The organism is Herbaspirillum chlorophenolicum (assembly GCF_001189955.1).
Taxonomy (GTDB): domain Bacteria; phylum Pseudomonadota; class Gammaproteobacteria; order Burkholderiales; family Burkholderiaceae_D; genus Herbaspirillum; species Herbaspirillum chlorophenolicum.
This window is the reverse complement of sequence record NZ_LFLT01000034.1, coordinates 1-45827: the sequence shown is the minus strand read 5'-3', so window position 1 is coordinate 45827 and position 45827 is coordinate 1. Positions and strand designations below refer to the sequence as shown.

At 61.5% G+C, this 45827-nt stretch carries 49 protein-coding genes; 25 read left to right on the top strand and 24 right to left on the bottom strand.

The window, feature by feature from the left end:
• Positions 1-149: 149 nt before the first annotated feature.
• Positions 150-860 (top strand): response regulator, encoded by a 711-nt coding sequence (locus AKL28_RS18045; protein ID WP_050469539.1) that lies wholly within the window; start codon positions 150-152, stop codon positions 858-860.
• A 7-nt stretch (positions 861-867) separates the two neighbouring features.
• Here AKL28_RS18045 and AKL28_RS18040 read toward each other — a convergent pair whose 3' ends face one another.
• From AKL28_RS18040 to AKL28_RS18020, 5 genes are all read right to left on the bottom strand, one after another.
• The gene (locus AKL28_RS18040) at positions 868-1455 is read right to left on the bottom strand and encodes a hypothetical protein (protein WP_050469538.1); all 588 of its coding nucleotides are present in this window, start codon (positions 1453-1455) and stop codon (positions 868-870) included.
• A gap of 94 nt (positions 1456-1549) precedes the next feature.
• Positions 1550-1939 carry a hypothetical protein gene (locus AKL28_RS18035; RefSeq protein WP_050469537.1) on the bottom strand — a complete coding sequence of 130 codons (390 nt, stop codon included), beginning with the start codon at positions 1937-1939 and terminating at the stop codon, positions 1550-1552.
• 81 nt (positions 1940-2020) lie between these two features.
• Positions 2021-2872, bottom strand: a complete 852-nt coding sequence (locus AKL28_RS18030) for a TorF family putative porin (RefSeq protein ID WP_050469536.1) — start codon at positions 2870-2872, stop codon at positions 2021-2023.
• A 111-nt stretch (positions 2873-2983) separates the two neighbouring features.
• The gene (locus AKL28_RS18025; protein WP_050469535.1) at positions 2984-3784 is read right to left on the bottom strand and encodes an enoyl-CoA hydratase; all 801 of its coding nucleotides are present in this window, start codon (positions 3782-3784) and stop codon (positions 2984-2986) included.
• 52 nt (positions 3785-3836) lie between these two features.
• A complete protein-coding gene (locus AKL28_RS18020) occupies positions 3837-4673 on the bottom strand; it encodes a metal-dependent hydrolase (RefSeq protein WP_050469545.1) in 837 nt (278 codons plus the stop codon).
• 87 nt (positions 4674-4760) lie between these two features.
• Between AKL28_RS18020 and AKL28_RS18015 the strand changes: the two genes are divergently transcribed.
• Positions 4761-5405: a TetR/AcrR family transcriptional regulator gene (locus AKL28_RS18015; protein ID WP_050469534.1), complete on the top strand. Its 645-nt coding sequence runs from the start codon at positions 4761-4763 to the stop codon at positions 5403-5405.
• A gap of 31 nt (positions 5406-5436) precedes the next feature.
• Here the strand turns inward: AKL28_RS18015 and AKL28_RS18010 are convergent, their stop codons facing one another.
• Positions 5437-6339, bottom strand: a complete 903-nt coding sequence (locus AKL28_RS18010) for a LysR family transcriptional regulator (protein WP_050469533.1) — start codon at positions 6337-6339, stop codon at positions 5437-5439.
• A gap of 153 nt (positions 6340-6492) precedes the next feature.
• Here AKL28_RS18010 and AKL28_RS18005 point away from each other — a divergent pair, with 153 nt between their 5' ends.
• Genes AKL28_RS18005 through AKL28_RS17990 form a run of 4 tightly spaced genes read left to right on the top strand, consistent with a single transcriptional unit; the run spans position 6493 to position 10571 of the window.
• Positions 6493-7863 (top strand): MFS transporter, encoded by a 1371-nt coding sequence (locus AKL28_RS18005; RefSeq protein WP_050469532.1) that lies wholly within the window; start codon positions 6493-6495, stop codon positions 7861-7863.
• Positions 7841-8317, top strand: a complete 477-nt coding sequence (locus tag AKL28_RS18000; RefSeq protein ID WP_050469531.1) for an ureidoglycolate lyase — start codon at positions 7841-7843, stop codon at positions 8315-8317. The genes AKL28_RS18005 and AKL28_RS18000 overlap by 23 nt, the downstream gene beginning before the upstream one ends.
• Before the next feature lie 17 nt (positions 8318-8334).
• Positions 8335-9261: an allantoinase PuuE gene (locus AKL28_RS17995; RefSeq protein WP_050469530.1), complete on the top strand. Its 927-nt coding sequence runs from the start codon at positions 8335-8337 to the stop codon at positions 9259-9261.
• On the top strand, positions 9258-10571 hold the full coding sequence (locus tag AKL28_RS17990) for an amidase (protein ID WP_050469529.1): 1314 nt from the start codon (positions 9258-9260) through the stop codon (positions 10569-10571). The genes AKL28_RS17995 and AKL28_RS17990 overlap by 4 nt, the downstream gene beginning before the upstream one ends.
• 85 nt (positions 10572-10656) lie before the next feature.
• Here AKL28_RS17990 and AKL28_RS17985 read toward each other — a convergent pair whose 3' ends face one another.
• Complete coding sequence (locus tag AKL28_RS17985) at positions 10657-11421, bottom strand: GntR family transcriptional regulator (RefSeq protein WP_050469528.1); 765 nt, start codon at positions 11419-11421, stop codon at positions 10657-10659.
• 398 nt (positions 11422-11819) lie between these two features.
• On the opposite strand from AKL28_RS17985, the gene AKL28_RS17975 reads away from it, so the two are divergent.
• From AKL28_RS17975 to AKL28_RS17945, 7 genes are all read left to right on the top strand, one after another.
• Positions 11820-12860, top strand: a complete 1041-nt coding sequence (locus tag AKL28_RS17975) for an ABC transporter substrate-binding protein (protein ID WP_156226397.1) — start codon at positions 11820-11822, stop codon at positions 12858-12860.
• A gap of 20 nt (positions 12861-12880) precedes the next feature.
• On the top strand, positions 12881-13696 hold the full coding sequence (locus tag AKL28_RS17970; protein ID WP_050469543.1) for an ABC transporter permease: 816 nt from the start codon (positions 12881-12883) through the stop codon (positions 13694-13696).
• 13 nt (positions 13697-13709) lie between these two features.
• Positions 13710-14501, top strand: coding sequence for an ABC transporter ATP-binding protein (locus tag AKL28_RS17965; RefSeq protein ID WP_050469526.1), 792 nt, complete (start codon positions 13710-13712; stop codon positions 14499-14501).
• A gap of 11 nt (positions 14502-14512) precedes the next feature.
• Complete coding sequence (locus AKL28_RS17960; protein ID WP_050469525.1) at positions 14513-15241, top strand: maleate cis-trans isomerase family protein; 729 nt, start codon at positions 14513-14515, stop codon at positions 15239-15241.
• A gap of 39 nt (positions 15242-15280) precedes the next feature.
• Complete coding sequence (gene hydA, locus AKL28_RS17955; protein WP_269432201.1) at positions 15281-16768, top strand: dihydropyrimidinase; 1488 nt, start codon at positions 15281-15283, stop codon at positions 16766-16768.
• Between the two features lie 218 nt (positions 16769-16986).
• Positions 16987-18600 (top strand): methyl-accepting chemotaxis protein, encoded by a 1614-nt coding sequence (locus tag AKL28_RS17950; protein WP_050469523.1) that lies wholly within the window; start codon positions 16987-16989, stop codon positions 18598-18600.
• A gap of 340 nt (positions 18601-18940) precedes the next feature.
• Positions 18941-19897, top strand: coding sequence for a DMT family transporter (locus AKL28_RS17945; protein ID WP_156226396.1), 957 nt, complete (start codon positions 18941-18943; stop codon positions 19895-19897).
• A gap of 7 nt (positions 19898-19904) precedes the next feature.
• Here the strand turns inward: AKL28_RS17945 and AKL28_RS17940 are convergent, their stop codons facing one another.
• Complete coding sequence (locus tag AKL28_RS17940) at positions 19905-20684, bottom strand: metallophosphoesterase family protein (protein WP_050469521.1); 780 nt, start codon at positions 20682-20684, stop codon at positions 19905-19907.
• 460 nt (positions 20685-21144) lie between these two features.
• Here AKL28_RS17940 and AKL28_RS17935 point away from each other — a divergent pair, with 460 nt between their 5' ends.
• Positions 21145-21855 carry a response regulator transcription factor gene (locus tag AKL28_RS17935; RefSeq protein WP_050469520.1) on the top strand — a complete coding sequence of 237 codons (711 nt, stop codon included), beginning with the start codon at positions 21145-21147 and terminating at the stop codon, positions 21853-21855.
• 256 nt (positions 21856-22111) lie between these two features.
• Here AKL28_RS17935 and AKL28_RS24575 read toward each other — a convergent pair whose 3' ends face one another.
• The gene (locus AKL28_RS24575) at positions 22112-22321 is read right to left on the bottom strand and encodes a hypothetical protein (RefSeq protein WP_156226395.1); all 210 of its coding nucleotides are present in this window, start codon (positions 22319-22321) and stop codon (positions 22112-22114) included.
• On the opposite strand from AKL28_RS24575, the gene AKL28_RS17930 reads away from it, so the two are divergent.
• Entirely contained in the window at positions 22320-23642 is a 1323-nt protein-coding gene (locus AKL28_RS17930; protein ID WP_050469519.1) for an MFS transporter, read from the top strand. The genes AKL28_RS24575 and AKL28_RS17930 overlap by 2 nt on opposite strands.
• Before the next feature lie 163 nt (positions 23643-23805).
• Positions 23806-24039, top strand: coding sequence for a hypothetical protein (locus AKL28_RS17925; protein ID WP_050469518.1), 234 nt, complete (start codon positions 23806-23808; stop codon positions 24037-24039).
• Positions 24040-24055: 16 nt separating this feature from the next.
• On the opposite strand, the gene AKL28_RS17920 is transcribed toward AKL28_RS17925, so the two are convergent.
• Genes AKL28_RS17920 through AKL28_RS17905 form a run of 4 tightly spaced genes read right to left on the bottom strand, consistent with a single transcriptional unit; the run spans position 24056 to position 28142 of the window.
• Complete coding sequence (locus tag AKL28_RS17920; RefSeq protein WP_331456572.1) at positions 24056-25225, bottom strand: c-type cytochrome; 1170 nt, start codon at positions 25223-25225, stop codon at positions 24056-24058.
• On the bottom strand, positions 25222-26040 hold the full coding sequence (locus AKL28_RS17915) for an ABC transporter ATP-binding protein (protein ID WP_050469517.1): 819 nt from the start codon (positions 26038-26040) through the stop codon (positions 25222-25224). The genes AKL28_RS17920 and AKL28_RS17915 overlap by 4 nt, the downstream gene beginning before the upstream one ends.
• The gene (locus AKL28_RS17910; RefSeq protein WP_050469516.1) at positions 26034-27059 is read right to left on the bottom strand and encodes an ABC transporter permease; all 1026 of its coding nucleotides are present in this window, start codon (positions 27057-27059) and stop codon (positions 26034-26036) included. The genes AKL28_RS17915 and AKL28_RS17910 overlap by 7 nt, the downstream gene beginning before the upstream one ends.
• Before the next feature lie 42 nt (positions 27060-27101).
• Positions 27102-28142, bottom strand: coding sequence for an ABC transporter substrate-binding protein (locus AKL28_RS17905; RefSeq protein ID WP_050469515.1), 1041 nt, complete (start codon positions 28140-28142; stop codon positions 27102-27104).
• A 246-nt stretch (positions 28143-28388) separates the two neighbouring features.
• Between AKL28_RS17905 and AKL28_RS17900 the strand changes: the two genes are divergently transcribed.
• The 7 genes from AKL28_RS17900 to AKL28_RS17870 all read left to right on the top strand — a co-directional run bounded on the left by AKL28_RS17900 (position 28389) and on the right by AKL28_RS17870 (position 34493).
• The gene (locus tag AKL28_RS17900) at positions 28389-28958 is read left to right on the top strand and encodes an OsmC family protein (protein ID WP_050469514.1); all 570 of its coding nucleotides are present in this window, start codon (positions 28389-28391) and stop codon (positions 28956-28958) included.
• A 143-nt stretch (positions 28959-29101) separates the two neighbouring features.
• Complete coding sequence (locus tag AKL28_RS17895) at positions 29102-29752, top strand: cysteine dioxygenase family protein (RefSeq protein ID WP_061286649.1); 651 nt, start codon at positions 29102-29104, stop codon at positions 29750-29752.
• A 14-nt stretch (positions 29753-29766) separates the two neighbouring features.
• The gene (locus AKL28_RS17890; RefSeq protein WP_050469513.1) at positions 29767-31395 is read left to right on the top strand and encodes a rhodanese-related sulfurtransferase; all 1629 of its coding nucleotides are present in this window, start codon (positions 29767-29769) and stop codon (positions 31393-31395) included.
• Positions 31396-31507: 112 nt separating this feature from the next.
• Positions 31508-32785, top strand: coding sequence for a SpoIIE family protein phosphatase (locus tag AKL28_RS17885; protein WP_050469512.1), 1278 nt, complete (start codon positions 31508-31510; stop codon positions 32783-32785).
• Positions 32782-33345, top strand: coding sequence for a SiaB family protein kinase (locus AKL28_RS17880; protein WP_050469511.1), 564 nt, complete (start codon positions 32782-32784; stop codon positions 33343-33345). Before AKL28_RS17885 ends, AKL28_RS17880 begins: the two co-directional genes overlap by 4 nt.
• Positions 33346-33390: 45 nt before the next feature.
• On the top strand, positions 33391-33783 hold the full coding sequence (locus tag AKL28_RS17875; protein WP_050469510.1) for a DUF1987 domain-containing protein: 393 nt from the start codon (positions 33391-33393) through the stop codon (positions 33781-33783).
• A complete protein-coding gene (locus tag AKL28_RS17870; protein ID WP_050469540.1) occupies positions 33783-34493 on the top strand; it encodes a GGDEF domain-containing protein in 711 nt (236 codons plus the stop codon). The genes AKL28_RS17875 and AKL28_RS17870 overlap by 1 nt, the downstream gene beginning before the upstream one ends.
• A 28-nt stretch (positions 34494-34521) precedes the next feature.
• Here the strand turns inward: AKL28_RS17870 and AKL28_RS17865 are convergent, their stop codons facing one another.
• Together AKL28_RS17865 and AKL28_RS17860 are read right to left on the bottom strand one after the other, a co-directional pair.
• Positions 34522-35223, bottom strand: a complete 702-nt coding sequence (locus tag AKL28_RS17865) for an SDR family oxidoreductase (protein WP_050469509.1) — start codon at positions 35221-35223, stop codon at positions 34522-34524.
• 58 nt (positions 35224-35281) lie between these two features.
• The gene (locus AKL28_RS17860; protein WP_050469508.1) at positions 35282-36271 is read right to left on the bottom strand and encodes an AraC family transcriptional regulator; all 990 of its coding nucleotides are present in this window, start codon (positions 36269-36271) and stop codon (positions 35282-35284) included.
• Between the two features lie 124 nt (positions 36272-36395).
• Here AKL28_RS17860 and AKL28_RS17855 point away from each other — a divergent pair, with 124 nt between their 5' ends.
• Together AKL28_RS17855 and AKL28_RS17850 are read left to right on the top strand one after the other, a co-directional pair.
• The gene (locus tag AKL28_RS17855; RefSeq protein WP_050469507.1) at positions 36396-37661 is read left to right on the top strand and encodes an MFS transporter; all 1266 of its coding nucleotides are present in this window, start codon (positions 36396-36398) and stop codon (positions 37659-37661) included.
• A 70-nt stretch (positions 37662-37731) separates the two neighbouring features.
• Positions 37732-38763 (top strand): NADP-dependent oxidoreductase, encoded by a 1032-nt coding sequence (locus AKL28_RS17850; protein ID WP_050469506.1) that lies wholly within the window; start codon positions 37732-37734, stop codon positions 38761-38763.
• A 9-nt stretch (positions 38764-38772) separates the two neighbouring features.
• Here AKL28_RS17850 and AKL28_RS17845 read toward each other — a convergent pair whose 3' ends face one another.
• The 9 genes from AKL28_RS17845 to AKL28_RS24010 form a co-directional block, all read right to left on the bottom strand.
• Positions 38773-39420, bottom strand: a complete 648-nt coding sequence (locus AKL28_RS17845; RefSeq protein WP_050469505.1) for a LysE family translocator — start codon at positions 39418-39420, stop codon at positions 38773-38775.
• 77 nt (positions 39421-39497) lie between these two features.
• Positions 39498-40262, bottom strand: a complete 765-nt coding sequence (locus AKL28_RS17840) for a glutamine amidotransferase-related protein (protein ID WP_050469504.1) — start codon at positions 40260-40262, stop codon at positions 39498-39500.
• 222 nt (positions 40263-40484) lie between these two features.
• Positions 40485-41102 (bottom strand): TetR/AcrR family transcriptional regulator, encoded by a 618-nt coding sequence (locus tag AKL28_RS17835; RefSeq protein ID WP_050469503.1) that lies wholly within the window; start codon positions 41100-41102, stop codon positions 40485-40487.
• 11 nt (positions 41103-41113) lie between these two features.
• Positions 41114-41704, bottom strand: coding sequence for an NAD(P)H-dependent oxidoreductase (locus AKL28_RS17830; protein WP_050469502.1), 591 nt, complete (start codon positions 41702-41704; stop codon positions 41114-41116).
• Positions 41705-42243: 539 nt separating this feature from the next.
• Positions 42244-42711, bottom strand: a complete 468-nt coding sequence (locus tag AKL28_RS24570) for a hypothetical protein (protein ID WP_156226394.1) — start codon at positions 42709-42711, stop codon at positions 42244-42246.
• Positions 42712-42780: 69 nt separating this feature from the next.
• Positions 42781-43092: a hypothetical protein gene (locus AKL28_RS24565; protein WP_156226393.1), complete on the bottom strand. Its 312-nt coding sequence runs from the start codon at positions 43090-43092 to the stop codon at positions 42781-42783.
• A 515-nt stretch (positions 43093-43607) separates the two neighbouring features.
• Positions 43608-43961, bottom strand: a complete 354-nt coding sequence (locus tag AKL28_RS17825; protein ID WP_050469501.1) for a hypothetical protein — start codon at positions 43959-43961, stop codon at positions 43608-43610.
• Between the two features lie 407 nt (positions 43962-44368).
• On the bottom strand, positions 44369-44812 hold the full coding sequence (locus AKL28_RS17820) for a hypothetical protein (protein ID WP_156226392.1): 444 nt from the start codon (positions 44810-44812) through the stop codon (positions 44369-44371).
• Between the two features lie 504 nt (positions 44813-45316).
• Positions 45317-45613 (bottom strand): barstar family protein, encoded by a 297-nt coding sequence (locus tag AKL28_RS24010; RefSeq protein WP_082221560.1) that lies wholly within the window; start codon positions 45611-45613, stop codon positions 45317-45319.
• Positions 45614-45827: the final 214 nt, after the last annotated feature.

Genomic DNA, 45827 nt, shown 5'->3' with positions numbered 1-45827 from the left:
CCCGAAGGGTTCGGATGAGAAGGGCGCATTGCGGCGTTGCGGCGCTTGCGCAGGGCACCACCCTGCGCGGCGCACCGCGCCTTGCACTGCACCCTTCTCATCCGAACGCGGGGGATGAAATGGCATATAACACGCTCTAAGGAAAGAACATGCAGGAACACGCAGGCAACATCGTATTCATCGAAGACGACCCGCACATCCGCAAGCTGGTGAAAAGTGCGCTGGAGCAGGAAGGTTTCATTGTTCATGAGGCCAAGACCGCGCGCGAGGGCGTGACTGAAGCCGGCACCCGCAAGCCGGACCTGATCATTCTCGACCTGGGCCTGCCCGACCTCGACGGCAAGCAAGTCATCACCGAGATCCGCGGCTGGAGCGGCGTACCCATCGTCATCCTTTCGGCCCGCACGCAAGAATCCGAAAAAGTCGAAGCGCTCGACGCCGGCGCCGACGATTACCTGACCAAGCCCTTCGGCATGCCCGAGCTGCTGGCACGCATGCGCGCCCAACTGCGTCGCCATGCGCGCGCTGCCGGTGAAGGAAAGGCCAGCGGCCGCTACCGCCTGGGCGAGGTGCTGGTCGACTTGCCGGCACGCAGCGTCACCCGCAACGGCGAGGCGCTGCACCTGACGCAGATCGAATACCGGCTGCTGACGACCTTATTGCGCGATGCCGGACGCGTGATCACGCACCGGCAGTTGCTGGTGGCGGGGTGGGGACCGTCGCATGTGGAGGATCACCATTACCTGCGCATCTACATGCAGCGCCTGCGCCAGAAGCTGGAGCGGGATGCGGCGCAGCCGGTGCATATTCTCACCGAGATCGGGGTCGGCTATCGGGTGGCCGAGGTGGTGGGAGAGTGAGCCTGTTTTACGGCCAGTTGATCAGGGGAAGACTCAGCACGACCATGGCGATGCAGCCGGCGCAGAGTAGCAACTGGTGACGCTTCAAGGCGAAGGATGCGAGCCAGGCGCCAAGCAGGAACAGCACGAAGTTGACCGCATACTGCTTGGCCGCCGCCGATGCCGGCAGCACTTCGTCGGCGTCTTGCGCGCCGGACTGCGCCGCCAGGAATTTCCATGAACATGCCAATGCGGCCAGCACGGCGCAGTTGAAATAGGTGTTGAGATTGGGGAAGAGGTCGCCGGCATGCTGGCGCGGTTCGATCCCGGTGCATTTTCCGTCGCGATAGAAGGCTTCCAGGACATGGCGGTCGCCCTGCCAGACATAAGTGCTTTGGCCGTGATCGAGGTTGCCCTGGCTGGCCGGCGTGCCGAGCTGGCGAACCAGCGCATCGGGCGCGGCACCGATCCATTGGCCGGTCGATGCCGCCTGGATCTGCTGGTCCAGCTGCCTGCCTTTGCGGCGCTTCATCACCTGCCTGAAGGCCAGATGGATCAAGGCGAGGGAATTGAACAAATAAATCCACTGGAGAATGGCGCTGTAGTCGGTTTGCATGCGGGTCGGCCCGGGTTGGAAACGATGCCGCATCTTGCCGCCAGTTCTCCGTTTTGTCTACCCGCCGGCCTCTTACTGTCTGCTCGGGAGCAACCTAAAGATCCCCCCATACATCGATCTGCCTGCGTATCTCACCGGTACGCGCATCGCAGATGAACATGATTTCGCGCAGGTCCTTGCGCACTGTGTAGCGGAAATATTCGTGGTCGGTGCGTGAGACGAAATCCTCGCTTTCTATCTTCCCATCCAGTGCCTGCAACACTTGGCGGCGGCAGTCGCCGCGGTGCTGTTGCGCCTGCGGCGAGGGGCCGTAGTCGTCGGGGGAGCGATAGGGGACGACCGCCTGGGCCAGCGGCAGCATGCCGGCACAGGCGATGAAGATCAGCAGCGCAGCCAGTGCGCAGCGGTACTGGCGACGGTAGCTGGTGCGCAGGAAGAGGTGGCGCGGGGAAAGGGGATGGATGCGTTGGGTGCGGGTGCTCATGATTGCCTCCGATGCATATCCCATCGTCCTGGTTTTCGCCGGGACGATGGAAGGTGGAATGCGTATGCCGGCCTTTCAAATTCAAAACGTCTTGTTCAGCGACAGCACCACCTGGCTGCTTCCGATGTTCTTGCCCCGGATGGTGTAGCCGGCGTCCGCAGTGTTGGTGTCGGTATAGGCCAGGCCCAATACGTAGCCGGAGAAATCCCGCGTGAGGCCAAGTTTCCAGTCGGTATAGGACAGTGCCGGGGAATTCGGTCCGGTATAGCGTTGGCGGCCGATATGGGCGATGCCGCTGATGCCGGCGAACAGTTCATGGTTCACGGACAGGTCGGCGTAGCTGCTGCCGCTGGTGTTGGCATTGCCGAAGGTGTTGCCGGTGCTGTATGAATACTTGAAGGCGATCCATTTGGCATCCAGTCCGGCGTAGATTTCGGTGGTGTCGGGTTTGGTCATGCCGCCCGGATAGCTACCGGGATAGGCGTAGTGCAGCACGCCGATGTCGGCGTTGAGCCAGTCGGTGACGGCCGGCTTCCAGCCGGCGTAGAGGTCGGCTTCCAGGCTGGCCGAGGCAGCCGGGTTGGTGTCGGAGATCCAGCTGATGTTGGACATCCAGATGCCGGCGTACAGGCCGTTGTCGTGCGTGAGGTCGAAGCCGCCTTGCAGGGCCGGCTTTTCGTTGGTCTGGGTGGTGCCGCGGAAGACATACTGGCTGACCACGCCGAGGTTGCCGCTCAGGTGCAGCGGCGAAGCATCGGCGGCGTCTGCGTTTTCGGCGGCCTGCGCCGGGGCGATCACGGCGATGGCCAGCAGCGCGCCGGCGGCGGCCAGCGTAGCCAGGCCGGCGAATTGCGCATTGCGCAGGCGGCGACGGCCCAGCGGCGCGTGCTGTGGGAATCGGGTTTGCTGTTCTTGTTGTGTCTTGCGGTTCATGCTGAAAGCTCCACGGGTTGAGGAGCTTTCAGCTTAGGCAAGGCGGCGTTTAATCCGGGTAAAACTTTGCGCGGGCAGCGTTAACAGGCCATAAAAAAACCGGTGCGCCGTTTACGCCGGCGGCCCCCACCTGGGTGTGCGTTTTTCGAGGAAGGCATCGATGCCTTCCATCGCATCGTCTTCCATGATGTTGCGCGCCATGACGTCGGCCGCGTAGTCGTAGGCGTCGGGCAGCGCCATCTGTTGCTGGCGGTAGACCATGGCCTTGCCGTAGCGGATCGATACCGGGCTCTTGGCGGCGATCTGCGCCGCCAGCGCGGCGACTGCCGCATCCAGTTCCTCTTCTTCCACCGCTTGGTTGACCAGGCCCCAGTCGGAAGCGGTCTGGGCATCGATGAACTTGCCGGTGACCAGCATCTCGAAGGCACGCTTGATCGGCACGTTACGCGTCAAGGCCACCGAGGGCGTGGCGCAGAACAGGCCGACGTTGATGCCGGACACCGCGAAGCGTGCAGCGTGCGAGGCGACAGCCAGGTCGCAGCTGCCGACCAGCTGGCAGCCCGCCGCGGTGGCGATGCCGTGCACGCGTGCGATCACCGGCACCGGCAGCGCCTGGATGGCCTGCATCACGCGGCTGCAGCGGCGGAACAAATCCTGGTAGTAGCCGATCTGCGGCGTGGCGCGCATCTCCCGCAAGTCGTGGCCGGCGCAGAATGCCTTGCCGTTGGCGGCCAGCACTACGCAGCGCACGCTGTCGTCGGCAGCCAGCTGGTCGAGCTGCGCCTGCAGCGCATCGAGCATGGCTTCGGAAAGGGCATTGAATTGCTGCGGGCGGTTCAGCGTCAGCGTTGTGATGCCCTGGCTGTCTGCCCGCAGCAGGATGGGGTGGGATGCGTGATCTTGTGCGCTCATCGCCGGTCTCCTTGATGTTGTTGTCTGCGGAGATGGTAACGCGGCGGCCAGTTTATTTCACGCGGCTCCAGCGCTGGCGGTTATCGTCCAGCCACTGTGCGGCGACGGCACGGTTGTCGTCGTTATCCGGGTGGAAGCCGGGGCGCAGGTAGTGCAGCAGCGGCACGGTGCAGCGGCGCAACTGGCCATTGCGGCCGAACCAGAAACCCAGCGCCGAGATCCAGGTACGGGACCGGAGCAGGCTGCCGTCGCGCTTCAGGTTGAGCAGCGTCTGCACACCGCTCTCCAGCGAAAAGATGCCAAACACATAGAGGTACCAGGCCACGCGGCGCAAATTGCCGCCGCCCATGGCGCGGTAGAGATCGAAGGCAACGGCCTTGTGTTCGGTCTCTTCCGAGGCGTGCCAGTGCCACAGTATCTGCATCTGCTCGTCGGCGCCGTCCATCCAGCCGTGGCGCAGCAGGGCATCGGCGAAGACGGCGGTGAGGTGTTCGTAGGCGGCGGTGACCGCCACCAGGTTGAGCGGCGAGAGGCCGAAGGCGATGCTCCAGTCGACGCGGCGCTGGGCCCAGCCTTGCCAGCGGTTGCGCAGGTTCTGCCGCTCCAGGTGGCGGTTGTACAAGCCGTGCAGGTGGCGGTGGGTGGCCTCCTGGCCGATGAACTGCGCGACCAGCGTATGCAGCGGTGCGTGGGCAGCGTCGTCGGGCAAGGTGGCGGCGCCGGTGCGCACTGAATCGATGAAGAATTGTTCGCCCACCGGGAAGCTCATCGACAGGGCGTTGAAATGCATGCTGCGGTAGGCGTCGCCGCCATGCCAATGGCGCGCGAAGCCGGACGAGAGGTCGACGGCGAGTTTGCGCACGGGAAGGTCGATGGCGGGGATGGTCATGATGTCGGCTTGCTGCAATGGATGAATATGAGCATTATTCAGTTTTAGCCGTCTCCCCTCAACTCGTTTCGGGCTCAGTTTTCCATCATGGCACTTTCCCGCAAGAAAAAAACGCCGGAAGCCGCACAGGCCATGCGTAAGCAGCCGGTGCAGGACCGTGCGCAGCGCACGATCGAGACCATTTTCGATGCCACTGCTCAGATCGTCGATGAACAAGGCGAGGCGCAGCTGACCACCAACAAGATCGCCGAACGGGCCGGTTTTTCCATCGGCACCCTGTACCAGTACTTCCCCACCAAGGAGGCGATCCTGCTGGCGATGATCCATCGCGGGCGGCGCAAGGTGATGGATGAGATGCAAGCGATGCTGGTCAAGTCGGTGGCGGAAGGCGCCGATCCCGAGCGCGTCGTCCGCGAACGCATCCGGGTGCTGATCGAAGCTTTCGGCGCCGGCGGTCCGTTCAAGCGCTCGCTGATACGGCTGGCATGGCGCATGGATCACCATGAAAACATCATGCAGGCCATGCGCGAGGGCGCCGAGCATATCGCGGTGGCGTTGGCGCAGGTGGAGTCGCCGGGCTTGCGTGTGCCGAATGCGGCGGGGATCTTTGTGCTTACCCGTGCGGTAATGGGGACGATACGCAGTGCTTCCCTGGAGGAGTCGTCGCTGCTGGGGACGCGGCAGTTCGAGGATGAGTTGGTGCGGTTGGTATGGGGGATGCTGCGCGCCTGAGAACCTGTGTGCGATCTCGGCAAGGCGGCGATCAGCCATCCCGCAGCCGGCTGATGCTCTCGTTGACTTCTTCCAGCAGCGCATACGCCAGCCGCGACGGCGGCCGCTGCCTGGGGAAGATGGCCCAGACGTTGACCATGATTTGCGGCCGGAACGGAATGCTCACGACCGAGCCATCGCGCGGCAGCATGCTGGCCGAGAACCAGTCCACCACGGTGGCGCCGGCGCCTGCCCGGGCCAGCAGGCAGGCCGTCTCCGAATAGCGCACCTCGACCACCGGTGAGAACGGCACGCCGGCCTGGCTGAAGGCGGTGCGGATCAACGGGCTCAGCCGCGCCGAATTTTCCAGTGCGATGAAAGGATGCGCGCGCAGGTCCTTGGGGGTGATGGTCTTCCTGTTCGCCAGCGGATGTCCCGCCGGCAGCACGCAGACCATCTCGATCGCCGTCATCAGCACCATCTTCAGGCTGTCGCTCAATTCCGGTTCCAGTGCGATCGCCATGCCGAAATCGGCGGTCAGCGCCTCGGTGCTTTCGATCACCTGGTGCGAATCGACCACGTCGCACACGACCTTCACCTTCGGCCGCGATGCCAGGAACTTGCCGATCGCCGCCGGCAGCACGGTGTGCCCCAACTGGGGCGTGGCGGTGACACGCACGCGCCCGACGCGGTTTTCCTTCAAGTCCTCGGCCACGTCATCGAGCTTGCGCGCGAACAGGAACATGGCTTCCGATTCCTTGAGCAGCACCCGTGCCTCTTCGCGCGCGGCCAGGCGATTGCCGACGCGGTCGAACAGGGCGAAGCCCAGTTCCTCCTCCAGCTGGCGTATGGCGTTGCTGACCGCAGGCTGCGAGATATCCAGGCTGCGCGCGGCGCCGATCGTGCTTTCATTCGCCATGACCGCGCGGAAGATACCAAGCAGGCGTAGATTCATAATAACTAAAGCTGATAGAAACAGCGAAAATATTAATAATTGACTATTGTATCCGCTTCTCTAGAATGGGTTTCGGATCGCAGCGCTGCGCCATTCGTGCCCGCGGAAGCAACCGCCGGCCTTCTTGACCTTTCAGCCAAAAGTGGGAACCTCATGAATTCGCCAGCCATGACAGACGGCAGCACCGATGCCGCCCTGATGAAACGATTGATGTGGAAGATCATTCCATTCCTGATGCTGCTGTACTTCATCGCCTTTCTCGACCGCGTCAATATTTCCTTCGCTTCGCTGCAGATGAATGCCGACCTCGGCATTTCGAGCATCGCCTACGGCTTCGGCGCGAGCATGTTCTTCATCGGCTACTTCTTCTTCGAGGTACCCAGCAATCTGGTGCTGGCCAAGGTCGGCGCCAGGATATGGATCGCGCGCATCATGATCACCTGGGGCGTGATCTCAATGTGCATGGCCTTCGTCACCGGGGAAAAGAGCTTCTACCTGCTGCGTTTCCTGCTGGGCGCATCGGAGGCCGGTTTCTTCCCGGGCATCATGGTGTACATCGGCCGCTGGTTCCCGACCAGCTACCGTGCCCGCGTGACCGGTATCTTCATGGTGGCCATCCCGCTGTCGGGCCTGATCGGCAGCCCGATCTCGGGGATCATCCTGGACGGCATGAACAACGTGGCCGGCTTGCGTGGCTGGCAATGGATGTTCCTCATCGAAGCGCTGCCGGCCATCGTGCTCGGCCTGTTGTGCCTGCGCCTGCTGGCCGACAAGCCATCGGAAGTGAACTGGCTGAGCCAGCAGGAGAAGGAACGGCTCGAGGCCATCATGGCCAGTGAACAGCAGGCCATCACCGCCACCGGCCACTACAAGCTGTCGGATGCCTTCACCAATCCCGGCGTGCTGCTGCTGGCCGGCACGCTGTTCTGTATCGTGTTCGGCACCACCGGCATCGCTTTCTTCCTGCCGCAGATCATCAAGAGTTTCGGCTACAGCGATTCGATGGTCGGCTACCTCAGCGCCATTCCCTACCTGTTCGGCGCCGCCGCCATGGTGTACTGGGGGCGCCATTCGGACACCCGGCGCGAACGCGTGTGGCACCTGATCGGCTCGTTCTCGCTGGCCACCGTCGGCTTCCTGGTGCTGGCGCTGATGCTGGACATGCACGCCGCCGCCATGCTGGGCCTGATCATTGCGGCCATGGGCGTATATGCCTCCAACGTGGTGCTGTGGAGCTTGCCGACTTCGCTGATGACCGGCGCCACTGCCGCCGCTGCCGTGGCCTTCATCAATTCGCTGGCCAATTTGTCAGGCGTGGTGGCGCCGACCCTGCTGGGATGGAGCCGCCAGGCCACCGGCAGCTTTGCCGCGACCGGCTTCATCTTCGGCGGCTTCATGCTGTGCGGCATCGTGCTGATGCTGCTGTTCCGCAATACCGATCTTTTCAGGTCGAACGCCGTACTGGCGAACGACGCTACTACCGTCAACGATGGAGAAATGCATGTACAGACAGCTCGACGTTGAGCCGATCAGCGCGGAAGAATTCGCCGCCTTCGGCGAAGTGCTGGAGAACAAGACCACCGTACGCCGCCGCGATTTCTCGCTGCAGTTCGGCGCCGACAACGGGCCCAGGTTATGGGTCAACCGCATCCCCAAGGTCGGCGGCTCGCCGGTGCGGGTCGACGAGATGGAGTCCCATCCGTATTCGGCCCAGACTTTCGTGCCGATGCAGCAAGGGCGTTGCCTGGTGGTGGTGGCGCCGCCCGACGGCAATGGCCGTCCCGATCTGGCCGGTATGCGGGCCTTCCTGACCGAGGGCGGACAGGGCGTCACCTACCGTCCGCACGTCTGGCACTATACGTTCAGCTCGGTGGATGGGCCCAACGAGGTGGTGGTGATCATGGGTTACAGCGGCCGTGGCGACGACACCGTGGTGGTGCGGCTGGATGAGCCGGTCGACGTGCCGCTGCCGGCATGAGGGAAGAGGAGACATCGATGGCTGACAATACGCACGATCTTTACGGCCACCTGGCGCGCGACTTCGTCGGTTACGGCGAAGCGCCGCCCGACCCGAAGTGGCCGGGCCGGGCGCGGGTGGCGCTCAACATTGTGGTCAATTATGAAGAGGGCTCGGAGATGTCCTTCGACGACGGCGACGGCGCGACCGAAACCGGCCTGGTCGAAGGCGGTTCCGGCGGTTTCGAAGGCCGCGACCTGGCCGCCGAATCGATGTACGAATACGGCAGTCGCGTGGGCATCTGGCGCATCTTGCGCCTGCTGCGCGAGCGCGGCATGCCGGCCACGGTGTTTGCCACGGCGCTGGCGCTGGAGCGCAATCCGGCCGTGGCGCGGGCGATCCGCGAGGCCGGCCACGATGTCTGCAGCCACGGCCGGCGCTGGGTGCGCTCGCAGCAGTTCAGTGTCGAACAGGAGCGTGCGGAAATCGCCGCCGCCTACGAGTCGATCACCCGCAGCATCGGGCGGCCGCCGGCCGGCTGGTATTGCCGCTACGCGCCGACGGTGGATACCCGCCGCCTGCTGGTGGAGCACGGCGGCTTCCTGTATGACGCCGACGCCTACAACGACGAACTGCCGTACTGGACCCGGGTACAGGGCCGCGACCATCTGGTGGTGCCCTATAGCCTGACCAACAACGACGCCAAGTTCAGCCGCGGCTCCATGGCGACGGCCAGCGACTTCTTCGAATTCCTGCGCGACAGCTTCGACATGCTCTATGAAGAGGGCGCCACGGCGCCGAAGATGATGTCGGTCGGTTTGCACCTGCGCCTGATCGGCCATCCCGGACGCGCAGTCGGACTGGCACGCTTCCTGGACCATGTCGCTGCCCGGCCCGGCGTATGGGTGTGCCGGCGCGAGGACATCGCCCGCCATTGGCAGGAGTTTCATCCCCCGCAATCATGAGCGGCCTGCTGTGGCAGGAGCACGGTGGCCGGTTGCGCCAGCGGCTGCTGGCGGGAACGTGTTCGCAGGCGGACATCGCGGCATCGTGCATCGAACGCATTGAGGCGCGCGAGTCGCAGGTGATGGCCTGGGCCTGGCATGACAAGGAACAGGTGCTGGCGGCGGCGCGGCTGGCTGACCTGCGGCATGCGCAGGGCGAACCGCTGGGGCCGCTGGCCGGGTTTGCCGTCGGCATCAAGGACATCATCGATACCGCCGATATGCCCACCGCTTATGGCGCCTCGCTGTACCGCGGCCATCGTCCGGCGTGCGACGCGGCTGTGGTGGCCCGCCTGCGGGCGGCTGGCGCGCTGATCCTGGGCAAGACCGTCACTACTGAATTCGCCTATGCGGCGCCGGGGCCGACGCGCAATCCGCATGCGCACCTACATACGCCGGGCGGCTCTTCCAGCGGTTCGGCCGCCGCGGTTGCCGCCGGCATGGCGAGCGTGGCCATCAGTTCGCAGACCGGGGGATCGACCATTCGTCCGGCCGCTTTCTGCGGTGTGGTCGGCTTCAAGCCTACCCATGGCCGTATCGATGGCGCCGGCATGAAGCCGCTGGCGCCGTCCAGCGACACGGTGGGCTTGCATGCACGGAGCGTGGCGGATGTTGCCAGGCTGTTCGAGGCGTTGGTGCCGGAGCCGGAGCCAACGCCGCATGGCAGGTGCGTGCAGCCGCAGCGTGTGGCCTGGTATCCAGGACCGCATGCGGCGCAGGCGTCAGCAGCCTCGCATGAAATGTCCGGGCGGTTGCGCTTGCGTTTGCACGAGGCCGGCATCGAGGTCGTCGAGCCGGAGCTGGATATGGACATGGTGGCGCGGCTGGGAGAAGAGAATCGCCTGATCATGGCCGTCGAGGCATCGCGCACACTGGCACGCGAATACCATGAGCACCGCGCGCAGCTGACCCCGCAGACCATCGAGCTGATCGAACGTGGACTGTCCGTCGGAGACCGTCAATACCATGCGGCGCTGGCTTTTGTCGAACGCAGCCGCGATAGCTTCGCGCACGCCATGCGGGGTATCGATGCGCTGCTCGGTTTCAGCGCGCCGGGCGCTGCGCCGCTGGCCGCCAGTGGCACCGGCAGTTCCTTGTTCAATCGGCCGTGGAGCGCATTGGGCGTGCCTTGCCTGAACCTGCCTTGCGGTAGCGAGCGAGGGCTGCCGCTGGGCGTGCAACTGGTCGCGCCAGCGCACGCGGACGAATCGCTGTTGGGAGTGGCGCGCTCTATTGAAGTGCTGCTGGAAACGGCGGCCGGCGGGTCGTAACTGCGCCGGTGGCGGGCGCCGCCATGAAAAATGCCGCACCGGCGGAAAATCGGTGCGGCATTTTTTTCGAGATTGCAGGAGGGCTTCAGTTGAGGCCGAGCATTGCCTCCAGATCCTCGTCCTCGCTCGGCGGCGCCGACATGTCCAGCACTTCCTCGATGTGGTGCAGGTGCTCGATCATCGCGGCCACCGCATCTTCGGCGCGGCCGGCGGCAATCGCGTCGATGATCTGGCCGTGTTCGTCGTGGGTGCAGGCCGGCACCGTGGGCGAGTCGTACAGCACGATGATCAGGCAGGTGAGCGAGGCCAGTTCGCGCATCATCTTGCTCATCACCGGGTTCCCGACCATGTCGGCGATGCGGATGTGGAATTCGCCGGAGAGGCGGATGATGGCGCGGCGGTCGTTGTTCTCGCGCGCCTTGGCTTCCTGCGCTACATGTTCGCGCAGTTGCGCGATGTGTGCGGGCTGGGTGTGTTCGCACAAGTGGCGCAGCAGGGCCGGTTCCAGCAGGCGGCGCGCGGCGAAGATGGAGCGCGCTTCGTCGGGGGTGGGGCTGGCGACGAAGGCGCCGCGGTTGGGGATGGTGGTGATCAGGCCTTCATGCGACAGCCGCGCCAGCACTTCGCGCACGCGGGTGCGGTTGACGCCGAAGATGCTGGCCAGCTTCTCTTCCACCAGCTTGGTGCCGGGCGTGAGGCGGTGTTCCATGATCGAGCCCAGGATGCGCTCGTAGATCGCATCGCCGGCCATCGGGCGGGCGCTGATGGCCTGGCCGGGCAAGGGGCTGTTGTCGGGTTTGGCGATGCTTTTCCTGCGGCTGGATGGGGCCGTGCTGGTACTGGTACTCATGCTCGTGTCGTCTCGGCGTAGGTTCGCCCGCAGCGTGTGCGTGGCGTTATCGGTGTCATGGTTGGCGCCATGATAGCTGAAAATTGTGGAATTTATTTGTCACAAAATTATAAAAATATCCGTACAGATAAAAATGATTTTGGCGCACTCATGTGGGGAGACTTTTATCTTCCGCATCGCCTCACGGCCACAAGTTGGTGCGAATTTCCGGTCTTTCCACCTCGCAACCTTTTTCCTGGGCGGCCTGGTCTTCCATGAAAAGACTGACTTGGCGGGCTATTTCTTGATGCATCCACAATCATTTCTCCTGGCTGGCACACCTATTGCATAAATCGTGGCAATGAAAAATTAAATTGTCACAATTTATCTGTGGTTTGTTCATTTCAGGGAGAAAAACGATGCAAAAGCAAGTTCGCAAGTCCCCGTTCAGCCTGTCCTTCAAGGGCGCTGCCCTGGCTGCCATGCTGGCCTGTGGCGTGATGGCGGCGGGTTCGGCTGCCGCCCAGTCCAAACCGAAGATCAAGCTGGCGTATGCCAAGTGTGCGCATTGCATGTCGATGGTCATGGTGCCGGCGCTGGCGCAGAACGTGGAGATCGAAGGCATCAACTTCACCGCCGGCAGCGACGCGCTGACCGCGCTGGTGTCCAAGAGCGTGGATATCGCCCAGGTGACCTACCTCGCCTATGTGAGCGGTCTGGACAAGGGTTTCGATCTCGTGGCGGTATCGGGCCAGGTCAACGGCGGTTCTGAAATGCTGGTGGGCAAGGACGCCAAGCTGGCTTCGGATGACTGGGCCGGACTGAAAAAGCTGATCGCAGACTACAAGGCTCAGGGCAAGCCCTTCCGCATCGCCGCCTCGCGCGGCAACGCGCAGGATCTGCACATGCGCGGCGAGCTGGCCGGCCACGGCATCGACCCGTCCAAGGATGTGCAGTTCGTCAATATCCCCAATCCGTCCGACCATGCGGCGGCGCTCTCGCGCGGCGAGGTGGAGCTGATCTGTTCGGTCGAGCCGTTCGCCTCCCAGATCCGCATGACCGGCGTGGGCAAGCATTTCGCCTATCCGTACGACCAGGCTGCCGGCCGCCTGACCAACCTGATCGTGACCCGCTCGGACGTGATCAAGGAGCATCCGGCCGAAGTGAAGGAGACGGTGGCCGCCGTGGTCAAGCTGGTCGATGGCTTGCAGAAGGACAAGCAGGGCTGGATCAACAGCATCGTCAAGGGTACCGGCCTGGACCCCAAGGTCGCTACCGAGGCGCTCAACAACGCCTATCCCGACTACCGCATGTACCGCACCCAGACCAAGGCCATCGCCGGCATGATGAAGGACCTGAAGTATGTCTCCAGCGACGTCTCTGCATTGGCGGAAAAGAACATGGACTACAGCTTCCTGATGAGCGTCACGGGCAAGCCGAAGTCTGAGCTTGGCTATTGATGAAGACGGAAGGAATCGCCATGAATGGATTGATGCGTTCCCTGTCGGAGGCGAAGTGGCGCTTCGCGGTTCCGCTGCTGCTGGTGCTGTTCTGGGAGGCATTCTCCCGTTCCGGCGTGATTCCGCCGGCGCTGCTGCCGGCGCCGTCGCGCGTGTTCGCTACCTGGATGGACTGGATCTTCGGCATCAACGACGCCGCCCAGGACAGCAGCGGCAAGTGGATCTACGACGCCATGGCAAGCTGCATGCGGGTGACCGCCGGCTACCTGATCGCCGCCGTATCAGGCATCGCGCTGGGCGTGGCGATCGGCTGGTGGCGCTGGGTCGAGCGCGCCATCGAACCGACCGTGCAGATGCTGCGGCCGATCCCTCCGGTGTCGTGGATTCCGCTGGCCATCATCTGGTTTGGCATCGCCAACAAGCCGGCGATTTTCCTGGTGTTTCTTGGCGCGTTCTTCCCGATCCTGATGAACACCGTGCATGGCGTGAAGACTTCCGACCGCAACTTGCTGCGCGCGGCCGCCATGGCCGGTGCCAGGCAAGGGCAGTTGCTGCGCTTCGTGATTTTGCCGGCGGCCATGCCGAGCATCTTCGCCGGTTTGCGCATCGGCATCGGCAGCGCCTGGATGCTGACGGTGACGGCGGAGATGGTGGCGGTCAAGAGCGGCCTGGGCTATGCGCTGTGGGATTCGTATTACTTCCTGCGCTACGACCTGGTGATCGCGGCGATGATCAGCATCGGCCTGCTGGGGTTCCTGGCTGACTGGCTGCTCAAGCAGATCATGAATTCGGTGCTGCGCTGGCAGCATGTCTCCACCGTGCAAGGCAAGGCGTGAAAGGAAAATGAGCATGGCATTCATCGAACTGAACGACATCGTCAAGGTGTTCAAGGACCGCAAGCGCGGCACTGACATGCTTGCGATCGACAACGTCAGCCTCAAGCTGGAGAAGAAGGAATTCCTGTGTTTGCTCGGCCCCTCGGGTTGCGGCAAGTCGACGCTTTTGAACATGATCGCCGGCTTCGAATTCCCGACCAGCGGCGAGGTGAAAGTGGACGGCAAGAACATCGCCGGTCCCGGCGCCGACCGCGGCATGGTGTTCCAGCAGGCCAACCTGATGCCCTGGCTGCCGGTGTGGGACAACGTTGCCTTCTCGCTGAAGCTGCAGGGCAAGAGTGCGGCCGAACGGCGAGCGGCGGCCCAGCCCTTCATCGAGACCGTGAAACTCAAGGGCTTCGAGAACCACTATCCCAGCGAACTCTCCGGCGGCATGGCGCAGCGCGTGGGTATCGCCCGCGCCTTGCTGCAGAACCCGTCCGTGATCTTGATGGACGAGCCCTTCGCCGCCCTGGATGCGCAGACCAAGCTGGAGATGCAGGAAGAGCTGGTCGCGCTGTGGCAGCGCTATGAAGGTACCATCGTGTTCGTGACCCATAGCGTGGACGAGGCGCTGATCCTGGCCACCAAGGTGGCGGTGATGACGCACCGGCCGGGCCGCATGCGCGAGCTGATCGACATCGACCTGGCACGCCCGCGCGACACCACCACGCAGGAATTCAACCAATACAAGCGCCATGTGCTGAGCCTGATCCGCGAGGAATCGGCGCTGGCGCATGCGGATGCCGCCAAGCTGGCGGCGTGAAAGGAAACCCAATGACGCAACGCACTTTGCTCGGCATGCTGACGCCGTCCTCCAACACCACGCTGGAGCCGGTGACCACTGCGATGATCGCCGATATCCCCGAGGCTAGCGCCCACTTCGGACGATTCCGCGTCACCGAGATCGCGCTGTCCAACCAGGCGCTGGCCCAGTTCGACGACAGCGAGATCCTGCGCGCGGCCGAGCTGCTGTCGCATGCCAAGGTCGGCAGCATCGGCTGGAACGGCACCTCTTCCGGCTGGCTCGGCTTCGAGGCCGACGAGCGGCTGTGCCGCCGCATCACCGATGCCACCGGCATCCCGGCCTGCACTTCGGTGCTGGCCCTGAATGAGATCTTCGATATCACCGGCGTCAAGCGTTTCGGCCTTGTCACGCCATATCTCGACGACGTGCAGGCCGCCATCGTCAAGAACTACGGCAGCGCCGGCTATGAGTGCGTGTCCGAACGGCACTTGCGCAAGCAGGACAATTTCTCCTTCTCGGAAGTGGGCGCCGACGAGCTGCGCGCCATGGTGCGCGAAGTCGCGAAAGACAAGCCGCAGGCCATCACCATCTTTTGCACCAACCTGCGCGGCGCGCCGTTGGTGGAGGAACTGGAGAAGGAAACCGGCATCCCGATCTACGACACGATCTCCACCGTGGTGTGGAAGTCGCTCAGGCAGGCCGGCGCCGACCCGTCGCGCATCCGCGGCTGGGGCAGCCTGTTCCGCGACGTCAGGTAAGCCTATCCCGATTCCCTTTGCACACTCCGCCGCCTTGCTTTGCAGGCAGCGGGCGAGGGCGGATTTCGCCCTGCGTTTGCAGATACCGACCAGGAAACCATCATGGAACATTTTGACGTAGTGATCCGCAACGGCACCGTGGCCACCGCTTCCGACATCATGCAATGCGATGTCGGCATCAAGGATGGCAAGGTCGCCATGCTGGGGCGCGGCCTGCCGCCCGGGAAGAAGGAGATCGACGCCGCCGGCAAGCTGGTGCTGCCCGGCGGCGTCGATGCGCACTGCCACCTCGACCAGCCGATGGAAGAGGGGCTGAAGATGGCCGACGATTTCAGGAGCGGCACCATCTCGGCCGCCTGCGGCGGCACCACCACCGTGATCCCGTTCGCGGCCCAGGCCAAGGGCCAGTCGCTGCGCGCGGCGGTCGAGGATTACCATCGCCGCGCCGAAGGAAAGGCCGTGATCGACTACGCCTTCCACATGATCATCAGCGATCCCAGCGAAAAGGTGCTCAAGGAAGAACTGCCGCAACTGGTGCGCGAAGGCTATACCTCGTTCAAGATCTACATGACCTATGACGACCTCAAGCTCAACGACCGCCAGATCCTTGAATTGCTGGCCCTGGCGCGGCGCGAGGGGGCGATGGTCATGGTGCACGCCGAGAACGCCGACTGCATCGGCTGGCTGACCGAACAGCTGGAAGAAGCCGGGCTGACCGCGCCGAAGTATCACGCCACATCGCGCCCGATGCTGGTCGAGCGCGAGGCCACGCACCGCGCCATCGCCTTGTCGGAACTGGTGGACGTGCCGATCCTGATCGTGCACGTCTCCGGCAAGGAGGCCATCGAACAGATCCGCTGGGCGCATGGCCACGGCCTGCGCATCTATGCCGAAACCTGTCCGCAATACCTGGTGCTGACCGCCGACCATCTCGATGATGGCTACCACGGCGCCAAGTGCGTGTGCAGCCCGCCGCCGCGCGACAAGGCCAACCAGCAGTACGTGTGGGACGGCCTGGCCAGCGGCCTGTTCACGGTGTTCTCGTCGGACCATGCGCCGTTCCGCTACGAAGACCCGCAAGGCAAGAAACCGGGCGGCAAGGAGGTGCCGTTCCGCTATATCCCCAACGGTACGCCGGGGCTGGAAACGCGCATGCCGATCCTGTTTTCGGAAGGCGTGGGCAAAGGGCGCATCGACCTGAACCGCTTTGTCGCGCTGACGGCCACCGACCCGGCCAAGATGTACGGCCTGTATCCGCGCAAGGGCACGATCGCCATCGGCAGCGACGCCGACATCGCGATCTGGGACCCGCACAAGGAAGTCATCATCCGCAACGAGATGCTGCACCATGACGTCGATTACACGCCGTATGAAGGCATGCGGATCACCGGCTGGCCCGAGACCACGCTGTCGCGCGGGGAAGTGGTATGGGATGGCGTGCTGGCCTGCGGCGATGTTGGTCGCGGGCAATTTCTCCAGTGCGGTTTGCCCGATCCTGCCCGTCCCAAGAAGATCATTCTTGCCTGACGGGAAAAAATTTGTCATTTTGTGCTTCGGCAACCCTTTAGCGGTGCATCGTCCACGCCGTAAACGATTCAGGGGAAGGTCAACGATCATGCCGGTCTGGCAAGTCCGGCGCACGCCAGGGACTGCCTTGGGCAGGCTCCGGCGTTTCGCGCAGCCGGTCAGACGGCAGCTGTCGATGGCGCCCCGGAACCCATTCCAACAACATTCCGACGCCGACGATGACCAATCTCTCGCTCAAGAAAAAACTCTGGTTGCCCCTGATCTTCTCTTTGGTCGCCTTGCTGTTCCTCTCGGTCTGGCATGCTTACCAGACCCGCGACCTGCAGATTTCCGAACGCCAGCGGGCGCTGGAAGACGTCACGGAGATGGCGTATAGCCTGATCGCCGGCTACGCCAAGCTGGAAGCCGACGGCAAGATGTCGCATGAAGACGCGCAAAAGGGCGCCATTGCCCGCGTCAAGGACCAGCGCTATACCGGCGACGGCTACGTGACCATCATCGGCGCCGATTCGACGGTCGTGATGCACCCGATCAATACCAAGCTCGATGGCAAGAACCTGATCGACTTCAAGGATGCCAAGGGCAACCAGCTGTACAAGATGATCGCCGCCACCGGCGCATCGTCTGCCGGCAAGGGCTTCCTCGAATACTGGTGGCCGCGCCCGGGGGCCGACAAGCCCAGCCCCAAGATGGGTTTCGTCAAGCGCTTCAAGCCGTGGAACTGGGACCTGATCTGTAGCGTGTATTCGGACGACATCGAAGCCGACTTCCGCAAGGCATTGATCCAGGCGGTGGCGGTGCTGGTGGCGCTGGGCGTGCTGTTGTCGGTCATCGCCGGCATGGTGTCGCGCAATATCTTCCGTTCCATCGGCGGCGAACCGGCCGAAGCTGCCGATATGGCGCGCAAGATCGCCGCCGGCGACCTGACCGGCGCCATCCGCACCAGCGGCGGCGACAACCGCAGCCTGGTGGCGGCGGTGGCCTATACGCGCGACCGCCTGGTCGATACCGTGCATGGCATCCAGGGCGCCACCGAATCGATCAAGACCTCGGTGGATGAGATCGCCACCGGCAACATGGACCTGTCCAACCGTACCGAGCAGCAGGCCGGCTCGCTGGAAGAAACGGCTTCGGCGATGGAGGAGCTGACCTCCACCGTCAGGCAGAACGCCGCCAATGCCCAGCACGCCAACCAGCTGGCGGCGACCGCGTCCAAGGTGGCCATCGAAGGCGGCGACGTGGTCGGCCAGGTGGTGCAGACCATGACTTCCATCAACGACTCCTCGCGCAAGATCGTCGACATCATCAGCGTGATCGACGGTATCGCCTTCCAGACCAACATCCTCGCCCTCAATGCGGCAGTGGAAGCCGCGCGCGCCGGCGAGCAGGGGCGCGGCTTCGCCGTGGTGGCGTCCGAGGTGCGTTCACTGGCGCAGCGTTCGGCAGCCGCGGCCAAGGAGATCAAGGTCTTGATCGACGACTCGGTGGGCAAGGTCGACGCCGGCACGCAACTGGTGCAGCAGGCCGGCCAGACCATGCAGCAGGTGGTCTCCAGCATCCAGGGCGTCTCTACCGTGGTCAATGAGATCGCTACCGCCAGCCATGAGCAGAGCGCCGGTATCGAGCAGGTAGGCCATGCCATCACGCAGATGGACGAGACCACGCAACAGAATGCCGCGCTGGTGGAACAGGCTGCTGCGGCAGCGCAGTCGTTGCAGGAACAGGCGCAGAAGCTGGTGGCGCTGGTCGGCGTGTTCACACTGGACCGCAACCAGAGGGCGGCGCCTGCATCGGCGCCACTGGCGGCAGGTCAGGCGCCGTTGCTGCGCTGACCGGTCGTCGGTGTTCTGAGTAACGGCGCTCCTGGTGGGCGCCGTTATCGTTTCCGGCCATCGTTTGTGCATCACGGCAGGGCAGCGCCGGGCCATGCACCATGAAGTGGAAGATGCTGCTCCAAAAAGATTTGAAAAAATAATAAATCTGTAAAAAATATTTTTGCGGCAGAAAATGCCGAAATATCCGGTTTCATCTCTGCAATACGGCAGCACTATTTGCCGCCTTTTCTCTACCATGGAGCCGTTTTGGATGCATTGCAGCATGCGTCGAAATGGCCGAATCCAGGCTGTTTCTCGCGCAGTTGGAATGCTCCTTTTGTCTTCCACGGAGTCCAGCATGTCGATCGAAAACGCGGCCGCCCGCGTCATCCCCCAGTCCGCCGCCAAGCACAAGCCGATGAGCGGATGGTTTCTGGTTTGCGTGGTGGTGGCGATTTGCATCTGGGGCGGCAACTGGCCGGTGATGAAGTTCGGCAGCCATTACATTCCGCCGCTGTGGTTTGCCGCCAGCCGTTTTCTTTCCGCCGCCGTATTGAGTTTTGCGATCGCCTTCGCCCTCGGCAAGCTGCGCTTGCCGACCCGTGCCGAATGGCCGATCGTGGCTGGCGTGGGCATCCTGCAGATGGGATTGTTTACTGCGCTGGTGACGGGCGCGCTGCATTTCGTCATGCCCGGCCGCGCTTCGCTGATCGCCTATGCCACGTCGATCTGGGTGGTGCCGGGCGCGGCGCTGGTGCTCAAGCAAAAGCTCAATGCGCAGCAGTCGCTGGCGACCGTGTGCAGCTATGCCGGCATGGCGGTGATCGTGCTGCCTGCGCTGTTGCATGCCGACCTGCACAGCATGATCGGTTACCTGATGCTGGGCGTGGCCTCGCTGTCGTGGGCCATGAACATCCTGCAGATCAAGTTGACCCCGGGCGTGAAGCTGGATTTCGACCTGCTGCCCTGGCAGACGCTGGTGGCCGCGTTGCCGCTGTGCGTGCTGGCCCTGGTCTTCGAAGGAGCACCGGTCTTCCTGGCGGAGAGCCATTCCTGGTACGTGATCGCCTACACCGGCCCGCTGGCCACCGCGCTGACTTTCCTGATCGTGCTGCAGATGACCCAGCGTCTGTCGCCGGTAACGGTATCGGTGTGCATGCTGGGCGTGCCGGTGGTGGGCCTGACGCTGTCGTCGCTGATCTTCGGCGAGACGCTTTCGCCGGACCTGCTGCTGGGCATGGGGCTGCTGTGCATGGGCCTGCTGCTGCCGGCCTTGCCCAGCGTTGGCTGGCGCCGCGTTGCCTTCAAAGGCTGAGTACGGTTCAGATCTCCACGATCAGATCCGGGTTGTAGTGCTCGTTTTCCGGTGTGCCATCGCGCCGGAGATAACCGCAGGGATTGCAGATGATGCGACAGTTCCCGATGCGGTAATCGAATGAGTCGTGGGTATGGCCATGCACCCACAGGTCGGCGCGCTCTACCAGCGCATCGAGGTTGGAAGAGAACGCCGCCGACACCAGGTCTTGCGCGTAACGCGTTGATACCGAACGCAGCGATGGCGCCATGTGGGTGACCACCACGGTGCGGCCGTCGAAAGGCGTTTCCAGTTTTTCCGCCAGCCAGGCGAGGTCGGCGCGGTGCAGCCGCACCGTGTCGTCGGGCGTCATCGGATGCAGGCCGCCGTCTTCCACCTGGATGCGGCGATAGTCCAGCATCACGGGTTCGGCCGCTTGCATCGCGGCTTGCCGGTTCTCTTCCCCGAACAAGGCATAGTCGGTCCAGAGTGTGGCGCCGAGGAAGCGCACACCGCCGATCACGGTTTCGCTCCGATCCAGCAGGTTCACATTGGACGATGCTTCTGCCTGCCGCGCCAGGTTGCGTAGCGTGCCTTCCCAACTATCTCCATAGCCTTCATGGTTGCCGCTGACATAGATCACCGGCAGGCCGGCGAATGTGTGTTCGGCCCAGGCCAGTGCGCGGGCCGGCTTGTCGATGTCGCCAGCCAGGATGACGACATCGGGACGGCTCGATGCGGGACGGATGGCGGGCGCGTTTTCACGCCAGACTTCAAGATGGAGGTCGGAAAGGATCAATAGACGCATGGAATAGGCGGGCCTTTGGCGGGCATCTGGTGACATGGAATTGACACCTTAGCAGGGATTGGCGGAGCAAGCAGCGCTGCTGCCATTCCGGAGGAGCGTGGGAAGAGCTCCAGGAACTGGCGGATGTCCGCGGCGCAAATATCGATGAGGTGAAAACGTTTGCAAGTTGTTTGCGAGTTTTTATGAGTTTCTCGGCAGATATTTTCTGTATAACGTTGTAAATATGGAAAGCATTGCCGAGCTCGTGGGGTGAGCCCGGATGCGCGTCTGGTAAGGGCGCGGCGGCGATGTTTCCGGCAGTCATAAGAACCTGTTTGCAATCTCAGCGGGCTTGTCCAACCGCCCTTCGGGCGGTCTGGCGTTGCAAGGCCTTGCATCCCATCCCGAAGGACGACCGGCCAATTTCCGCCGGGATCGCAAACAGGTTCCAAGAACAGTTTCGTCCGGAACGCTAGATTAAATGAAAGTATTAATCGTTGAAGGCGAGATCGACTGGCGCAACACGCTTGCTGCACATGTCGGGGGGTTGGGCTATGAGGCCGGTAGCTGCTCGGGCCTTGCGCAAGCACTTGAAATCCTGAAAAACCGGCAGCCCGATATCCTGATCTCCGATGCTGGCCTGCCGGATGGCAATCTCCTGCCGGAACTGGCCTCGATCCGCCAGCATTTCCCATCGATGGGCATCGTCATCCTGACTGCCAGCACCCGGCTGGAAGAGCGTGTACGCGGCATGAGCGATGGCGCCGATTATTATCTGATCAAGCCGGTCAAGCTGGACGAGGTATCGGCGACGCTGACCGCATTGTCGCGCCGCATGAAGACGCCACCGCACCAGAGCTCGCCGGAATCGGAGAAGTGGACCTTCAACCGCAAATCCGGTCGCCTGGTCGATGGCAATGCGGTATCGCTGCAGTTCACCGACAAGGAAAGCATTGCGTTGGCGGCACTGCTGCAAAGTCCCAATTATCCGGTCTCGCATGCGCAACTGTTCGACCTGCTCAGGTCCGGCGCCGAGGAATACGATTCCCATCGCATCGATGCGCTAATCTATCGCGTGCGCCAGAAATTGCGTTCGCTGGAAGAGGCGCCGATGCAGATCCGCAACATCTATGGCGAAGGTTTCCTGATGCTGCGCCGGAGTGCGGCGGTGGACATCGTGCTCGACTTCTGAAATGCAAGGCTCGTAAAAAATGACCAACCGGATTCGCATACCGGGTTGGCCTGATTGGCTACGTTGGGCAAGGTAGGGGATGAAGTGGACACCATGCTCACGAAACATCGGTAATTCAGCTCGCTTTGCTTTTTTGTTGCGATGCGGATGATTTTTCATCCATTCATCTTTCAGTCCAGTCATATGCTGAATGCTGTTGTTTGATGAAAAAACGGCAAAAAATGCTGCATCGCGAAAGCTTTGCCGCTTTCGGGTATCATGTTCCCAGTTTCGCCGCTAAATCGTAGGTCTCCGCTTTACGTTTTCCGCTGAATCTGTCCTTCGCAGACATGCCGTTTGCGATCCACCTGCTTAAAGACGATACCAAACCGGCCATCCGGCCCGGTGTGCCAATGGCATTTGCATTCAGCAAATGCAAGGCGCACGGATCGTGATTTCCGTATTGCCGATTGTGCTGAAAAACCATGTCTACTTCTGCTGAATATACCGGGGCCATCAACGAGTCCCGGCACCGTCCCCTCACTTCCTCCGACTACAAGACGCTCGGCCTGTCCGCCCTGGGCGGCACGCTGGAGTTTTATGACTTCGTCATTTACGTGTTCTTCGCGGCGGTGGTCGGCAAGCTGTTCTTCCCGGCCGATATGCCAGAGTGGCTGCGCATGCTGCAGACTTTCGGCATCTTCGCCGCCGGCTATCTGGCGCGTCCGGTAGGCGGCATCATCATCGCCCACTACGGCGACGTGATCGGCCGCAAGCGCATGTTCACGCTGTCGATCTTCCTGATGGCCGTGCCTACGCTGGTGATCGGCCTGTTGCCGACTTATGCCAGCATCGGCGTGGCCGCGCCCATCCTGCTGCTGTTGATGCGTACCTTGCAAGGCGCTGCGATCGGCGGCGAGATGCCGGGCGCCTGGGTGTTCGTGGCCGAACACGTGCCGGCCAACCGCTATGCCTTCGGCGTCGGTTCGCTGACTGCTGGCATCACCGGCGGCATCCTGCTGGGTTCGCTGATGGGCATCTTCATCAACAGCGTGTTCGAACCAGGCGAAGTGACCGGTTACGCCTGGCGCATTCCCTTCATCCTGGGCGGCGTGTTCGGCCTGGTGTCGGTCTACTTGCGCCGCTACCTTGAAGAAACGCCGGTGTTCCGGGAACTGGCGGCGCGCCGCGCCCAGTCCCGCGAACTGCCGCTCAAGACGGTGCTGCGCGATCACCGCGCCGCCGGCCTCCTGACGGCCGGCATGACCTGGTGCCTGTCGGGCGCCATCGTGGTGGTGATCCTGATGACGCCTTCGTACCTGCAAACCGTGCACCACCTGCCGGCCAAGCTGGTGATGCAGGCCAACTGCGCCGGCACGCTGATGCTGACCATCGGTTGCCTGGCTATCGGCTGGCTGTGCGACCGCATCGGCACGCGCGCTTGCATGATCATCGGCTGGGGCGGCCTGGCGTTGTCCACGGTGTGGTTCTACGGGCAACTGCCGGGTTCTCCCGAGTCGCTGGTCTGGGGCTATGGCCTGGTCGGCCTGTTCGTGGGCAGCATCGCGCTCACCCCCATCGTTTCGACCCGCGCCTTCCCGCCGCCGGTGCGTTTCTCCGGCCTGTCCTTTGCCTACAACATGGCGTATGCAGTGTTCGGCGGGTTGACCCCTATCCTGATCTCGCTGTGGATCAAGCAAGACGCGCAGGGCCCGGCGCACTATGTGCTGGCGCTGGCGATCCTTGGCGTGTTGTTGGCATTCGTGCCAATGAGCAGCAAGGGCTACAAGACTGCCGGCCAAGGCTGAGCGCCTGGAGCAAGTTCAATTCCCTTGAACAAAACCCGGAGTCCGCGACGCGGCTCCGGGTTTTGTTTTTTGCATGGGCAATACATGGGATGTTATCTGGATAGCCATCGCTTTTATTTTTCGCGGCACTATACTGAAGAGGTTCCTCTCCCTTGGACATGCCATGCAGTCCCTGATCCATACCTGCCATTATCGCGATCACGAGATCAGCGTCGTCGGCTTCGAAATGCTCGACGGCTGGCACCTTGCCGTGCAGATCAAGCCGGAGTGGAAACCCGCATGGCAGGCCTGGCGCGACAAGGAAAGACGCTACGAGGATTTCGACGAAGTGAAAGCGGCCGGCATGGCCTGGGCCATGAAAGCGATCGACCAGCACCTGCCCGCTTTGCAGGCATAGCAATTTCCCTTTCGTATCATCTCTCCCGATGCGTGAAGAAGCCGCCTTTGGCGAAACGCACCGGGTCTGCATCCATGGCCGCGATCAGTTGGTCCATCCCGCCTGCCGTGTTTCCGGCGCCTTCCCCGACCGCTGTCGAGCGGCACAGCATGTCATCCGGCGACCAGTCGCCGCTGGCGTTGCGCGCGCGCAGCCAGCCATCGCGGTCGGCCAGGAGCTGGGTGCCGGGCAATTTTTCCTCGGGCGTGCCGGTGATGATGGCAATGGCGTGCAGCGCATCGCGTTGGCTGTTGGCGCAATCGATGGCGCCGACGGTATCCGGCGCCGCCGCGCCGTTGAGCAGCACGCTTTGCAGGCGGGGGTCCTCGGGCGGGGGCGCTTTTCCGGGTTTGGCTACTACCAGCCTGATGCGTTGCCCATGCCACTGGCTCAGGTGTGTCGCGCCTGGCGAGCGGCAAGCCAGTGCAATGTCAGGCAGCGCCACCGGCCGCGGCCATGCGCCGGTGTCGGTGATGCCGACACCGGCGGCATTGGCCTTCATGTAGTCGATCAGGGCCCAACTGTCGGCGACGCTGATACGTGTCGCGAAAGCCGGCATGCCGCCTTTGCCTCCTTTGCCGTACTGCAGGCTCCAGAAGATGTCGCCGTCGCTGCGCCGCCACAGCAGTCCGCTCGACAGGTTGGGCGGCGCGACCGGCAACGACAGCGCCAGCGGGGTGTTTCCTTTGCCGTCGGCGCCGTGGCAGGCGATGCATTGCCGTGTGTAGAGCTGTTCGCCGCGCACGATGGCGGTGGCGGAAAATCCGGTGGGGGAAGTATGGAAACTGGTCGGCACCGCAGGAGCGGTGAGCAGGGCCGTATCAGGCCAAGGGGTGAACAGCAGCAATGCGCCGCCGGCCAGCAACAGCGGGATACGCGCCCGTTTCCAGGCGAAGGAAAGCGCGACCAGCAGCAATGCGGCCGCACTGTAGCCCAATGCCCCCATCAGCGCACGCGCCACGCTGCGGTCGATCAGCATGACCTCGCCGCTCAGGCGCAGCGCAAAAGGCCAGGCCGGCTGGCCATCGATATCCCGCGCGGCGCCCAGCGCGGCCAGCAAGTGCAGCAGCCCTTGCTGGAGCGACTGCATCGCCTGCAGCATCAGGCCGATGCAGGCATCCCAGTCGATGCCGACTTCAGGGATCACCAACTTTCATCCAGCCCCAAATGGCGCATCGCTTCATGCCGCAACTGCGCCAGCTTCGCGTCGCCGCGATGGCGCGGATAGGGCAGGTCGACCTTGATTTCGGCGCGGATGCCGGCCGGGCGCGGGCCGAACACGATCACCCGCTGCGCCAGGAACAGCGCCTCTTCGATGTCGTGCGTGACCAGCAGGGCGGAGAATTTTTGCCGCTGCCACAAGGAGACCAGTTCGCTTTGCATGGTCAGGCGCGTGAGCGAATCGAGCTTGCCCAGCGGCTCGTCCAGCACCAGCAACTGGGGATCGTTGACCAGCGCACGCGCCAGCGCCACGCGCTGCGCCATGCCGCCGGAGAGCTGGTGCGGGAAAGCGTTGGCGAACTCTTCCAGGCCCACCAGCGCCAGCGCATCGTCCACGCGCTGGCGGTGCTGCTTCAACAGGCCGCGCGCCTGCAGACCCAGCGCCACGTTGTCCCACACCTTGCGCCACGGGTACAGGGTCGGGTCCTGGAACACCACGATGCGCGAAGGATCGGGGCGGTCGATCGGCTTGCCGTCCTGCAGGATGCTGCCGGCGGTGGCCGGCTCCAGCCCTGCCACCAGCCGCAGCAAGGTCGACTTGCCGCAGCCGCTGGGGCCGAGCAGGGCGACGAATTCGCCGGGCTCGACCGACAGTGAAATATCGTCGAGCACCTGCAGTACATCTTGCTTCTTTTCCTGCAGCTTGAACCAGTGGCTGACCTGCCGCACGTCGATGCGCGCGCCTTCGGAAGCCGCCGCCGGGGTTGCCTGTTGCGGGTTCTGTTCTGTTGCCGTCACCATTTCACGGTTCCTTTCTGCCACGACAACGCGCGGTCGCGCACCTTGAAGAGCAGCGTGATCAGCCCCGAGCACAGCGCCGCCATCACGATCAGCGCGGCATACATGTTGCTATAGGCGGCCCAGCCTTGCGACCACTGCAAATACCAGCCCAGTCCGGCCTTGACGCCCATCATTTCGGCGGTGACCAGCACCGAGAATGCCGCGCCCAGGCCCATGAACAAGCCGACGAAAACCTGCGGCAGCGCAGCCGGTATCGCCACCCGCAATACCAGGAAGGACTCCGACGCGCCCAGCGTGCGGGCCACGTCGTAATAGCTCTTGTTGACCGAGGCCACGCCGGACCAGGTCAGCACCGCCACCGGGAAACCCGTGGCCAGCGCGATCAGGAATACCGCGGCGGCATAGCTGGACGGTGCGAAGAAGAACGCCAGCGGCAGCAGCGCCGACGCCGGTACCGGGCCCAGGAAGCGCAGCACCGGATGCACCCAGTAGCCGGCGATGCGCGACCAGCCGATCCACACGCCGACCAGGAAACCGACCGCCGCGCCGCTGGCGAAACCGTGCACCAGCAGGCGCAGCGAATGCGCGGTGGAAAGGCCCAGGCGCGGCCAGTCTTCGGCATAGACTTCGATCAGGCTTTGCGGCGGAGCGAAGAAAGGCGAGGGCAGCACGCCCAGCTTGGCGGTCAGCACTTCCCATACGCCCAGCAACAGGGGGACGGCTACCAGCCATTGGCCGGCCGGACGCAGCAGGTAGACCGTGCGGGAAGCCACCTTGCTGCCCGCGCTCAACGACAGTGCGGCCAGCAGCAGCGCCAGCGCCGTTGCCGCATAGCCGAACTCGTCGGTGAAAGCCCAGTCGCTGAAGCCGACTTCCTTGTTGGGCCAGGCCAGCGCCAGCAGGCCCAGCGCCAGCCAGGCGAGGGCCGCCAGCAAGCCGGTGCGCCACAGCGCCGCCTTGCGCTGCGGCGGCGAGAGCGCAATTGCAGGCGCATTCGGGATCGCGCTTGTCGTCGTCATTTCAGATTCCTTTCATGGCTGCGGCTGGGGCGCACGGCTGCGTCAGGCCAGCACGTCCACTGTTACGTGGCTGGCGAAGCGCGCCGGGTCGGTGCTCTTCTTGAGTACGCCGGCCGTGTGGAAATCGCGCGCGAAGTATTCGACCTCCGAACGCAGGACGTTGCCGGTGGGGTGGTTGTGGTAAGTGAGATCGGTGAGCAGCGCGCGCAGGTCTTCCACTGGCACCTTGGGCGAATACTTGGCGTACAGCTTGGCCGCCTCGTTCGGGTTTTCCGCCACGTATTCCGAGGCCTGGATGATCGAACGCACCACGGCCGCTGCGGCCGGCTTGTTGTTGCGGACGAACTCGCCGCGCGCGCCGGTGATGCAGCAGATCTTGTCCTTGTATTCGCCGATGCCGCTGTTGCCAATCTCCGTGAACACGCCCTGGTTGCGCTTCTCGATCAGGTAGACGTTCGGGTCGCCATCGGCAATCGCCTGGATCTCGCCCTTTTTCGCCGCCACATCGAGCAGGTCGGCCGGATAGACGCGCCATTCCACATCCTTGTCGATATTCACGCCGCGCTTGGCCAGGTGGATGGCGAAGAAATTCTTGGCCGGGCTGTTCAGGTCGGACACACCGATGGTCTTTCCCTTCAGCTGTTTCCAGTCGGTCACGCCGGCGTCCTTGACACCCACCATGCGCAGGCAGCCGCCGTGTGCGGCGCCGATCACCTTGACATCGAAGCCCGATTCCAGCGGCTTGAGCCAGCGGTGGATCAGGCCCACGCCGACATCGGCCTTGCCGGTGGCCAGCGCTTCGAGCAACTGGTCGGTCGAGCCGCCCCAGTTGAGCAGTTCGACCTGCAGGCCGTTCTTTTCGAAGATGCCTTTTTCCTGCGCCACCACGACCGGCGAGAGGCAGAACGCCACCGCGCTCCAGGCGAAGGTCAGCTTGTGCGGCGCGCCGGCCGACCAGGCGCTGCCGGCGGCCAGGGATCCCCCGATCCCGGCCAGTGCGGCGGCTCCCCCGGCGCGCAGGATGTCGCGGCGCGACCAGGAAGGGGAAGTGTCTTGTTCAAGCGAAGGGAGGTCTTTTTTCATTTGGTCATGGCTCCACTGAGGTCGAAGGAAATGCATGGAAAGCGGCAGGCGTGGCGGCCGCAAGATGTGAAATATGGACCAGGCGCGGCCGCAAGCAAACGAACAAGAGCGAGCAACCATATGTGCCCGGCATGGCATATCCATATGCGGATTGCTTCGTTGCGAGGGCGATGCGCGCGGCGGGAAACTGTCTCGACCGGCAGCAAACAGGCACGAGCAAAAAAGACCACAGACAACGAGGACGCCATGACATCACTGAACCACTATCTCAGCGAAAAGCGCAGCGCCGTGCTGGCGCGCGAAGCACTGATCGAAGCCGGCAACGCCGGCCCCAATGCCCTGCAGGCGCGGGTGTCGGCCGAAGGGCGCAGCGGCGTGCGGCGCATCCGCATCCGCGACCACCAGGTCATCAGCGATAGCCCGCCGGATTTCGCCGGCTACAACCTGGGGCCCAGTTCTCCTGAGTTGCAACTGGGAGTGCTGGGGTCCTGCGTCACGCATATCTTCCTGATCCAGGCGGCGCATCGGCAGGTGCCGATCGATTCGCTGGAAGTGGAAGTGAGCGGCAAGATCGATCCGCGCGGCGGCCGTCCCGGCCATGAGCAGATTCCCATCTGGCCGCACGACATCGCTTATGTAGTGCACCTGGATTCGCCGGCCTCGGATGAGGAGGTCAAGACGCTGTTCGATGCGGTGGAGGCCAGTTGCCCTATCCTCAACCTGCTGAAGAATCCGCAGGAGATCCGCGCCGAGATCCGCCACAACCGCACGCAGGCGCAGGAATCGCGAGCCGGCGTGGAAGACGCCATCGCCTGAGAACCTGTTCAAGCCCAAGCGGCACGCCGGCAGCTTTCCAGCAGCCGGCGTGCCGTTTTGCTTGCGTGCCCGGCAGGAATGGCAAAACTTGCTTATAGTCTGCGTTGGATTTGGCGCAGACCAACTACCTCAAGGAGCGGGACATGGCAGCACCCCATATTTCCACAGCGGCACCCGTGCATGAACAAGCGAAGGAAGTCCGGCAACTCTGGCGCCTGCGTTCTTTCGTGACGCAGTTTGCGGAGCTGCTGTCGGGCACGCCGCCGGAGCCCATCATCCTTGATGCCGGAAGCGGCTTGCTGCGCGAACTGGTGGCGCATGACGACTGGCTGCCTGATGCATTCGCCCAGCCCGATCCGCAGCGTTACCGGCAATACCTGCTGCACGCCGATTCGGCGCAGCGCTTTTCCATCGTCAGTTTCGTCTGGGGGCCGGGGCAGCGCACACCGATCCACGACCATACCGTCTGGGGGCTGATCGGCATGCTGCGTGGCGCCGAGCATGCGCAATCCTATTCGCCGGCAGCCAGCGGGTTGCAGAAAGTTGGCCAGCCGGTGCGGCTGGAGCCGGGGATGGTGGAAGCCGTCTCGCCCAACAGCGACGGGTTGCATGACGTGCACCAGGTCAGCAACGCCTATGAAGACCAAATCTCCATCAGCATCCATGTGTATGGCGCCAACATCGGTGCGGTACGGCGTTCCACCTACCAGCCGGATGGGCAGCGCAAGCCGTTCATCTCGGGTTATTCCAACACCGCGCTTCCCAATATCTGGGACCTCTCATCCGAACAATAAGCAAGCCGCCCTCCATGACTACAGGCATCTCATCCGCTTCCCTTTCCATTCCCGTCATCTCGACTGCCGAAGTGCGCGCCGCGCTGCTGGCCCGGGAAGAAATCGCCCTGCTGGACGTGCGGGAAGAAGCGCCGCATGCGCAGTCGCATCCGCTGTTCGCCGCCAATTTCCCGTTCTCCCATCTGGAATTGAATGCCTGGACCCGCATACCGCGCCGCGATACGCGCGTCGTCACACTCGACGATGGCGAAGGCCTGGCCGTGCGTGCGGCGCAGCGCCTGCGGGCGTTGGGCTACACGGATGTACGTGTGCTGGACGGCGGCGTGCGCGGCTGGCGCGAGGCCGGCGGTGAGCTGTTCCAGGATGTGAACGTGCCTAGCAAGGCTTTTGGCGAACTGGTGGAGTCGCAACGCCATACGCCTTCGCTGTCGGCGCAGGAGGTCAAGGCCCTGCTGGATGCGAAGGAAGATGTGGTGGTGGTGGACGCACGCCGCTTCGACGAATACCAGAACATGAACATCCCCGGCTCGGTCAGCATGCCCGGCGCCGAGCTGGTGCTGCGCGTGCGTGCGCTGGCGCCGGACCCGGCCACGCGCGTGATCGTCAACTGTGCTGGCCGCACGCGCAGTATCATCGGGACGCAGTCGCTGGTCAACGCCGGCATTGCCAATCCGGTCCATGCGCTGCGCAACGGCACCATCGGCTGGACGCTGGCGGGCCAGAAGCTGGAGCATGGCCAGCAGCGGCGTTTTCCTGAAACCGTAGATGCCGGCCGCAAGCGTCAGGCCCAAGGCGAGGCGCGCGCAGTGGCCGACCGCGCCGGCGTCAGGCGCACCGATGCGAGCCGTCTTGCCGAACTGGAGGCGACGGGCCGCACCGTCTACCGTTTCGATGTGCGTACGCCCGAGGAATACCGTGCCGGCCACTTGCCGGGTTTCCTGTCCGCACCCGGCGGCCAGTTGGTGCAGGAGACCGAGATGAATGCGCCGGCGCGCGGCGCGCGCATCGTGCTGGCCGACGACGACGGGGTGCGCGCCAACATGACCGCTTCCTGGCTGGCGCAGATGGCGTGGGAGGTTTATGTCGCCGATGGCCTTGCGGGCGAGGACTTTGCCGTTGCCGGCGATGCGCCGCGTCCGGTGCCCGAGTCCGGGGTGTCGCCGCAGCAACGCATTGCGCCAGCGCAACTCAAGGCATGGCTGGATCAGGACCGGGATCAGGATACGAATACGGTGTTGCTGGATGTCTCGCTGAGCGCGCGTTATGTGGCGCGCCATATCCCGGGGGCGTGGTTCGTGCTGCGCTCGCAGATTGAAGAGGCGGCCCGCAGTTTCCCTTCGGCGTCGCGTTATGTATTGACGTGCGGCACGTCCTTGCTGGCGCAATTCGCGGTGGCGGATTTGCAGGCGCTGGTGGCGCAGCCGGTGTACCTGCTGGAAGGCGGCAATGCAGCCTGGGAGCGTGCCGGCTTCGGTTTTGCCGCAGGCGAGGATGCCTTGCTGTCGGCCCGCATCGACCGCTATCGCCGGCCGTATGAGGGCACCGACAATCCGGCCAGCGCCATGCAGGCATATCTCGACTGGGAGTTTGGCCTGGTCGAGCAGCTTGGACGCGATGGCACGCATGGTTTCTTCGTGATCTGATCCTCCGTACCGGCTCCGCTGCTCCCCGCGATATGTCTGCGGTCATATTGTTGTCATACGAATTAAATATGATCGCCGATCAATCAGAAAAACATTACGCGGGCAGAGCACGGTGGATAACCATTTCAGCCTTACCCCGGCAATGGGGAGCAGCCTTTACCAGCCTACTGCAGGGGCGTTGGCGGTAAATGTCCCGGTGGTCTCATTCGATGAGAACAACGCCGAGGTGCTGGAGATATTCGGCCAGCACAAGGAGCTGGTCAGCTTGCCCGTGGTCGAACAAGGGCGGCCCATCGGCCTGATCAGCCGGCATATCTTCATGTCGCAGATGTCCAAGCCTTACCACCGCGAGCTTTACGAACGCAAGAGCTGCATCGCGTTCATGGACAAGAATCCCCTGATCGTCGATGCCGATACGCCGATTGAGACGCTGGGCGCGCTGGCAGTTGCTTCCGGCGACAAGACGCTGGCAGACGGTTTCCTGATCGTGGACGGCGGCAAGCTGTCCGGACTGGGATCGGGCCTGGAACTGATGCGCATGCTGGTGGCGCTGCAGGAAGAAAAGAACCGCCAGGTGATGCAAAGCATCGACTACGCCAGCGTCATCCAGCGCGCCATGCTCAGCACGTCGCGTTCGGCCATGTCGCAGGCGCTCGACGATGCCTGCCTGGTCTGGGAGCCGCGCGACGTGGTCGGTGGCGACTTCTACCATTTCGAACACCATGCCGACGGCTGGTTTGCCGCCGTTGCCGATTGCACCGGCCACGGCGTGCCCGGCGCCTTCCTTACCCTGATCGCGTCCTCGTCCCTGAAGCAGGCGCTGGAATTGCATGGCCCGCGCGACCCGGCGCTGGTGATGAACGAGGTCAACCGCAGCATGAAGCGGGTGCTGGGCCAGCAAGCCGATTCGGAAAAGCAATCGGAGTCCGACGATGGCATGGACGCGTGTTTCTTCTGGTTCGAGACGGGCTCGCGCCAACTGGTTTGCGCCAATGCCAAGATGTCGCTGTTCGTGTTGTCCGGCGACGGCGAGACCGTGCAGACCGTCGACGGCAAACGCACCGGCCTGGGCTACGTGGATACGCCCGACGGCATGCAGTGGGAAAACCGCAGCGTCACGGTGGAGCCGGGCGCAGTCGTCTTCGTTTCCACCGACGGCGTGATCGACCAGATCGGCGGCGCCAAGAATATCGCCTTCGGCAAACAGCGTTTGCGCAACCTGCTGCAGGAACACCGGCATTTGCCGATGCCGGAACTCGGCAGGCAGGTCATGGCGACCCATCGCAGCTACCAGGGCACGCAGCGCCGGCGCGATGACGTCACCTTTTTCGGGTGCCGGCCGGGCGGGATCTCTACCAACAACCATGAGCATCAAGAGCAACGGACATGAGCAGCATTGAACGGGAATGGGCTGATTTCTACAGCTACGTCGAGCGGCGCGACGTGATCTTCTACTACGTCGGTTATTTTTCGCAAACGATCATCGCGGCCATGGCCGATGCGGTCAAGCTGCGCGCCGAGCATACCGGCGCCGTCGCGCAGACTCGCCGCAAGCTGTTTTCTTCCTTCATCGAGATGGCGCAGAACATCCTGCATTACTCGTCCGACCTGCATGAGAAGGAAGGCCAGGCGACCGAACCTTCGATGCGCCATGGTTCGGTCTTCATCTCGCAGACTGAAGGCCGCTATTACCTGCATTGCGCCAATCCGGTCAACGGCGAGATGGCGGAAAAGCTGCGCCAGAAGCTGGAGCACCTGCGCTCGCTCACCATTGACGAGATCAAGTCCGAATACAAGGAAATGCTGCGTTCGGAAACGCCGCCCGACAGCAAGGGCGCCGGACTGGGCTTCCTGACCATGGCGCGCGATGCCAGTGCGCCGCTCGATTTTGAATTTTCGCCTGCCGCTGTGGACGGCACCTCGATGTTCTACCTGAGGGCCACCATCTGACGAGGCTTTGCCGGCAAGACCGGCTTGCATCTTTGAAATGAATGTATGGATAACTTATTTATAGCGGCCAGCCCGAGTTCCCCGGAAGTGGATTTCCGCTTCGAGGAACGCACGCTCTCTCTGAAGGGCGAGTCCTATCCCGAAAACGCGGCGCAGTTCTGGGGCGAGATCATCGCCACGTTGCGTCGCTTCCTGGCCGACGACGACGTGCACGCTGCCATCACCGTGAACGTGGCCCTGGCTTACTTCAACAGTTCCAGCACCAAGATGCTGTTCTCGCTGTTCGATGCCTTGAACGAGAAGGCCGAAGCCGGTGCGGAAGTCGTGCTGAACTGGTACCACGACGAAGACGACGACACGATTTTCGAATTCGGACAGGAGCTGAAAGAGGACTTCGCCGCACTTGTCTTCAACGACCATGCTGTGCAGAGCCGATGATGACCGACGTCGACCTTTTCGAGGCGGAAGCGGAAGCGCTGGAGAGCGCCAGGCGGGTGCTGGCGAGCGGCACGGGTGAGCTTGCGCATTATCGTGGCGCGCTGGAAGAGCTGGTGCAGAACTATGGCCAGCTGATGCGCCAGAGCCGCCGCCTCATCTCGCGCAGCGACCGTACCGAGCGCGAACTCAACCAGCTCAATTCAAAGCTCAAGCAACTCAGCGACGAACTGGATTACAAGGCCAGGCACGACAACCTCACCGGCGCCCTGAACCGCGGCGCGGTATTCGACAGCGCCCGCCGGATCCTCGAACAATCGTCGATGTCGCTGGTCGTGCTCGATATCGATTTCTTCAAGCGCATCAACGACGAATTCGGCCATCCTACCGGCGATGCGGTGATCCGTGAACTGGTGAACCGGCTGCGCAAGGCGCTCGGTGGAGAGGGGCTGATCGGCCGGGTCGGCGGCGAGGAGTTTTCCATCCTGCTGGCCGGCGTGCCGCTGGACGAGGCGGTGGCATTGGCGGAAACGATCCGCGCCGCGATTGCCGGCGAGCGGTTTGCTTGCCTGCCGTCGCGGCCGGTGACATCGAGCTTCGGCGTTTCCTGGAGTGCGGCGCAAGGCAATTTCGAAGATGCTTACGCGCGCGCCGACGAGGCCTTGTACCGCGCCAAGCGCGGCGGCCGCAACCACGTCGAACGCGAACAATAAGAACCTGTTCGGCGTTTGCCGCAACAACTCAGACTGACCTGGTCAGGCCCCCATCGACGCGGATGTTCTGTCCCGTGATGTAGGCGGCTCCTTCGGAAGCGAGGAAGGCGACGGTCGCTGCGATCTCTTCACTTTTTCCATACCGCTGCATGGGGACGCTGGCGCGGCGTTCTTCCCGAGCAGGCAGGCTGTCGATCCATCCCGGCAGGACGTTGTTGATCCGGATATTGTCCTTGGCGTAGGTGTCGGCGAAGATTTTCGTGAAAGCCGCCAGGCCCGAGCGGAACACCGCCGAGGTCGGGAACATGTCGCTGGGTTCGAAGGCCCAGGCAGTGGAAATGTTGATGATGGCGCCGCCTTTTTGCTGTTGCATGAACGGCGTCACCAGCCGGGCCGGGCGGATCACGTTCAGGAGATAGGTTTCCATGCCGCGGTGCCAGTCTTCGTCGGTGATCTCCAGGATCGGCGCGCGCGGGCCGTGTCCGGCGCTGTTGACCAGCACATCGATGCGGCCCCATTGCGCAATCGCGCGGTCGACCAGCGTGTTGAGATCGTCGGTCGACTGGTTCGATCCGGTTACGCCGATACCGCCCAGTTCCTTGGCAAGCGCCTCGCCTTTTCCGGAGGAGGAGAGAATGGCGATCCTGTATCCGTCCGCCGCCAGTTTCTTCGCGGCGGCGGCGCCCATGCCGCTGCCGCCGGCGGTGATCAAGGCAACCTTGTTTGTCATGGAAAAATCCTTTGTATCTGTGAGATGAATCGGGTTGGATGGCGGGATTCTAGCGTGCTTATCCAACGCGCGCTTCACTGGGCGGATGGCCGATGATGCGCTTGAAGGCGCGGCTGAACGAGGCTTCCGAATCGTAGCCGAGCCGGTTGGCCACCACCGCCACGCGCATGCCTTCGCGCGCGATCCAGTGCCGCGCCTGGAACATCTTCACGCGGGCCACGTACTTGGCGGGCGTTTCGCCGACGGTGTTGGAGAATTTCTCGATGAAGCTGGAACGCGACGCGCCCATCACATCGGCCAGTTCCGCCACCGACCATTCGCGTTCCGGCTGGCGATGCACTGCCGCCAGCACGCGTCCGATCTGTGGGCAGCGCACGGCGGCGATCCAGCCGGTAGCGTCGCTGCAGGCGCATTCGACCCAGGCGCGGATGATGCTCGCCGCCAGCACATCGGCCAGGCGCGCCAGGATGCCGCAGGCGCCGATGCGATTGAGCGTCACTTCTCGTTCCATCGCCTCCAGCATGGAGAGCACCGCCGGGTCGCTTTGCGGCAGGTCGCGGGCGCGCATGACATCGGGCATCATCGCCAGCAGCGGATGCAAGGGGTCGAGGTTGAAGCGCATCGCGCCCGTGAACAATATGTGCGATGGTTCCGCGTCAGCGGCTGCGGCTGCGGCCTCCGCGGCCTCGCTTGCAGTCGTGCAGGAGCCGGAATGGCTCACGCCATTGACCAGGTAGAGATTCTCCGACAGCACCTTGCGCGCCAGCGTATCGATATCCACGGACGGCACTTCCGGCGAGCTCGCCATCACATGGAAGGTGCTGCGTGGCAACAGCAAGGCGTCGCCGGCATTCAGGGGCATCCAGTCCGTCGTTTGCGTGCGCATCCAGCAATTGCCTTGCGCGATAAAATGGAAAGTTGCTTCAGGCTTGGACGGAAACGCCACCGCCCATGGCTCGCGGGTCACGCAGCGGCCATACTCTACGCCGTCCAGGCGCAGGCCCAGGAGGATTTCGGTCAGGGTATCGGGGATGTCTTTGTCGGCCATTTGGGCGCCTCTTGCTCAGGTTTGTTGGTCTTGGACGAATAGTCATGAGAATAGACGTTAATGGCATGGAAAGTCCAGGGTCTTCACCATAAACTGCGATCTCTACACTAAGTTGAGATCCGCCATGTCTGAATCCATTTGCATCGAATGCCCCGACTCGCAATACGCGGGCAATCCAGCCACTCTGGCCACGCCGGCCGATTTGCCCGAGGCCGACGCCAGCGAGGCCGGCCGCGCCAACTGGCTCGGCATTGCCAGCCTGGCGCTGGGCGTGTTCGGTCTGGTGACGGCCGAATTCCTGCCGGCCAGCCTGTTGACCGCCATGTCCACTGACCTCGGGGTTTCCGATGGCGCCGCCGGCCAGGCCGTGACCGCCACTGCGATCGTGGGCGCCATTGCCGCGCCGACGATCCCGGTGCTTACGCGCAACTTTGACCGCAAGCGGGTGGTGCTGGTCTTGAGCATGCTGCTGGTGCTGTCCAACGTACTTGCCGCGACGGCCAATAGCCTGCCGGTGCTGCTGGTCTCCCGCGTAATGCTGGGCGTGGCGCTGGGCGGATTCTGGTCGATGGCGGCCGCACTGGCGATGCGCCTGGTGCCGGAAAATGTGTTCGCCCGCGCCATGTCCTTCATTCTCACCGGCGTGTCCGTGGCGACCGTTTGCGCCGCTCCCATCGGCGCCTATATGGGCAACCTGTGGGGCTGGCGCAGCGCCTTCGTCGCCGCCGGCGTCGTGAGTGTGGCTACCCTGGCCGTGCAGATCTTTGCCATCCCCAAGCTGCCGCCCAAGGACAACCCGAACCTGAAGGTGCTGTTCGAGCTGCTGGGCCGTTCCCATGTGCGGGTGGCCTTGCTGGCCGTGCTGCTGGTGATCTCGGGCCACTTTGCCGGATTTACCTATATCCGTCCGCTGATGGAACACATCACGCATCTGTCGGTGGCCACCATTTCGGCGGTGCTGCTGGGTTACGGCATCGGCGGTTTCTTCGGCAACTTCGCGGGCGCCTTCATCGCCGAACGCAGCGAGCGCCATGCCATCGTGTTCGGCGGCGCACTGATTACCGTGCTTGCCATTGCGTTATGGGTGGCCGGTGCATCGTCCACGGTGGCGGCGGTGTCGATTGCGCTGTGGGGCTTTGCCTTCGGCGCCTTCCCGGTCGGTTTCCAGACCTGGATCGTGCGTGCCGCGCCGGACCAGGCTGAAGGCGCCGGCGGGCTGCTGGTCGCGGCTTTCCAGATCGCCATCGCCAGCGGCGCGGTCGGCGGCGGCATCCTGGTCGACCAGGTCGGCGCGCTGGGCGGCCCGATCTTCGCCGCTGTCGCGATCATGCTCGGCACCTTGCTGACCTTGCGCTACGGCCCGCGCCCGGCGCGCATCGAAGGCGCATGAAACCGGCGTTGCGGCTGCCGTAGCAGCGTTGGCCGCAACGTTCCTTTTAGCTGATGACTTAGCCAATACCATGCCATCCAATCTCTCCATCAACCGCCGCATCGTCCTGGCCGCCCGTCCGCGCGGCGTGCCGGCTCCCGCTGATTTTCGCCTGGAGCAAGGTCCGGTTCCGGCGCCGCAAGAAGGACAAGTACTGCTGCGCACGGAATGGCTCTCGCTCGATCCCTACATGCGCAACCTGATGGAAGAAGTCGGGCCGGGATATGCCGACCCCATGCCCTTGGGTGCGACCATGGTTGGCGGCACGGTCAGCCGGATCGTCGAATCGCGCCATCCGCGTTTCAAGGCCGGCGAGCTGGTGGTCGCTAACGCCGGGTGGCAGGACTACGGAATCTCCGACGGCAGCGACCTGATGCCGGCCGGCGATCTTGAGCAGCCTTCATTGGCGCTGGGTGGGCTTGGCATGCCGGGGTTCACAGCTTATGTCGGCTTGCTGGATATCGGTGAACCCAAGCCGGGTGAAACGGTAGTGATCGGCGCCGCCACCGGCGCCGTCGGGGCGGTGGCGGGCCAGATTGCGAAACTCAAGGGCGCGCGCGTCGTCGGCATTGCCGGGGGCCCGGACAAATGCCGCTACGCCGTGGAAGAGCTCGGTTTCGATGCCTGCCTGGACCATCGCGATCCACAGTTTGCGCAGCGGCTTGCAGCCGTTTGCGCGGACGGCATCGATGTGTATGTTGAAAGTATCGGTGGTGCGGTATTCGATGCCGTGCACCCGTTGCTCAACCTTAACGCGCGCGTGCCGGTCTGCGGTTTCATCGCGCACTACAACGAAAAAACAGCAACTGGCCCGGACCGCTTGCCGGGATGGATGGCGACCCTGCTGGCCAAGCGCATCCGCATGCAGGGTTTCATCATCCTCGACCACTACGCCACGCGCTTCGATGCCTTCCGCCGGGACATGCTCGCATGGCATGCCGCCGGCAAGGTGAAGCTGCGCGAAGATATCGTCGACGGCCTGGAAAACGCTCCCGCCGCTTTCATCGGTTTGCAGCAGGGCCGCAATTTCGGCAAGCTGGTGGTGCGTGTCGCAGGCGAGTGAAGCCGGTCCTTATTGGCGCGCCGCCAGCAGCAATGCGCCGGCGCCGATGAAGAAACCGCCCGTTGCCTTGTTCAGGCGCGCAACGCCGCGCGAGGTGCGGATGAAATGGCGGATCTGTTTGCCGCAAGCGGAGTAGACGGTGCTGGAAACGAATTCGGAACAGAGATAGATCGATCCGAGCACCAGAAACTGATGTGCTGCCGGCCGCGACTGGTTGATGAATTGCGGGAAGATCGCCGCGAACAGCATGATGGCTTTCGGATTGGTGATGCCGAGCAGGAATTCCTGCATGGCCAGGGCCCGCACGCCTTTTTGCGCCTGGCCGGATTTCCCCGTAGAAGTCGATGCGGCCGTACCGTCGGCCAGTTCTAGCCCCTGGAATTCACGGCTGCGCCAGGCGCGCCAGCCGAGATAGAACAGGTAGACGGCGCCAACCCACTTCACCGCCGTAAACGCCGTTTCCGAGGCCAGTAGCATGGCGCCCAAGCCTACGGCGGAAATCGTCAGGAAAATGGCGAATGCGGCCACACGGCCGAATGTTGCCAGCAAGGCCGCCCCGATACCGTGCCGGATACCGTTGTTCAACGCGCAAAAGTTGTTCGGGCCGGGAATCAGCGCCAGCGTGATGGCGACAGGGATAAAGAATAGGGCGTCCACTTGGCTTGTCTTTGGGGCAGGGAAGGAATGGAGATTCTATCAGCAGTCTGCAAGCTCCATGAGCGCCGCTCAAGGCGCTATGGCACGCTGGCCAGGCGATCGATGCCGGAGGCAGCGGCCATCATGTTTTCAAACGGATGACTGTCGAGCTGCCTGACCCATCGGAACAGGAATTCTTGCGCCGCCTTGCGCAGGGACGGCCCATAGCGCTCGCTGTCGTTGCGAAAGCCCGCAATGTCGAACCCCGGCATGCGCGCAATCTCCGAGCCGCCGGAGATCAGCCAGCGTTCTATCTTGGCGACATCCGGTTCCGGATGGAATTGCAGGGCGAGGCAATTGCGGCCCCAGGCAAAGGCCTGGTTGGCGTTGTGGGCGGAGGCGGCCAGATGGCGCGCATTGGGCGGCAGGCCGAAACTGTCTTCATGCCATTGCATGACGCGGATGTCTTGCTCCAGCAAGGGCCTCAGGTAGCCGGCGCGGGCATCGGCGCCAGCGGCCAGCGGTACCCAGCCGATATCCCTGGCGCCGGGCTGGATGCTCGCGCCCAGGGCAATGGCGATCAGGTGGGCGCCCAGCGCGATGCCCAGTGTCGGCATGTCATCGATGAGCCTTGCGCGCAGCCAGGCGATCTCTTCGCCCAGATAAGGGTAGCGCGCGATATCCCGCGCCGACACCGGGCCGCCCAGCACGACCGCGATATCGGCATCCAGCGGGGACTCGGCGCACAGCGGCTGGATGCCGACGTCAAGATAGCGGACGGCGAATCCCATTTTCCTGAACTGCGGTTCGAAGATCCCCAGGTCTTCGAAGGGCGTATGGCGCAGCGCCAGGACGGTTTTCATGACGGTTTCACCTTGCGTAATGAGGATGATTCGAGGGAAGGTTTTCCCTGACTGCGCGCTGCAGTATCCCATCGGCGAAGCAGCTTGGATAATGAAAAATACCTGGATTTATTATCAAAAAAATGTTTTTGAAAATCCGGATAAGGGTAATTGGAGAAATTATTTTGAAGTGATGCGGGAAGAGATTGGCGCGTGCCAGCGAAATCCGCATCGGATCACGCATCATTGGCTCCTGGCGACCATCCCCAGAATAGTCTGCTGCAATTCAGCGGTAGCCTGTTCTTGCGTAATGTCGCCGGCAAGGGCTGCGTTGGACAACGATTCGGCGGCGCCAAGCATCGCCCACATGGCCGCCGCCGGAATTCCCCTTGTGCCGGCAAACGCAGCGAGTGCATCGTGGCACTTTCCGATGAAGGCCTTCTGATATTGCCTTTTCAGTGTGGCCAGTTCCGGCGAGCCGCTCAAGGCGGCCAGCACGCCAGGAATCTCCCGCCCCTGGGTCAATACGCACGCGACGTAGCTTGAAGCAATGATGCCTGCCTTGTCATTCAACTCGGGGCGTGCAGCTGCAACCGAGGCGTCGATGCGCTCGGTCTGCAGGATGTCGAAATCCTGGTAAAGGGCAGCCAGCAATCCGTTGCGTGTACCGAAATGTTCGTACACGACGGGTTTGGATACCCCGGCTACTTCGGCAACGCGCCCCAGCGTCAGCGCATCCGTGCCTTCATCGCCGATCAATTTCCAGGAAATATCCAGGAGCTGGCGTCCTCGCTCCGGCCGCGCCAGGCGCTGGCGTGGAATGGTTTTCGGTGAAGCCTTGGGCTTTGTTGGTTTGGGCATTCGTGTCGTTGTCATTGCTTAAAGATCCTGCTGCCATACGCATACGCCGTATCGAGATGCGAAGCAGGGAAATCGCGTTCCGAGGAAAGCAGCAGCTCGGAGCCGATGACGCGGGCACCACAATAACCGAAGATGCCGTGATCGACCTGGTTCTTCATGGAGCCAAAGTAGCCATGCCTGGCATAGGTTCGCTGATCGGCGCCGCCGATGGCGATCTGGTGCACAGCCAGACGGGAAAGCTTTTTCTCCAGCTTGCCATCGGCATTTTCATCATAGGCCCATCCGCGCGTGAATACGCGATCGATCCAACCTTTAAGCAGTGCCGGGAATGACCACCAATAGACGGGATAAACCAGCACCAGCGCATCTGCGCGGTCAAGCCGGGCATGCTCGGCGGCGACATCGCCGGCCGCAGCGGACTTCCCGAGATGGAGTTCAATGTCGGTTTGAGTGAAACGTGGGTCGAACCCTTCCGCGGCGAGATCGGCAATCTCGACGGAATCCAGGGTACCCGAGTCAACGATTCCTTGGGCAAGGCGCTGGGCAATGGTGTGGGTGAGTGAGTCCTGGAGAGGATGGGATACAACGATGAGTGCGTGCATGGCTGGTCTGCCTTGGGAATCGAAATCTACCAATAGTAAATTACTTTTGGTAGGTTTTCTTGTTTCCGAGGCTTGCAGGTTCTTCAGAAGTAGTTGGAAGTGCGGTGGTTTGGTCTTTGATTGGCCGATTGTGGACATTTCTAAGTAGCTTTGCGGAAGATGCGCCAAGCAACTAGCAATAGCAAAATTTCGGCTACTGAAAATTGAATCATGAATACAAAAAATGGGCCGAACAATGGCTCATCTTCGGGAGTGCCAGCTGGACTCCTGTACTCTAAAAAATATCCAGACGACGCAGGTATAAGGTCCAACACCAGGGCGTACAAGATATTGAGGAAAATAGTCGAGAGAACGACAAATAGCCATGGTCGATTGAGACTGCTCCAAGCGATGCAGGAGAAGCCTATTGTGAGAACGGATGGCAGCGCAATAAAAAAGACGAATAAAAAAAACAGGACATAAGCCTCTTTATTTGATCTGATGTGTAAACATTCGACTGCTTCCGGTCGGTTATGGGCGGTCATCGAGAAGGAGAATCACTAGTCAGGCAGCTTATTGATCAAGCGTTTCAATTCTCGAAATTCCGTTGATGGAAATGGATGTTCATGCCACTTCTCAAGATATCCAGATTCGCCAATATCTTCCAGAATCAATTGCGCAGTTGCATACACCAGTTTTGCGAAAGTAATCGGACGGCATTGCGTCTGAAACAACACCTCCCCGTCTTCATCTGGTTTACCGCCCCATAGCTCTTCAAATGACCGAATTTCGATTTCTATTTCGTTGATTCTTGATTGTTTAATTATCCAGCGAAACTCTCCCGGTTCTTCATCAAATCCAAATGAAATACGGTTAACACCGGTACAAACAGAGATAGCGCTCGAGATTAATTTATAGAGAGCATCAGAAAGATAGGACGCACTAATGAGGCAGGAGCTATTTTCGCTAACTAGTTTGCAGCTTGCCCAGCCGATTCCAGTAAGGCGGTATTCAATGTTCAATAACATAAGATTTAGAGTTGAGATGCTAACTATGAGCGTCCGCTCCTGGTCGAAAAAAGACAGCTTTATCTCTTATTAGAAACAGTCAGAAGCGATAAAACATACAAACGGGATAGCCAAGATCAATCCACAATAGGGGCCAGCAATTTCGGCTGCGAGCGCAGGTACAAGTGCCAACTTTATCGATATCCGGCTCCTGAGCTTGAAAAGAGTGAGTGCAATTAACCCGGCAGAAAGAAAATATGCCGGCAAAAACAAGAGCGATGATCCAGGAAGCCATTTTTCAAGTGGAAGTCCCAGACGATGAATCAACGTTGAGGACAATACCGCGCTAATAAATCCACCGATGATGGAAACCAACACAAGAAGAAAAGTTGTTTTTAACAATCCCGTGTCCTCGTTTATTGATGAAGCGATCTTTCTGAAGTTTGTCCGCTTCTAGCCGATTGCGGTCACGATTGGCTTAACGAGCTAACCGAACCTTAAGATCTATTCATAGCTGAAATGGATAGCCCCGATCAAGGGAAGTCCGAGGAGTATCGCTGAAAACCAATATGGCATGCCTTCGTGCAATACCGTAATCCCAATAAACGAACCGACGACAACAAGACCGAAGCCTGGGCCGAACTGATAAATGTGTTGAGAAGTCGTACAAAATGCCAACTTCCAAAACTGAAATAACGCCCATGCCCTAGCTACAGCTCCAACAATTCCTGTCGGGCTGCCTTCCATCAGTGCATAAAGAGACTCTCCCAAGATATAAGGAAGTCCATAAAAAACAGGAGGGATGGTGGACCACCGAGGACTAGCGCTTCGATAGAAAGGAAAAGAGACCTTCTGCTATTCATGGCTTACACCATTTTAAGATATGTTTTGGTTGGTCTACTTTTGGTCGATTGCAGTCATAACCAATTATCTGCAATTGCCATTGTTCCTACAAAGTACGTATCAATCAGCGCCAGAACGTTGAATACCTGTAGAGTGTGAATCTTCTTTGGGCCTTTGTACTTTATTAACGTGTAAAGGATGAATATGCACGGAACAATCAAGGAAGCAGAGAACACCTGTGTGAATTTTGCGTTTCCGTAGCCTCGGAGACCTATCGCCAATGAAGCTAAGTACAGGAAAGAAATTAACGGTCCTGCAATGGAAACAGCGATGCGCGGCGTCTTTGCTAAGTCTCTACTTTGAAGGAAATAGCAAATTCCAATCAGCGCAGGAACGACTACTGGGAATATGAAAATAAGCAGAGTCATTATTATTTTTTGATCATGAAATCAAGTCCGCTCATGGTCGGAAGGGGACTAGCGAACTTGGCAACCAGTTTCTCCGAGCCGTCGATGAAGTTGAGAACCCGACGCCACGAAATTTCATGTCTCATCTCCGACGCAGACGCCCTCGAACATATAACAGCCCCCAAACTTGGTTAATAAGACCAATAATCAGGAGCGCTTGCTGCGCTCGAAATACGGCCAGGCTAACAGATTCATTATTGATCAAATACAGATTCATCAGTTGCAATACCGTAAGGACGGCAAGAATTGTTCCTCCAATTAACATATGAATTTTGAATTGTTTAGTGTATTTGGCCATGTTTGGTGACTGATAACAGAGTAGCTATCCGACTTACGCCCGCTTCTGGCCGTTTTCAGTCGTTAGCCGCCTACCTATTGGCAAAAAACGGCGCCCTTGCCAAGATCGCATTGACGTCAATAACTAGACTTTCCAGCTCAGGTTGACGATCCTCCTCGCCGATGGCTTGCATAAGAATGTCTAACTCGATGAGAATTTTTCGATACTCATCTTCACTTCGAACTACTCCGACCGCTCGTATCTTCTGGAGATAAGCCTCACCAAACAACTCGTCTAAGGCAAGGATGGTCTTGAAAGACATCCAGCTTTTTTTCTCCATCGTCTCGCGGGCAATCACGAGTAATTCCTTTTGCAGGGCTTTCAAATAACCCTTTCGAACAGGCTTTTTCCCTTGAAGTTCGATAGAAAGAAGTTCTTGAAAATGGCCGGCCATGTTGGATGCATCAGGTACTTTCCTGAGCACATCAATCATAAAAATCAGCTCTTGCACCATTCCCTTGATTTCTTCGGACACTTTTTCCTTCTAGTTTATATGGATGATGGCCACTTCTGGCCGGTTGCGGACGTTCGCAACCGCCGCCTATAGCAGCCATACATTTTCGGTTTATATCTTTGCTAAAAGATGCCGTGTGAGAAACAGGATGACGGTACTACCGATTAGCCATGCCAGCATGAACGAGAGATAGCGTATAGCGAGTGGATCAAGTGCCGGCCCTGATGTGCCAGATAGGTTGCCGCTGATGCCAACATCAGAAAATACCCACGTAAGGCACGTCGCCATCAGGATGTATGACGCTACTCCTCCAATACCAATGAACGACCAAAAATGTGGAAGAGAGGCGCGCCACAAATACGCGAAGACACCAACCGCAAGCGCTGGGCCAATGAGTCCAAACGGGATCAGCAGACTGAATGGGTTCATCGTAGAAATATTCTGTTGTGATTGAAAAGACATAGCTTGACGTTTTTCAGTGTCCGCGTCTGGCCGATTGCGAACAATAAGATGCTGCGGGCCAAATCACATCAATGATTTAGTGAGAACGATCTGTACACGAGAACTTTCCGGTAAGTCGTTAGCGATACGTTGCAACCCCGAATATAGCTGAGGATTTCGCCTTGCGAACTCATCGACATTCATTAATTCAATTTGACACTCTCCAGGCCAACCTGGGCCGCCAGCAGACACCGCATCCCATAACGCGTGTAAATTCCGCCCAAAGATATTTGAACCTTCAGGCTGAACAGCTTCGCAATAAAGGCTCCAGAAGTCGTCATCTGTTTCTACGGAGACGCAGTTTAGAATGATTTTTTTCATGGTTCTTGGGGCAAGAAAGAGTCCGCTTCTGGCTGATTGGAGACATCAAACACTCACTGACTGCCCAGTTTTTCACTTGGCTCCTGAAGGATCAGGTATCTATTTGATAGCCGAGGGCCTGGCATTCAGTTATGAAACGCTTCCGAAATTGCTCAGCATTGAAGCCACCTAACCTCGACTTTTTACTTAACAACACCTCAGTAGCCGTATAAAG

Bases quoted from the DNA above. Each gene is read 5' to 3' on its own strand.
- AKL28_RS18020 (WP_050469545.1), bottom strand. From the start codon at position 4,673: ATGACCATCCCCGCCATCGACCTTCCCGTGCGCAAACTCGCCGTCGAC.
- AKL28_RS17900 (WP_050469514.1), top strand. From the start codon at position 28,389: ATGACATCACTGAACCACTATCTCAGCGAAAAGCGCAGCGCCGTGCTG.
- AKL28_RS18010 (WP_050469533.1), bottom strand. From the start codon at position 6,339: ATGAATCTACGCCTGCTTGGTATCTTCCGCGCGGTCATGGCGAATGAA.
- AKL28_RS17905 (WP_050469515.1), bottom strand. From the start codon at position 28,142: ATGAAAAAAGACCTCCCTTCGCTTGAACAAGACACTTCCCCTTCCTGG.
- AKL28_RS17915 (WP_050469517.1), bottom strand. From the start codon at position 26,040: ATGGTGACGGCAACAGAACAGAACCCGCAACAGGCAACCCCGGCGGCG.
- AKL28_RS17925 (WP_050469518.1), top strand. From the start codon at position 23,806: ATGCAGTCCCTGATCCATACCTGCCATTATCGCGATCACGAGATCAGC.
- AKL28_RS18030 (WP_050469536.1), bottom strand. From the start codon at position 2,872: ATGAACCGCAAGACACAACAAGAACAGCAAACCCGATTCCCACAGCAC.
- AKL28_RS17890 (WP_050469513.1), top strand. From the start codon at position 29,767: ATGACTACAGGCATCTCATCCGCTTCCCTTTCCATTCCCGTCATCTCG.
- AKL28_RS17875 (WP_050469510.1), top strand. From the start codon at position 33,391: ATGGATAACTTATTTATAGCGGCCAGCCCGAGTTCCCCGGAAGTGGAT.
- AKL28_RS17930 (WP_050469519.1), top strand. From the start codon at position 22,320: ATGTCTACTTCTGCTGAATATACCGGGGCCATCAACGAGTCCCGGCAC.
- AKL28_RS17995 (WP_050469530.1), top strand. From the start codon at position 8,335: ATGGCTGACAATACGCACGATCTTTACGGCCACCTGGCGCGCGACTTC.
- AKL28_RS17935 (WP_050469520.1), top strand. From the start codon at position 21,145: ATGAAAGTATTAATCGTTGAAGGCGAGATCGACTGGCGCAACACGCTT.
- AKL28_RS24010 (WP_082221560.1), bottom strand. From the start codon at position 45,613: ATGAAAAAAATCATTCTAAACTGCGTCTCCGTAGAAACAGATGACGAC.
- AKL28_RS17850 (WP_050469506.1), top strand. From the start codon at position 37,732: ATGCCATCCAATCTCTCCATCAACCGCCGCATCGTCCTGGCCGCCCGT.
- AKL28_RS17940 (WP_050469521.1), bottom strand. From the start codon at position 20,684: ATGCGTCTATTGATCCTTTCCGACCTCCATCTTGAAGTCTGGCGTGAA.
- AKL28_RS18035 (WP_050469537.1), bottom strand. From the start codon at position 1,939: ATGAGCACCCGCACCCAACGCATCCATCCCCTTTCCCCGCGCCACCTC.
- AKL28_RS17865 (WP_050469509.1), bottom strand. From the start codon at position 35,223: ATGACAAACAAGGTTGCCTTGATCACCGCCGGCGGCAGCGGCATGGGC.
- AKL28_RS17895 (WP_061286649.1), top strand. From the start codon at position 29,102: ATGGCAGCACCCCATATTTCCACAGCGGCACCCGTGCATGAACAAGCG.
- AKL28_RS17830 (WP_050469502.1), bottom strand. From the start codon at position 41,704: ATGCACGCACTCATCGTTGTATCCCATCCTCTCCAGGACTCACTCACC.
- AKL28_RS17985 (WP_050469528.1), bottom strand. From the start codon at position 11,421: ATGAGTACCAGTACCAGCACGGCCCCATCCAGCCGCAGGAAAAGCATC.
- AKL28_RS17880 (WP_050469511.1), top strand. From the start codon at position 32,782: ATGAGCAGCATTGAACGGGAATGGGCTGATTTCTACAGCTACGTCGAG.
- AKL28_RS18025 (WP_050469535.1), bottom strand. From the start codon at position 3,784: ATGAGCGCACAAGATCACGCATCCCACCCCATCCTGCTGCGGGCAGAC.
- AKL28_RS17960 (WP_050469525.1), top strand. From the start codon at position 14,513: ATGACGCAACGCACTTTGCTCGGCATGCTGACGCCGTCCTCCAACACC.
- AKL28_RS17975 (WP_156226397.1), top strand. From the start codon at position 11,820: ATGCAAAAGCAAGTTCGCAAGTCCCCGTTCAGCCTGTCCTTCAAGGGC.
- AKL28_RS17870 (WP_050469540.1), top strand. From the start codon at position 33,783: ATGACCGACGTCGACCTTTTCGAGGCGGAAGCGGAAGCGCTGGAGAGC.
- AKL28_RS18005 (WP_050469532.1), top strand. From the start codon at position 6,493: ATGAATTCGCCAGCCATGACAGACGGCAGCACCGATGCCGCCCTGATG.
- AKL28_RS17965 (WP_050469526.1), top strand. From the start codon at position 13,710: ATGGCATTCATCGAACTGAACGACATCGTCAAGGTGTTCAAGGACCGC.
- AKL28_RS17860 (WP_050469508.1), bottom strand. From the start codon at position 36,271: ATGGCCGACAAAGACATCCCCGATACCCTGACCGAAATCCTCCTGGGC.
- AKL28_RS17950 (WP_050469523.1), top strand. From the start codon at position 16,987: ATGACCAATCTCTCGCTCAAGAAAAAACTCTGGTTGCCCCTGATCTTC.
- AKL28_RS17970 (WP_050469543.1), top strand. From the start codon at position 12,881: ATGAATGGATTGATGCGTTCCCTGTCGGAGGCGAAGTGGCGCTTCGCG.
- AKL28_RS24570 (WP_156226394.1), bottom strand. From the start codon at position 42,711: ATGTTATTGAACATTGAATACCGCCTTACTGGAATCGGCTGGGCAAGC.
- AKL28_RS17835 (WP_050469503.1), bottom strand. From the start codon at position 41,102: ATGCCCAAACCAACAAAGCCCAAGGCTTCACCGAAAACCATTCCACGC.
- AKL28_RS18000 (WP_050469531.1), top strand. From the start codon at position 7,841: ATGTACAGACAGCTCGACGTTGAGCCGATCAGCGCGGAAGAATTCGCC.
- AKL28_RS17825 (WP_050469501.1), bottom strand. From the start codon at position 43,961: ATGACTCTGCTTATTTTCATATTCCCAGTAGTCGTTCCTGCGCTGATT.
- AKL28_RS18040 (WP_050469538.1), bottom strand. From the start codon at position 1,455: ATGCAAACCGACTACAGCGCCATTCTCCAGTGGATTTATTTGTTCAAT.
- AKL28_RS17910 (WP_050469516.1), bottom strand. From the start codon at position 27,059: ATGACGACGACAAGCGCGATCCCGAATGCGCCTGCAATTGCGCTCTCG.
- AKL28_RS17855 (WP_050469507.1), top strand. From the start codon at position 36,396: ATGTCTGAATCCATTTGCATCGAATGCCCCGACTCGCAATACGCGGGC.
- AKL28_RS17945 (WP_156226396.1), top strand. From the start codon at position 18,941: ATGTCGATCGAAAACGCGGCCGCCCGCGTCATCCCCCAGTCCGCCGCC.
- AKL28_RS17990 (WP_050469529.1), top strand. From the start codon at position 9,258: ATGAGCGGCCTGCTGTGGCAGGAGCACGGTGGCCGGTTGCGCCAGCGG.
- AKL28_RS18015 (WP_050469534.1), top strand. From the start codon at position 4,761: ATGGCACTTTCCCGCAAGAAAAAAACGCCGGAAGCCGCACAGGCCATG.
- AKL28_RS18045 (WP_050469539.1), top strand. From the start codon at position 150: ATGCAGGAACACGCAGGCAACATCGTATTCATCGAAGACGACCCGCAC.
- AKL28_RS17840 (WP_050469504.1), bottom strand. From the start codon at position 40,262: ATGAAAACCGTCCTGGCGCTGCGCCATACGCCCTTCGAAGACCTGGGG.
- AKL28_RS24575 (WP_156226395.1), bottom strand. From the start codon at position 22,321: ATGGTTTTTCAGCACAATCGGCAATACGGAAATCACGATCCGTGCGCC.